Origin of the sequence: Pseudomonas laurylsulfatiphila (assembly GCF_002934665.1) — a bacterium.
GTDB lineage: Bacteria > Pseudomonadota > Gammaproteobacteria > Pseudomonadales > Pseudomonadaceae > Aquipseudomonas > Aquipseudomonas laurylsulfatiphila.
This window is the reverse complement of the sequence record NZ_NIRS01000008.1, coordinates 287,009-334,084: the sequence shown is the minus strand read 5'-3', so window position 1 is coordinate 334,084 and position 47,076 is coordinate 287,009. Positions and strand designations below refer to the sequence as shown.

Annotated in this window: 36 protein-coding genes and 3 pseudogenes (1 of these 39 running past the window's edge); 25 read left to right on the top strand and 14 right to left on the bottom strand. The window is 57.1% G+C overall.

Annotation, left to right across the window (positions count from 1 at the left end; translation table 11 throughout):
• On the top strand, positions 1 to 867 hold an 867-nt coding region (locus tag CD175_RS31250; protein WP_104451266.1), incomplete at its 5' end, for a ZirU family protein.
• A 203-nt stretch (positions 868 to 1,070) separates the two neighbouring features.
• The gene (locus tag CD175_RS28010; RefSeq protein ID WP_104451265.1) at positions 1,071 to 1,817 is read left to right on the top strand and encodes a C-type lectin domain-containing protein; all 747 of its coding nucleotides are present in this window, start codon (positions 1,071 to 1,073) and stop codon (positions 1,815 to 1,817) included.
• A gap of 733 nt (positions 1,818 to 2,550) precedes the next feature.
• On the opposite strand, the gene CD175_RS31245 is transcribed toward CD175_RS28010, so the two are convergent.
• Positions 2,551 to 2,724 (bottom strand): hypothetical protein, encoded by a 174-nt coding sequence (locus CD175_RS31245; RefSeq protein WP_158255669.1) that lies wholly within the window; start codon positions 2,722 to 2,724, stop codon positions 2,551 to 2,553.
• Between the two features lie 926 nt (positions 2,725 to 3,650).
• Between CD175_RS31245 and CD175_RS28005 the strand changes: the two genes are divergently transcribed.
• From CD175_RS28005 to CD175_RS27975, 7 genes are all read left to right on the top strand, one after another.
• Entirely contained in the window at positions 3,651 to 4,400 is a 750-nt protein-coding gene (locus CD175_RS28005; RefSeq protein WP_104451264.1) for an adhesion domain-containing protein, read from the top strand.
• A 455-nt stretch (positions 4,401 to 4,855) separates the two neighbouring features.
• A complete protein-coding gene (locus CD175_RS28000; protein ID WP_146094613.1) occupies positions 4,856 to 5,554 on the top strand; it encodes a ZirU family protein in 699 nt (232 codons plus the stop codon).
• A gap of 458 nt (positions 5,555 to 6,012) precedes the next feature.
• Positions 6,013 to 6,456: an FxLYD domain-containing protein gene (locus CD175_RS27995; protein ID WP_146094612.1), complete on the top strand. Its 444-nt coding sequence runs from the start codon at positions 6,013 to 6,015 to the stop codon at positions 6,454 to 6,456.
• Positions 6,457 to 6,519: 63 nt separating this feature from the next.
• Complete coding sequence (locus CD175_RS27990; RefSeq protein WP_104451261.1) at positions 6,520 to 7,161, top strand: response regulator transcription factor; 642 nt, start codon at positions 6,520 to 6,522, stop codon at positions 7,159 to 7,161.
• A 242-nt stretch (positions 7,162 to 7,403) separates the two neighbouring features.
• A complete protein-coding gene (locus CD175_RS27985) occupies positions 7,404 to 10,889 on the top strand; it encodes an ATP-binding protein (RefSeq protein ID WP_158255668.1) in 3,486 nt (1,161 codons plus the stop codon).
• Between the two features lie 85 nt (positions 10,890 to 10,974).
• On the top strand, positions 10,975 to 11,337 hold the full coding sequence (locus CD175_RS27980) for a thrombospondin type 3 repeat-containing protein (protein WP_104451259.1): 363 nt from the start codon (positions 10,975 to 10,977) through the stop codon (positions 11,335 to 11,337).
• 512 nt (positions 11,338 to 11,849) lie between these two features.
• Positions 11,850 to 12,476: a response regulator transcription factor gene (locus CD175_RS27975; RefSeq protein ID WP_104451258.1), complete on the top strand. Its 627-nt coding sequence runs from the start codon at positions 11,850 to 11,852 to the stop codon at positions 12,474 to 12,476.
• Between the two features lie 592 nt (positions 12,477 to 13,068).
• On the opposite strand, the gene CD175_RS27970 is transcribed toward CD175_RS27975, so the two are convergent.
• The gene (locus CD175_RS27970) at positions 13,069 to 13,797 is read right to left on the bottom strand and encodes a DsbC family protein (RefSeq protein ID WP_104451257.1); all 729 of its coding nucleotides are present in this window, start codon (positions 13,795 to 13,797) and stop codon (positions 13,069 to 13,071) included.
• 501 nt (positions 13,798 to 14,298) lie between these two features.
• Here CD175_RS27970 and CD175_RS27965 point away from each other — a divergent pair.
• From CD175_RS27965 to CD175_RS27950, 4 genes and pseudogenes are all read left to right on the top strand, one after another.
• Entirely contained in the window at positions 14,299 to 15,162 is an 864-nt protein-coding gene (locus CD175_RS27965) for a M23 family metallopeptidase (protein ID WP_104451256.1), read from the top strand.
• A 233-nt stretch (positions 15,163 to 15,395) separates the two neighbouring features.
• Positions 15,396 to 15,601, top strand: a pseudogene (locus CD175_RS27960) (transposase); the annotation flags it as partial.
• A gap of 277 nt (positions 15,602 to 15,878) precedes the next feature.
• Positions 15,879 to 16,076, top strand: a complete 198-nt coding sequence (locus CD175_RS27955) for a hypothetical protein (RefSeq protein WP_240629034.1) — start codon at positions 15,879 to 15,881, stop codon at positions 16,074 to 16,076.
• A 286-nt stretch (positions 16,077 to 16,362) separates the two neighbouring features.
• Entirely contained in the window at positions 16,363 to 17,811 is a 1,449-nt protein-coding gene (locus CD175_RS27950; RefSeq protein WP_104451255.1) for a DUF1254 domain-containing protein, read from the top strand.
• 1,477 nt (positions 17,812 to 19,288) lie between these two features.
• Here the strand turns inward: CD175_RS27950 and CD175_RS31820 are convergent.
• The 8 genes and pseudogenes from CD175_RS31820 to CD175_RS27910 all read right to left on the bottom strand — a co-directional run.
• Positions 19,289 to 19,436 (bottom strand): annotated as a pseudogene (locus CD175_RS31820) (DUF5131 family protein); the annotation flags it as partial.
• A gap of 174 nt (positions 19,437 to 19,610) precedes the next feature.
• On the bottom strand, positions 19,611 to 20,075 hold the full coding sequence (locus CD175_RS27940) for a hypothetical protein (RefSeq protein ID WP_104451254.1): 465 nt from the start codon (positions 20,073 to 20,075) through the stop codon (positions 19,611 to 19,613).
• The gene (locus CD175_RS27935) at positions 20,047 to 22,095 is read right to left on the bottom strand and encodes a hypothetical protein (RefSeq protein WP_240629033.1); all 2,049 of its coding nucleotides are present in this window, start codon (positions 22,093 to 22,095) and stop codon (positions 20,047 to 20,049) included. The genes CD175_RS27940 and CD175_RS27935 overlap by 29 nt, the downstream gene beginning before the upstream one ends.
• Positions 22,092 to 23,810 (bottom strand): site-specific integrase, encoded by a 1,719-nt coding sequence (locus CD175_RS27930; protein WP_104451253.1) that lies wholly within the window; start codon positions 23,808 to 23,810, stop codon positions 22,092 to 22,094. The genes CD175_RS27935 and CD175_RS27930 overlap by 4 nt, the downstream gene beginning before the upstream one ends.
• The gene (locus CD175_RS27925; RefSeq protein WP_104451252.1) at positions 23,800 to 25,137 is read right to left on the bottom strand and encodes a site-specific integrase; all 1,338 of its coding nucleotides are present in this window, start codon (positions 25,135 to 25,137) and stop codon (positions 23,800 to 23,802) included. Before CD175_RS27925 ends, CD175_RS27930 begins: the two co-directional genes overlap by 11 nt.
• Positions 25,138 to 25,163: 26 nt before the next feature.
• A pseudogene (locus tag CD175_RS27920) lies at positions 25,164 to 25,676 on the bottom strand (sulfatase-like hydrolase/transferase); the annotation flags it as partial.
• A 15-nt stretch (positions 25,677 to 25,691) separates the two neighbouring features.
• Positions 25,692 to 26,507 (bottom strand): ABC transporter ATP-binding protein, encoded by an 816-nt coding sequence (locus CD175_RS27915; protein ID WP_104451251.1) that lies wholly within the window; start codon positions 26,505 to 26,507, stop codon positions 25,692 to 25,694.
• Positions 26,504 to 28,102, bottom strand: coding sequence for an ABC transporter permease (locus CD175_RS27910; RefSeq protein ID WP_104451250.1), 1,599 nt, complete (start codon positions 28,100 to 28,102; stop codon positions 26,504 to 26,506). Before CD175_RS27910 ends, CD175_RS27915 begins: the two co-directional genes overlap by 4 nt.
• 403 nt (positions 28,103 to 28,505) lie before the next feature.
• Here CD175_RS27910 and CD175_RS27900 point away from each other — a divergent pair, with 403 nt between their 5' ends.
• A complete protein-coding gene (locus CD175_RS27900; protein WP_095964484.1) occupies positions 28,506 to 29,519 on the top strand; it encodes an ABC transporter substrate-binding protein in 1,014 nt (337 codons plus the stop codon).
• Between the two features lie 122 nt (positions 29,520 to 29,641).
• Here CD175_RS27900 and CD175_RS27895 read toward each other — a convergent pair whose 3' ends face one another.
• A complete protein-coding gene (locus CD175_RS27895) occupies positions 29,642 to 30,562 on the bottom strand; it encodes a LysR family transcriptional regulator (protein ID WP_104451248.1) in 921 nt (306 codons plus the stop codon).
• 183 nt (positions 30,563 to 30,745) lie between these two features.
• Here CD175_RS27895 and CD175_RS27890 point away from each other — a divergent pair, with 183 nt between their 5' ends.
• The 8 genes from CD175_RS27890 to CD175_RS27855 all read left to right on the top strand — a co-directional run bounded on the left by CD175_RS27890 (position 30,746) and on the right by CD175_RS27855 (position 39,284).
• Positions 30,746 to 31,666, top strand: a complete 921-nt coding sequence (locus CD175_RS27890; RefSeq protein WP_104451247.1) for a TauD/TfdA dioxygenase family protein — start codon at positions 30,746 to 30,748, stop codon at positions 31,664 to 31,666.
• A 134-nt stretch (positions 31,667 to 31,800) separates the two neighbouring features.
• Positions 31,801 to 34,161, top strand: coding sequence for a TonB-dependent receptor (locus CD175_RS27885; RefSeq protein ID WP_104451246.1), 2,361 nt, complete (start codon positions 31,801 to 31,803; stop codon positions 34,159 to 34,161).
• Positions 34,162 to 34,420: 259 nt separating this feature from the next.
• Positions 34,421 to 35,230 carry an energy transducer TonB gene (locus tag CD175_RS27880; RefSeq protein WP_104451245.1) on the top strand — a complete coding sequence of 270 codons (810 nt, stop codon included), beginning with the start codon at positions 34,421 to 34,423 and terminating at the stop codon, positions 35,228 to 35,230.
• Between the two features lie 44 nt (positions 35,231 to 35,274).
• Positions 35,275 to 36,000 (top strand): MotA/TolQ/ExbB proton channel family protein, encoded by a 726-nt coding sequence (locus tag CD175_RS27875; protein ID WP_104451244.1) that lies wholly within the window; start codon positions 35,275 to 35,277, stop codon positions 35,998 to 36,000.
• A 1-nt stretch (position 36,001) separates the two neighbouring features.
• Positions 36,002 to 36,403, top strand: coding sequence for an ExbD/TolR family protein (locus tag CD175_RS27870; RefSeq protein ID WP_102701888.1), 402 nt, complete (start codon positions 36,002 to 36,004; stop codon positions 36,401 to 36,403).
• A gap of 279 nt (positions 36,404 to 36,682) precedes the next feature.
• Complete coding sequence (locus tag CD175_RS27865; protein ID WP_007972928.1) at positions 36,683 to 37,264, top strand: alpha/beta hydrolase; 582 nt, start codon at positions 36,683 to 36,685, stop codon at positions 37,262 to 37,264.
• 55 nt (positions 37,265 to 37,319) lie between these two features.
• Positions 37,320 to 38,249 (top strand): sigma 54-interacting transcriptional regulator, encoded by a 930-nt coding sequence (locus CD175_RS27860; protein WP_104451243.1) that lies wholly within the window; start codon positions 37,320 to 37,322, stop codon positions 38,247 to 38,249.
• Between the two features lie 252 nt (positions 38,250 to 38,501).
• Positions 38,502 to 39,284 carry a MetQ/NlpA family ABC transporter substrate-binding protein gene (locus tag CD175_RS27855; RefSeq protein WP_007972924.1) on the top strand — a complete coding sequence of 261 codons (783 nt, stop codon included), beginning with the start codon at positions 38,502 to 38,504 and terminating at the stop codon, positions 39,282 to 39,284.
• A 169-nt stretch (positions 39,285 to 39,453) separates the two neighbouring features.
• Here CD175_RS27855 and CD175_RS27850 read toward each other — a convergent pair whose 3' ends face one another.
• A complete protein-coding gene (locus tag CD175_RS27850; protein ID WP_104451242.1) occupies positions 39,454 to 40,650 on the bottom strand; it encodes an AAA family ATPase in 1,197 nt (398 codons plus the stop codon).
• Between the two features lie 177 nt (positions 40,651 to 40,827).
• On the opposite strand from CD175_RS27850, the gene CD175_RS27845 reads away from it, so the two are divergent.
• From CD175_RS27845 to CD175_RS27835, 3 genes are read left to right on the top strand one after another with little or no spacing between them, the layout of a single operon-like run.
• Positions 40,828 to 41,931: an efflux RND transporter periplasmic adaptor subunit gene (locus CD175_RS27845; protein ID WP_104451241.1), complete on the top strand. Its 1,104-nt coding sequence runs from the start codon at positions 40,828 to 40,830 to the stop codon at positions 41,929 to 41,931.
• Positions 41,928 to 42,992 (top strand): efflux RND transporter periplasmic adaptor subunit, encoded by a 1,065-nt coding sequence (locus CD175_RS27840; RefSeq protein ID WP_104451240.1) that lies wholly within the window; start codon positions 41,928 to 41,930, stop codon positions 42,990 to 42,992. The genes CD175_RS27845 and CD175_RS27840 overlap by 4 nt, the downstream gene beginning before the upstream one ends.
• Positions 42,989 to 46,039 carry an efflux RND transporter permease subunit gene (locus CD175_RS27835; RefSeq protein ID WP_104451239.1) on the top strand — a complete coding sequence of 1,017 codons (3,051 nt, stop codon included), beginning with the start codon at positions 42,989 to 42,991 and terminating at the stop codon, positions 46,037 to 46,039. The genes CD175_RS27840 and CD175_RS27835 overlap by 4 nt, the downstream gene beginning before the upstream one ends.
• A 98-nt stretch (positions 46,040 to 46,137) precedes the next feature.
• Here the strand turns inward: CD175_RS27835 and CD175_RS27830 are convergent, their stop codons facing one another.
• Together CD175_RS27830 and CD175_RS27825 are read right to left on the bottom strand one after the other, a co-directional pair.
• Positions 46,138 to 46,767 carry a class I SAM-dependent methyltransferase gene (locus tag CD175_RS27830; protein WP_104451238.1) on the bottom strand — a complete coding sequence of 210 codons (630 nt, stop codon included), beginning with the start codon at positions 46,765 to 46,767 and terminating at the stop codon, positions 46,138 to 46,140.
• A gap of 116 nt (positions 46,768 to 46,883) precedes the next feature.
• Positions 46,884 to 47,076, bottom strand: partial view of a DUF6124 family protein gene (locus CD175_RS27825; protein WP_104451237.1) — the 3' portion only. The gene runs 146 nt beyond the window's last position; the window shows 193 of its 339 coding nt (coding positions 147-339); its start codon lies beyond the right edge, outside the window; it ends in the stop codon at positions 46,884 to 46,886.

Sequence of the window (47,076 nt, the reverse complement as noted above, 5' to 3'; positions counted from 1 at the left end):
ATCGTTGACGTCACCGACATCAAGGGTGTGCTGCAGGTTGGCCAGACCCTGACCGGTGAATACAGCTTCAACGCGAACGGTGGCAACACCACCGATGCGTCGACCATGCAATGGAACAACGGTGGTCAGACTGACACCGACGCCACCTACTTGCTGAATGCCAGCGACGTGGGCCGGGTACTGGAGTTTGAAGTGACTGCTGTGAACGGCGCCGCGGTTGTAGGTAACACCGACCGTCTCGACACGGCCAACGCGCCGGGTGTTTCGGGTGGCGGTACTACGCCTCCAGGCTCGATCATCGACCCGGTGGCGACGCCGATCGTTGACGTCACCGACATCAAGGGTGTGCTGCAGGTTGGTCAGACCCTGACCGGTGAGTACAGCTTCAACGCCAACGGTGGCAACACCACCGATGCGTCGACCATGCAATGGAACAACGGTGGTCAGACTGACACCGACGCGACCTACCAGCTGAATGCCAGCGACGTGGGCCGGGTGCTGGAGTTTGAAGTGACCGCGGTGAACGGTGCGGCAGTGGTGGGTAACACCGATCGCCTCGACACGGCCAACGCGCCGGGTGTCTCGGGTGGCGGTACTACGCCTCCAGGTTCGGTCATCGACCCTGACGGCCCGGATACTGTGGTAGTTACCGGTGCTGATGTGAATGGCAACCCGATCGTGGGTACGCCGTTGACGGCTCAAGTCTACTGCATGTCGACCTGCGCCCCGGTTCTGAACTACCAGTGGCAGATCGAAACGGTTCCGGGTAGTGCGGTGTACACCTCAATCGGTGCGAACAGCGATAGCTACACGCCAACCAAGGACGACCAGAAGCGCAAGATTCGTGTGGAGGTTAGTAAGCCTTAAGGCGCTCGGGCGGCGGCTGATGCCGCCGCCCAAACTCCCATGCCATAGACGCACGGCTATGCTCATGCGTGGCTGGCAATGGATAAGCACATGAGGCTCCTCGGTCTTGGTCGAATGACCAATGAGAGGCAGGTAGCTAATCCGCCCAGTGTAGGGCGCAAGTGTGCGATCCGATTGAACATTACAGATTGTGGAGAAACGAGATGAACAGATTCAGCTTATCCAAACTGACCGCGGGCCTGCTGCTGGCGGCACTGGCCGCAGGCGCGCAGGCAGCCGACGTTAGCACTGTTACTGACACCGTCAAGGGCCGTGCCCCGGAGGCCAGCAACGTGGTTATTAACAATCAGAGTCGCCCTGGTATCGTACCTGTCGTGGGAGATACCGTGCAGGCGGATTATAGCTACGCTGACGCTGATGGTGACGCTTTGGATGTTGCAACCTTTCAGTGGCGGCGGGCAGGGGCCGCTATCAGTGGTGCTACGAGCAACACATATACGACAACTGCGCAAGATGTTAACCGAGGATTGACGGTGCAAGTGGTGCCAAGCACAGACCCGGCGAGGACTGATCCGGCCATGGGCACTCCAGCGATATCGCTCGCCATGGATGTGGTTGGCGTCCCTTATTACCCTAAGCCGAGTACCACACTGTATACATGGGCGCAGGCTAAAAGCCACTGTGTGAGTCGGGGAGCTACGCTCCTTACTGTAGCTCAGTTGAAGCAACTCTATTTGTATTCCACGAGTGCCACACAGGAAGGCGGTGCCGGTGCTAACGATGAAATGGTTACAGTGCACGGTTGGCCATTCAGACAAGGAGACCCATATAATACGTACTGGGCACTAGAGGAGGATTCGTCAAGTTTGGGCAAGGTTGTGTACATGCAGCATGGTAGTCAGGCAAACAGCTCTAAAGCCAACCTACTTCCTGCAGCATGTACTAAGTAATCTGCAGAGATAGCTTGTTGCTTGAATCTGCAAGGTTAGGTTTGGATCGAGGTGACGTCGATTTCAGGTCGCGCTGAAATGGCAAACCCGTTTCCCGTGCTGGACGTGCGGAGACAGTAGTGAAAGGCGTGTGCAGCCCGGCATCTTCATGGCAGGGTGGCGTCAGATTTGGCGGTGATTCAAACATCAGCGGTGCTGGACACGCCGCTATGCTGAATGTTCTGTCGAGGCGTAGAGCGGTCATCCGTGCATATGCCGCCACAAGTCCTGGTTCTGCTCGCTAAGGCGAAGTCGGAATCCACATCGCTGTCTGGGGGCGGGAGGGATATGAACGTCGGCCTCAGCACCATCGGCAATATCAGCTCGACAGTATATGCCTATGGATAATGCTGCGGAGATGTTCCGACAGGATCAGGCTCATGGCCGCCGCCGGTACCCGGCAACGACAATTGCGTCCAGTAAAAAAGCACAGCTCCGTAAAGGGCTGTGCTTGGACTATTGAATACTGCGACCCCACTCCCGAAATGACTCAAGGGCACGCGGGGCTGGGTTCAAGACCTAGCTGTCCCAGAACCAGCCCGCGGATGCGCTATAGAAACGCACGAACATCCCCCTTACGAAAGCACACCAGCCAACTCTTGCAGTCACTCAACTGTAAACGCTCGTCAATCACCATATCGACAATCAAAAAAGCTAAACAAGGTTGAGAACTAAAGGCTAAACGCTAAAAGCCTCAACGTATGCAAGCCGCCAGGCTGTTGGCGCTGTCGTTAATTCTGCTGGTGGCGGCGCCGTTGTTCAGGGTGACGTAGTAGTGGCTGCCCGTGCTGTGCAGAGTACTGGACCAGTAGTAGTAGGCACTGCCTCCGCACTGGCCGCTTAGCGGCCAGCCGTACTTTGAACACATTTCCGTATTAGTTATAAAGCCATCATTCTAGAGCGCGGGCGAGGACGTCGCATCCACAAACAGTTGCTGTAATTCAGCCTGCGTTGGCAAACGCGCACCACTACCCAGTCCGCGGCAATAGCTGCCCGGTAGCCTGTACTCGTTGAAGGTTGTAGCAAGTTCCTTGAGATATTGAATTTGCCGCATCGTGAAAGCGAATTCACTACTGGGGCCAAGTTGAACGGCCAATCCGGTGTGGACTTGTAATTGCCCTGAACTCTGAGTGAGCTGAAGCTACAGGCTTTGACGAGCAGCAGGCTGTTGCAGTCTTGCAATGGCCGCAGGGGCTTGGCCTATGAGCAGCGCCAACTCCAGCAACCCAACCGCGAGCACACTACCTTCACAAAGCGCTAAAAGTTAAACCTTCAACGCACACAGACCACCGAGTAGGTGTCGGAAAAGGAGGCGGCCAGGGAGACAGCGAAGCCATTACCACTGGCTCAGTAGCGATGAGAGGTGCGCCGACTACTACGGCGGATCGTCAGTTCACTGTGAGCGGCCCTGCCAAGTCTAATGCGGTAACGATACCTACATCTGGGCGGGTAATCGCCGGTTCTGCCTCGCCGCGCTCATTGATCTATCTGCCCGTCGCATTGTCGGCTGGGCGCTCTCAAATCAACTGTGTTCGCAGTTCGCAACGTGGCACTTCCAACCGAAAAATGTCCACATTAGCGCAGGCACCGTTTCCCTCATTCTCGAACAGCGCAGGTCCCATGCCGGCTGAAGCTTGAATGACTATCTCGGGCATTGCCTACGCGTTATGCGGAATTTCCCTGCATCTTCTCGCTAAATGGAGGTGGAATCTTGGCTCTCGAACCAGGTGTGCAACGCATGTAGGGGATAAGGGTTGCGGACTTGGCTGGGGTTAATCATCAGGAGGATGTGGTATGAAGAAATTAGTGCGGCTTAGTTCGGGTATCGGTCTATTACTATTGGTGCCGCTAAGTGTGGGTGTGCAGGCCGCGCTCAGTGAGCCAACTGGCTCCGTCAAAGGACGTGCGCCGCTAGTAAGTAATGTGATCATTAACAATCAGAGTAACCCTGGGCTTGCTCCGGGAGGGGGTGATGTTCTTCGGGTGGATTACAGCTTCAGTGATCCTGATATGGACCCCGAGAGCGGCGTCATCTTCCAGTGGCAAAGAACGGGCAGTGCCATCAGTGGGGCGGTGGGGCGTACCTACACCACCCAATTGGCCGACCGAAACCAAAGTCTACATGTGGTGGTGACGCCCATGACAAACCCTGCGAATACAGACCCTGCTACTGGCACGCCTCTGGCCTCATCTGCCGTGACTGTGAGCGGAGCGGTAAGTATCGGAAGATTCTTGGCTCCCTCCACTCTGAAGCGTGACTGGCCTTCAGCTGATAGCTATTGCCGTACTCGGGGGGCTCGCCTGCCAACCTACCCTGAGTTGAATCAACTGTTCCGGGATGCGACATCTACGGATACACCCAACAACGAATTGTGTTCGGTGCATGGCTGGCCGCTCGAGAATATGTGCGGTGGCAGTCAGCTGTATTACTGGTCCAGTAGTTCCGGGTCTACCGGTACCCACACTGCTGCGAACATGACGCGGACAAACAACAACATCAACCTCGCGGACAACTCAATGCTACATGTGACTTGCTTTAAGTGAGTCTGCAGGTGAGCTCGAGCGGTGGGATTCTGCCTGCCGCATCCTTGAGGGTCACTCGCTGTGAGTGGCCTATGGGCGTTGAGCCTTGGCTTTGGGTAGGGCCTATGCGTTTAGTAACCCGTTGTATTGCACCGCTACCTTCTCTCAGGTGGGGCGCCCAGTGTCTGTGGGCTTCGATATATAGGGGCTGCCGGTAGTGTGAGTTGCGCTTTGGGCATTGATATGGCACGGAGCAGGTGTTTGAAGGATTTTCCTACGACTGAATCTGGTTTTGCTGGCGGTTTGGCGGTCGCGCGAGCGGCAAGATGGCACTCAGAACAGCGCGTTCTCTGCGAGGCAGGTATTGCCGGCACAGGGAATAGACGCCGGCAACAAATGGCGCTTCTGGGAAGCACAGCCGCTTACTAAACCAATGCCCGTGCCGGGTGTTAACTATGATTCAAGAGGAAGTATCGATGAGTACATTCAAACTGAAGGCTTCGCGTCAACTGCTGGGCCTGGCAATGGGATTTGCGGTCACCGCCTCAGCTATGGCGGCGGTTACATCTACCCCAACGGACACGGTTATGGGGCGGGCGCCTACAATGGCCGCCCCGGTTGTCAATTACACCGACAATGACTCCAATGGCCTGTTGACCGCTGGTGATACTTTGTCTGTGGTCGATGGGGCGTTTAACGACGTGGATGGGGATGCACAAATTGCTTCGACATATCGCTGGCTGGTTGATGGGGCTGAGGTCAGTACCGCTGGGACTTATGGCATTGCCGCAGGCGATGCTGGCAAGTCCATTACGCTGTTCGCTGTGCCGCGTACCGATGCAGCCATCACCGATCCGTCGGAAGGCATTGAAGTGGCTGCCTCCGGCGGTACCGCTGACCCTGATGGTAATGGGCAGATTCCAGTTGCGACTGGTGATGCTCTGGTATCCGTGGCGGTCTCCGGCTATGTCAACGGCACCACTCCGCAGGTGGGTAGCCTGCTGACTGCAACTCCGACATGCGTTAGCACTTGCGGCACGGTCAACTACCAGTGGCAGATCGAAGATGCTGTGGGTAGCGGCAACTTCGTCGATATCGCCGGCGCGACCAATGCGACCTACATGCCGCTCAAAGACGATCAGAAGCGCATGATTCAGGTTGTGGCTAGCAACTAAAGAATCTCATTAATCATGCATCGGGCGGACACTATTCAAGCAGTTGTCCGCCTTGTCGTTTATTTGCTTTCTGGGTTGGTATAGCACTCTGGAGGTTGTGGCTGTCTTGTTTTGGCGGGAGGCCGATTTCGGCAAAAACTGCCGAATGTGCCAGTGGCAAAGTAATGAAGAATTTGGCTTCTGCTTATCCCAGTTGTGCGTTTTGGCACAGATATGGCGGTCGCTGACCTGGAGGCAGTCGTGGTGATGGGGAATTCCTATCCGGCCGGAACGGCTCACCTGTGTACTGAAGTTAGCCGGAGCTATGTTGCTCCAGCGTGTTGAGGTTTTTATGTATGGTTTGAGTTGGGTTGAATATGCAGCTGTGGCCCTTTCGGGGGCTGGCCTACTGGCCTGTATGAACTTGGCGGCTGCGTTGTGAGTGGTCAGGCCGGGGCGGCTGAGTGAGGAGTTAGGTTATGCGAGCGAAATGTGGGTTATTGGTGTTTGCTGCTGTTTGGGCAATGAGTGGCTCTATGCAGAGCTGGGCTGCCGGTGAGCTGCACTTGAATTTTCATATGGGGGGCTCGACAAATGGCAGTGGTTTTGTTGGCGGAACGCTGATCAATACCGGTGACGAGCCAGTGGCGCATAGTTACCTGGTGGTGACCTTGCTTGATGCGCAATGCCGTCCATTGAGGAGTGTGATGGAAAGTTTTGATTCCATTGCGGCAGGACAGGAACGGAGCTTTCGCATCGCTGTGGGGAGTGACCTAAAACGTTACCGCCTACTCAGCATCAAGGGCTTTGACGCCGAAGGTTTCGAGCTTGTCGCGGTTGATGATAGCGAGGCGATCCTCAAGGCGCGTGAAGCAGAGGAGCGTGCCTATTGTGCGCAGGGGAAGCGTTCCGCGGCCAGCTAGCTACCCCTGCGCCGCGGTAAAGGTGTTTGTTTACACGCATAACAAAAAAGTCAGGGAGGTCACATGCAAGTATCCCAATACACGAGTGGTGATGTTGCTCAGGAGCGGATAGAGCGGGTGTTGATCGTTGACGACGACCCCAGCGTTCGGGCTTTGCTGAACATCATACTGATGCGCGATAACCACATCATTGTGGGGGCGGCTGGCAGTGGCGCCGAGGCGGTTCGGCTGGTGAGAACTACTGCTCCATCCTTGATGTTACTGGACTTGGATATGCCACGTATGGAGGGGTTGGCCACGCTGCGCAAGCTGCGCCAACACTATCCCTGGTTGCCGGTAATCGTATTAAGCATGCTTGCCCCAGAAGTCTATGCTTTGCGTTGTGCGCGTTTGGGGGCGAGAGGCTTTCTGAGCAAGGGTGAGGGCGTGGCTTTGCTGTCCGTAATAATGGGGCAGGTGCGCAGAGGGTTGTTGCTGTTCCCATGCCAAGTGGCCGAAGGTGTCATGCCTTTCAACAATTTGGCTGATCGTGAGTTGATTGCGCTTCGCTGTCTGGTGCGTGGTGGTGATATGGATACTGTCGCAGCGGCGCTATCGGTCAGTCGAGATGTTGTAAGTGTATTGCGCAGACGCTTGCTGACGAAGCTTGGATTGTCTACCGATGAAGAATTGATTGGTTTCGGCCGACGTTTCAAGTTGAGCTGAAAGGCGCTTTTGGCTGAGTGTGTTCTTTTTCCTCTGCTTATTTGGACGTTGCCATGCTGAATCGTAGACATAGGTTCTCACTTGACGGTTGCCGCCTGGTTCAGCAACGGTGCCGCAAAGTCTTTGGCGCGCTACTGGTGTCAAGCTGCGTTCTATTGGGCGGTGGTGTGCAAGCGGACGGTGCCGTGCGGCTAGTGCCTGGGCCTGATTTACCACAGGTGGCAGTTGCCCTTGAGCGGGATATGCAAGAGCTGCTGCAGGCGCGTGGTGTATTGCGACTAGGCGTTTCGGCCGGCTATGAGCCGTTGTCTCTGGTGCGCGGTGCGTCGGTCAAAGGCATCATGGTTGACTACCTGGCGATTATCGGAGCAAGCCTGGGGCTTACGTTGGAGGTACAGGTTTATCCTGATTGGCCGGCGGCAATTGCGGCGTTGCGCTCTGGTGAGGTGGACGTGCTGGGGCGTGGTTCTTCCTACGAGGCGCAATTGTTTCCGGAACTGTTGCTGACATCGCCTTACGCGTTAAATCAACCTGTGTTGGTGGGGCGCGCTAGTGACTTGGGCGCTGAGCAAGCCTTATCGAAAGGAAAGCTGGCAGTGGTCGAAGGCTATGCTGTGGTCGACAGCGAGTTGCTGACGCGCTTCCCGAACGCCGAGGTGGATCTTTTTGCCACGACACGCGATGCGCTGCATGCCGTGGAGTATCAGCACTACCGGTGGTTGGTTAGCGATGCGGTGACCGCGGCTTACAACATGTCCTTGGGGGAGCTTCCCAGTCTGCGCATGCGACCCTTGGCGAATTGGCAACCGATGGGCTATAGCTTCCTGTTGCGTGCGACCGATCAGCCTTTGCATGCGCTGTTCAACAGGGTGTTAGAGAATATTCCTCAGTTGGCGCGGGCCAATATCCTCAGTCGCTGGGGGGGAGCGGCACGTTTTGATTCAGTTCAACCTCCTCAGTACAACCCCGAAGAGTTGCGCTGGCTGGCTACACGCCCAGAGGTGCGAGTGCTGGTTAGCGGAGAGGCCCCGCCGTATAGCTTCTTTGATGATGAGGGGAATTTTCGGGGGCTGCTTGCAGATTTGCTGGCTGAGATTTCTCAGCAAAGCGGTTTGCGGTTCAGCCTGGTTCAGGCCAGCTCCGAGGCGAGTGCTTTAGAAGTCTTGCAGGAAGGGGGGGCTGAATTGGCGGGGATGAAGCTCCCTACGGATTCGCAGAGTAGATCTCTGGGGTTCACTGAGCCAGTCGTGAGCGCCAGTTTCGCCTTGGTGGGCGCGCAAGCTAGTAGTGTGCAGGGCCTGGACGACCTTAAGGGCAAGCGAGTGGCGGTGCAGAATGAGTCTGAGGTAACGGCGTTTTTGCGCGCTCGCTATCCGAGCCTTCAACTGGTGGTTGCTGACAACAATTTGGATAGTCTGGTTGCGGTGGCCAAGGGGGATGTTGATGCGGCAATCCTATTACTGCCTGTTTCCCGCTATCTGATCAATCAGTACTTCGCTAAAGATTTACGCGTCATTACTTCCTTGCCGCAATTGCAATCCCAGCTGGGCTTTGCTGTGAGCAAAGAGATGCCACTGCTGTCCGGCGTGATGGAAACAACCCTCGATCAGTTTGAGCCTCGTATGATCGCTAATTTAGTGGCACGTTGGCAGAACAGTATGCCGGCGGAGGCGAGCGTATGGGCGGGGTATGAGCAGCGGTTGCACTGGTTCGCATTGACCGGTGGGGGCTTTCTTTGCCTGTTCCTAGCTTGGCAAACCTTTGCCTATTTTCGGCGAGTGCGGAATCGAGCCGAAGAGGGGCGTCTGGCGTTTCGTAGTGCTTTGCTGGATGGTATTCCGCAGGCAGTGGTGGTGCTCGATCTGCAGGGGCGATTTTTGTTGTGTAATCACACGTTCTACACGGTATTTGGCTTGCAGCCGGCTGAGGTGATTGGGCACCCCTGGCGTGTGGTCAAAGGGTTGGACGCCTCTCAGGAGCCTTCCTGGGGAAAGATCCACCAAGCGCTGTTGGATGGGAAAGACAGTATTGATGTGCAGCAGGTGGAACTGAGCATCCATGGTGAGCCATTCATTTTCCGTCAATGGGCGGTTCCGCACAGGGGAAGTGATGGGCGCATCGCCGGGATTCTCATGGGGTGGATCGACATATCAACCATTGAGCGGCTGCTGCGGCAATTGCAGATAATGCGAGATCAGGCGGTAGAGGCGAGCGCGGCCAAGAGCCATTTTCTAGCGGTGATGAGCCATGAGATACGCACGCCACTCAATGCGATCATCGGTCTGCTCGAGTTGACCATGGAGCGGGTGGATAGGGGGGAAGAATGGGATCGTCCGGCGATCGAGGTCGCATATTCATCCTCTAACGCTCTGATGTTGCTGATTGGCGACATTCTCGACCTGGCCAAGATCGAATCTGGCAAGTTGACGCTGGAGCCACAGCGCAATAGTCCGCGAGAGATCCTGGAAACAGCGCAGCGGGTCTTCCATGGTTTGGCACGGCAGAAGGGCTTGTACCTGCAGGTGGAGTTGCAACTCGATTCGACCCGAGATGTATTGGTGGATGGCGGGCGCCTGAAGCAGGTGCTGTCCAATCTGATCGGCAACGCCATCAAGTTCACAGACCAAGGTGGAGTCAAAGTTTCCTTGCATGTGCATGAGGTCGGGGTCTATCTGCTCATGAAGTTTGTCGTGGAGGACAGCGGCATTGGTATTTCCGCTGCGGATCAGCAGCTGCTGTTCGAGCCGTTCAGCCAGGCCAAAGGGCATGCGAGCCAGCGCGGCGGTACAGGGTTGGGGCTGGTCATCTGCCAACAGTTGATCGAGATGATGGGCGGAAGCCTGCAATTAGATAGCGAACTGGGACGTGGCACGCGGATCACCGCCACACTGCGGGCGCCGACGTTAGATGAGCAAAGCTCGGTAGCTTTGTCGTCAACAGAGGTCGAACCTAAGGCGCCGGCATTGCGCGTATTGCTGGTCGATGACCATCCGGCTAATCGCTTGCTGCTCGGCCAGCAATTAAAGTTCCTCGGGCATTCGGTGGTCGAGTCGGAAGATGGTCAACAGGCTTTTGCGCGTCTTCAGAGCGAGCCTTTTGATGTGGTAATCACCGATTGCAATATGCCAGTGATGGACGGCTACGAACTGACTCGCCGTGTGCGTGCGGGAGAGCATGAGGTGAATCGTACGCCGCGGCTGATCGTTGGCTTTACCGCCAATGCTCAGGTGGAGGAACGACAGCGCTGTCTGGCTGTAGGCATGAATGACTGTCTCTTCAAGCCGGTCAGCCTGAGCATGCTCAAGAGTTGCTTGGGTAAGGTCTCTCAGCACCAAACCGGAGTGCTTGAATCGCCTGCTGCACGGGTGGTTGATTCACAGGCAAGGGTCTTCGATCTAGAGATGCTCGAGTCGCTTACTGGTGGCGATCGGAAACTGACCCGCATGTTGTTCAATGAATTGCACACTAGTAACAGTCTGGACTTGCGTCAGTTCGACGAGCTAATGGCGGCAGGCCGCGTGCGCAATATGGGCCAGTTGGTGCATCGCCTCAAGGGCGCGGCAAGAATGGTCGGCGCCCAGGTGCTGAGCGATGCGGCGCTGGTCTATGAGGAAGGTTTGGCCCAATCCGTGGCGGATGAGGAGATAAACGCGCGCGCGGACAATGTGCGTGCGGCAGTGCAGCAATTGCAGGAGGCTGTGGCGTCGTGGATGGCTGCGGCGGAATGATTGCTTGTGCGGTGGTATATAGCGCGCTGCGTATGGCGAGCTGCGCTTTGCGCTCTACTCTAGCAGGGTTGGTTAGAAGAGGCCTTTGGCGATCTTCTTACAAGTTCGGCTGGCAGAAAATCCCTACGTAGGTTGGTGGGTCTACCTGCCAGCCTATTTCTCTAGGCTGTCATTATTCCCCTCATTCAACTGCACTTACGACGTTCTTGACCTATTGAATGAGCCGGTCGATACCGACGGTGAAGAGTTGACTGACGAAAGGACAGCATTGGATACCGATCCAACCGAACCGGATACTGATGGCGATGGTTCGACCGACAAAGAGGACGTAGATGTGGGTGCCGATCCGTTGAACCCAAACAGTAGCCCGGGCAACGGCAAGCCAGTTATAGATGTCACGAACATCAAAGGGCTCTTGTGGGTGGGTCAAACTATCGACGGTGAATAGACCTTTGAGGCCAATGGTGGCTAGGCTACTAACGCTGCCGTCTTTCCTGCTGATCACCGAGTTGTCGGTGGCAACAACAGTGATACTTCAACCATGCAATGGCTGGACGATGCGAGCACCGACACGGGTGTCAGCACGTCGGCGCTCAACAGTTGGTCCAGGCTACTCGGGAGTACGAAGCGGGCCTGGCGCAGGCTTTACCGGATGATGAGGAACGAGGTAAAGCAATGGTGGTGCATGTGGCGGTCTAGCGTTTACAAGAGGCTGTTATTGATTGGATGGCGACGACTGGCTAGCCACGGTGTTTTATTGGGTGCATTGATTACTTCTCCGTATTACTTAATGGGTTTTATAAGGGGATCCTTACAGTGAATTCGGGGTTGGCTGGGCGTAAGGTGGTTTGAGCATAAGGTAACTTCAGCATGTATTCCTCGTACCCATTAGAGGGTTGGTGAAGAATTCTCTAATGGGTGCGACAGGGTGCTCTCTCAGTTTGAACTGGATCGGAAAAAATGAATAAAATACTTATTGTCGACGAGCACCCCATTACTCGCTTTTCGACTCGCATGTTACTCACTCAAGAAGGTTTTGAGGTGATTGCTGAAGCCGATAATGGTGCTGATGCGCTTGAGCGTATAGAACGTTATCATCCGGATATAATTATTCTGGAAATGACTATTGAAAAAATTGATGCCATAACTTTGATTCGTCGAATAAAAAAGATGCCATCGCCTGCGTGTGTTGTTGTTTTCACTGCTCAAGGTTCAAGATTTCAAATTGCTGATTGTATTAAGGCCGGGGTCGATGGGTATGTATATAAAACGGCACAATTTGAGGAGCTGGTGAAGGCGGTGCGGGCAACCCAAACGGGTTATAAATACTTCCCGTCTGAGGCATTCCCTCCCAATCTGGATGACGAGTGTCAGACACTAAAAAACCTCTCCTCTCGAGAGCGACAAGTCTTGGAGCAATTGACCGCTGGTAGAAGAAACAAGGAAATCGCCGAACGAATGGTGTTGAGCGACAAGACCATTAGTACCTATAAACGGCGTCTGCTTAAAAAGTTCCGAGCTGAAAATCTACTGGAGCTGATTATGCTCGCTAAACGTGCCGGCATGAGAGTAGTAAGTGGCTCTTGATGAGAAGGGATGATTCCTCGAAGTAGTGTAGTCGGTTTTCTAATCAGCTCATTAGAAACTAGAGTAAAAGAGTGGGGTTTTGGGCGAGGGGCAAATGATGTACGATATCAAGAACTTGATTCTTGAAGACCACACCATGACTCGGCATATGCTGGTTTTGACGCTCCGCGGGTTGGGGTTCGAACATCTGCGATATGCCGAATATGGCGAGCAAGCGTTCGAATAAATCAGAGTAGAACGCTTTTTGATTTGCTGAGCTGTGACATTCAGATGGAGGATGTACTTCGACGGCCATTGCGGGAGATTTGCGGCTAGCTATCCAGCAACTGGCACGTTTGTCGGGTTGCCTGATGCTTGGTGATCTGAGCAAGCTATTTCACAGAAGCGAATTATTTGAATTGATACGCCGTCCTGATCAGTAGTGTCGATGGGACTGATGTTTTCTGGCATTTTTCACGAGCGGCAAAACGACGAAAGATACCGTAGCGGGCATGCTTGCACCAGCCACTATCGGATACTTCGATCCTAGCGGCGTTGATGCCGCTGGGATACCCGGGCAAATCCGAGAGCTTGAGTTAAAGGCAATGCACCACTATTCTGCTGCCAACGCTAAGCGGGTCAATTCCGCCGCAGGCCGATAGCCCGGAATCATTTTGCCGTTGGGCAGGACTATCGCAGGAGTTCCTTGGATGCCGATTAAATCCCCTAATGCAAATTGCTTGCTAACCGGGTTATCGCATTGGACCACCGGAAGACTCTCACGGCGCTTTACTTGGTTCATGGCGGCTTGGCGATCTGAAGCGCACCAGACGTTGACGAGCGCATCATAGCCCGGTGAACCAGGGCCCTGTCGGGGAAAAGCCATGTACCGCACTTCAACTCCAGCAGCGTTGAGTTCTGGAATTTCCTGATGTAGTTTCTGACAATAACCGCACTCGCTATCTGTAAAGACGGTGATGTGGGTTTTAGGTTGTGCGGGTGAGTACACGACCATGTCCTGCAGGGGGACTGCAGTGATCTCCTTAGCGATGGCACGATTCTGGATTTGTTCGGTCAGGTTGATTGTCTGATTCTCCGAGAACTGAAACATATGACCTTGCAGCATGTATTGTCCGTCGGGACTGAAGTACAGAACCCGTCCAGCCGATAAATGTGCTTCGTAAAGTCCGGCCAGCGGACTCTCTGTCACTATTTGAATCTGCAAGTTCGGCTGAGCAGCTGTGAGTGAATTACGAATCAGTTGCTCAGGCGTCTCGGCGTAGGCTAGGGTTCCTACGAGGCAGAGTGTAAGCGTGCCGAGGATTTGAGAGTGGCGAGTCATGCTGTCAATCCTGTATGACGGGCAGCCGTCAAGGCCTGCGGAATACCCATTGTCCCTGCCAGCTCAATCGTACTCACGATGGATTTACTGAAGGCAGTGTAGGGAATTACTGAATTCATTTTTTCATACCAAATAAGTCGTGGCTTACAATTGTCTGCTGGTCTCGGTTTGCATCGCGATCATATGAACTGCCATAGATCGTCTGCTCTTCGAGGGATTTCCTTACAATAAATTCGGGCTTTTCCCGCTGTAGGTGGATTCTAAAATTGTGACCATGGACTCCGAAAACGAATGTCGATAACGATATCCGAACATTCCGGAGTGCGTTTGCAACTAATTATTATGATGTGTGGTGTCAACAGGGGTGATCTCTGACTTGATAGAAGCTTCAATCGTTGTGATTTGCAGCTGATCTTTGAATGGAAAACGTGTGCGTTAAGGAATCTATCACTAAAGAAGTCATTAATGAAGTTTTGTGTTTTCTAATATCGGTATCTATATATGGGTGTTTTATGGTGGGTGCGGTTAATTAGATGGTCGATTGTTTTATTTGGTGGTTGGATTTTGGTGTTAAATGTCTCGCCTGTGTGTGCTGCTCCGTTATTTCAGCAGTATATTGCTGATTCAGATGATTTTGTTGACACCGATTCAAACTATGAGCTCAGTGATAACTCTTCAGGGTATTATTCTAACGCCCAAGAGCTCGAGTTAGCACGGATTGAAAGTAGATTGGAAAGAAGTGGGTGGGTATCTCGTGGGATTATCCAGCTGGCACCGGAGAAAAAAATGGCTGGCAAGCGCCCTGTAGGTGTCCCGGTGGATGAACTGGACCGAATGTTACGAGTGGTACCAAATGGTACGCCATTGCTAGAATATCGGAGGATAAGTTCAACATTTGGGCAGCGTCTTCACCCGGTACAGAAAAAAATACGGGCCCACAATGGCATTGACTTCAGTGTCCGGATCGGTACGCCGGTGCATAGCACTGCCAATGGCATAGTCATTACTGCTGCCCGATCTAGCAGTTCGGGATACGGCAAATATGTAGTCATTAGACATGCCCAGGGTTTCACAACACTGTACGCGCACTTAAACGAAGTTGAAGTTCTGCCCGGTGAGTTTGTCTCTAAAGGAGATTTAATTGGTAAGAGTGGAAATACTGGGAAGAGCACTGGCCCGCATTTGCACTATGAGGTAAAGTATTTAGATAAAATGCTCGATCCTCAACGGTTTGTGGAGTGGTCTAGTGAGAATTATTTGGCAATTTTTAGTCTGGAAACAGATGTTCCTTGGAATGTATTGCGTAAGAAAAGTACGTCGCTATCAGTCGTGGAGCAGGAGAGGCGTCCGGCAACGAATATTTAATGCCGAAAGACTTAATGAGGTGCAAATATTTTTATCAATTTAAAATTTAACATGCTGTGTGTTGTGAGTAAGGGAAGTGCTTTCTGTATACAGGTCGGTAGCGCTCGACAGCGTGGCGCCCCGCCAGTATTGGCCGTTGTCCTGGCTGCTCAACAGTGCGCCACCGAAACTGTAGTGGTCGACGAAACCGGACATCTATTTAGTCGAGAACGCACGCCAGATCGAGGTGTCAGATGACCAACCAACGCTGTTCCTTTTCTGCTGAGTTCGAACGTGAGGCTGCTGAACTCGTGCTTAAGCAAAACTACAGCTTCATGGACGCCAGCCTTCACTCGGTGTCGGCGAGTCGGCCCTCCGCCGTTGGGGTGATCAGATTCAGAAGGAACGCCCAGGCGTCACCCCGCAGAGCAAAACGCAGATACCGGAACAGCAGAAAATCTAGCAGCTTGAAGCCCGGATTGCCCGCCTCGAACGGGAAAAGTCGAGATTTTAAACTGCCTCCCCGGCGTACTGCGACCCACTGGTCTAGATACTTTACGAACTACACTGATCCCGATGGACAGTGGTCGCTGGTTTTTTTGAGGCTGAGTCCCCGTCAAAAAAACTTGATCTAGGGGAAGCTGCAGATCCGTTAGTAGTGGTGCGTTTCGTGACCCCGTTTAGGAGGGGGAGTGATCCGAGTCCCTGTCTAGCTCATCCCTTGACTGGAGGTGTCCATGAACGGGTTTGGCTCAAACGACGCGGGCTACCAGTTATTCATGACCGTGCATTCGGCATTGATATTGGCTCCCGTTTTCTTGTGGTGGCCGTTCCTGCAGACTTTGCTAAAGGAGGCCGTTCAAACCTTCAAGGCTTTCACTGCCGATCTAGAGCATCTGGCCAGCCGATTGATCCGTCCCTGGGTAAAGACATGAACGTTTACATCGAAGGTTCTGGCAGTGATGCCCAAGTGGTGCCGCAAGGCGGTTAAGGTTACTTGGGGCTTTTGCGCAACTTTAGTCGGTGCGAATCGCTTCGGGCTTCGTAGACTCTTCTATATTAAAAACTGGGCGCATTAAGATAGGCCAGATACAAGCCGCGTTGCGCTAAAAAAATAAACATTTCAACAAGCGAAGCCGTAACCACGTGACTCCTCACGACAGCAATTCGCATATGGCTAATGAGGTGAAAATGAACAGGAAGTCTAACTGGGGCTGGATAATGGCTGCGACACTCGTCGTAGGTTCAACGCTTTTCGTAGGATGTGCGAGCAAGACGGATCCGATCACGCAGGCCGACAAGGCCGATGTGGCCAAGGGTATTACCGCGCCGAATCTGGAGCAAACCAAGGCGATCGCCGAAGAAGGCTTTATTTACGGCTTGCCACTGGTCATGAACTACGCCGTGATGTACGAATATGCCGTGGACAAGGGCGGCCCGCAATACAAGGCACCGTTTAACCAGATCAAGAACGAACCTCGCGTCTTCACCTACCAAGACACTGCCATCATCACTCCGAACAGCGACACCCCTTATTCGTTTGTCTGGCTGGACCTGCGCGCGGAGCCGATGGTGATCTCGGTGCCGGCAGTGGACAAGCGGCGTTACTACTCGGTGCAGATGATCGACGGCAACACTTACAACTATGGTTACATCGGCAGCCGTACCACCGGCAACGAGCCAGGCGACTACATGGTGGTCGGTCCCGACTGGAAAGGCGTGCCCCCTCCCGGTATCAAAAAAGTCTTCACCTCGACCACTCCCTTCGCCGTGAGCGCCATTCGGACTCAGCTCTACAACGCCAAGGACATGCCGAATGTCGAGAAGGTGCAAGCGGGCTACAAGGTCCAGCCGCTGTCCGCCTTCCTCCATCAACCCGCGCCACCGGCTGCGCCGAAGATTGATTTTGTCCCGGCTACGACGGAAGGCATCAAGGCCAACTTCTTCGAGTACCTGTCGGCCGCGATGGAGTATGTGCCGCCATCGGCTGACGACCAGGAGATCCGGGCCAAGCTGGCGAGCATCGGGGTGGGACCCGGTCGCACCTTCGAATTTAAGGATCTCTCGCTCGAGCACAAGGCCGTGGTCCTGCTCGGGATGAAGGCCGGTGACCAGAAGGTCGACAAGTTCCTCGCGAGTGGGACGAAGATAATCAACGGCTGGAACGTCGGCGCGTACTTCGGCGACCAAACGTTCTACAAGGCCGACTGGTTGAAGCGTGCCGGTGCCGCGAAAGGCGGTCTCTACGGCAACGATGCCGTAGAGGCGATGTATCCCAACACGCGCACCGACGGCACTGGCCAGACGCTGGATACCAGCAAGCGCAACTACACGCTGACTTTCCCGGCCGGCAAACTGCCGCCAGTCAATGCCTTCTGGTCGGTGACCATGTACGACGGCAAGAGCCAGCTGCTGATCAAAAATCCGCTCAACCGTTACCTGATCAACTCGCCGATGCTGTCGGCGATGAAGAAAAACACGGATGGTTCACTGACGCTGTACATTCAGAAAGACTCCCCCGGCAAGGCTAAGGAAGCCAACTGGTTGCCCGCGCCCGACGACACGGTCTTTCTGGTGATGCGCCTCTACTGGCCGAAGGCCACGGCGCCTTCGATTCTTCCCGCCGGTAGCGGTAGCTGGCAGCCGCCGGCAGTGGTGGCATCGAAGTAACGCGAACTTGCGGCTGTTTGCGGATTGCAAGCAGCCGTTTGATTTGATTGCTTAGGCTGAGAGGCCGCTGAGGCCTCGTTACGGACAGGTGAGAACCACTTGTCACGTAGTTGTTATTGCCCGTCGCGCCCGCGAGACTCATTGAACTACCCGCACAAATTGTTGCATTTTTGGGGGAGGGGGGCGCACTGTTATATTGGTCGATCGAGTTCATTCGTATTGATGCCTCAACAACAGGCTCAGTGCCGCTCATGCTGGCCTTAAAGGGTCGTCTGATCGTGCTGTGCCACTCGCTAAATAATAAATGCCTGAAATGGCCTCAACTGGAAGACGTGTTTTCATCGCCGATGAAGCCGGCATGGCCCTGTAGTTGATGGGTACGGAGATCATGAGCGGGCACCGCTGCGTTCGTTCGACTCATGGCCTGCTCGGTTTGATGCGTATTGAATCCACAATCAATGTGATCATCGATGCGGGGGGCAGAGCCGTAGCTTAGGAAAATACTGATCTATTTGAAGTCCGAGCACCGGAGGTGGTGGTCAAGCCAAAGGTCATCAGGCATTTTCGAACACGAAATTTCCAACCGCTCTATGGCAGAAGAAGATGGCTAGGGGAGTAAATAAGTTAGAAAAGCGATGAGGACATGGATGAAAAAGGCGAGTAACGTTCTCGTTGTTCGCCCGGCCAGTTGTTTCAGAGAAAGCTGAGTGGCCGCAGTTGGTCAGGGCGGATGCCCTTCAATGCAGAGTTGTATGCGTGAAAATAACTCTAGACTTCTAGCTGGGGCGATGGGTGCTATAGTCCGCACGGAAGGATTTACCAAGCTGTTTCGAGATATTGGAATTTGGTGAGCAACACTGTTTAGGCTGCTACCATTGACGCAGATCCAAAGCTTTCAACAGTTCTTAAAGTGGCACGAGTTCTCAGACTCAAGTTGTATTTCGAGGATGCGCCGGTTAATGGGGGGATGTGATGGGTGTCAGCAATGCGCCACAGGCGGTTGAGCAGGTCGAGCCGAAAGAACGGCGAAAGCTTACGTATGAGAATGGCGAATCTGAGCTTACGTGCGAAGCGGCACACGAGCCCGAATGGTTCGATACGGTCGCTGCTAGGAATCTACTCAATTCAATGACACGAAAAGTGCGTCTTGGGCCTCCCGCTAAGCCGCTTAAAAGGGCATGAAAAGTCAGCCTGTCAGGCATCAGTATCGGCATCGTGAACTCATTATTAAACTCAATTGGAAGTGGTCGGATGTTGGTATTCCTGAGAGCGCCGTAGTTCTCTGGGAGCGGGAAGGGTCAGCAACGCCCGAGGTTGCCCTGCAACTCAAGGGACCTTGGTGTAGCTTTGAACAGGCGATGACCGAAGTCATTCTTGCTGCAGAGCTATGGGTTGATTGCCAATAGATTTGGACTGTTTGACATCCTGAGCACTAGATCAACAGATGCTGCATTTGGTGCGCGCTTTGTCGATATTTTTACTGAGGTGACGCGCCTATGATGTTGATAGGCATTTCGTCCCAAGTCTTACCTCTGTACTCGCGGCCATTCGCTTTCTTGGATCGACGAATATTATCCTCACCCCTACGTCCCCCATTGTTTGAAAAAGAACGCCGTGCCACTTTCAAACCACCTGCCAGATGTGTTCCTGCACGCATATCTTGCTCTAAGTGCTGACGTATTTTTTCCAAAACGAGCATTCTGACCCCCTTCGCTTGAAAAGCTGCCCTGGTAACCAATAGCGCCCCCCCTCCAAGACAAAAACAAGTGTCTGCCCAGCTCACCCTAAGAACCGAGTGTTCACTGTTGATCTTTCTTCCACTGCCCCAGTGGCACAACGCTCCGTCTCGGAAGCGTACGCTCCAATTCGGCAACGCGATCCAGCAACTCAAGAATGGTGGCGTCAGCCTCGGTCAATAGGCTGGCAAGGTGATCGCGTTGCTGAATCACCGACTCCATTCTTTCACGGAGGCTGCGGTTCTTTTTACGAGCCAATACTCTTACCTGATGCGCAGACTCCGGTCGACCACCAAGTTGCTCTTCAACAAATTTTTGAATTTCAGCGACAAGTGTAGGAAAGCGAGCTTTTTTTAATGCCGATGGGTCGCTTCCCGCTTCCTTGGCGACATTGTTTTGACTGACTTGGGTGCCTTTGGGCAGGCGTTGAGGCTCGTTGGTTTTCAGCCGCTCAAATGCTGCGCGATAGAGATCGCCTGCGCTTACACGCTGGGAGGGCTCAGATTGGGGTGGCTTGGTTAATGACATGACGATAATTCTCTGCACTTCGTTTTTGGGCTTCTAAAGATGCCTTTAAGGGACTTCCGGCGGTGGCAATCGACAGACGATTGTCCAAGGCCTGCTCAAGTTCATGCACAAGGCCAAGTCGGTCACGATCATAAAGTACGTCAGGACAGGGCCTGACTTCACCAGCGATATCGCCTCCTCCACAATGGGCAATGCTATCAATGCCACCGTAAGGGCAGGGTTCACGGCTGGAACACACGCCAAGTATTATCGGGCGATATACCGCAGCGCCTTTTTTAGCCAATTGAGTCATTTTCTCCATGTCGCTGGGCAGAATCAGCCGAACAATTTCGGCCTTACGCTTCTCTCCATGTGGGCTGATAAATCGGTCTGTCACCAGCAACTGCAACTCTCGGCCCAATGTTTCATACATGGTGCGGACGTACAGCGTGTGGGCTTTTTCTTCCAACCGAAGGCGTGAAAAGTTTTGCCCATAATAGAAGCTCATCGCCCGAGTAATGTGTTTTAACTGAAATTGTAAAGACGCATCGCTGACCAGTCCTGAGGCTTGCATATTGACGGCACCCGTACGGCGCAGTTGATGCCAGGCCAATGGCCAGATTTCACCGACTGCAAACTCCTCCGGTAACATTGGATTCACTAAGCGGGCCAACTCCAGGTCCCGCGGCGTGATGCGCAGTTGTTCCGGGTCAAAAATCGTGGAACTGTTTCCGAAAGCGCTAAGGTAACTGATGATCGAGGGGCGAATGGCCGTACTCATTGTTTTCCTAGCCGCAATCCAAGGCTCATTGGCACAACTGACCAAATAAAGCTCGGTGGGCTCAATCGGTCTAGGCGTTGTACTTGGTTCGAAGGCAGAACCTTCGGCGCGAAGCGTGGCTATGGCCGTCATCGCCTCTACCGCTATTTTTGCTGAAGGTGATGTAACCCAAAAGGTATCGCTATCCGAGGCGGTCTTGGTTGTTCGACCACGTAATAAAGTGATTTCACCAAAGCGTGGATCGGTCTCAATCCTCAGGCAGTTTGCTCGTAGATTCCAGCACTCTTCAACGCGCATGAGGCTGAAGTTCAGCAGGTAAGCCAGACCGGCCCGAGTAACGTTGGTCAGATAGCGAGATAGCGCTCTGATGCTTAACGTAGCACCCGAAGGCTCAGTCCAGCGCTCTAGGAGTTCCGCGATACCAAAGCGAGTCGCCGTTTCGGCAAACGGGCCATAAAAAAGTCGACCCGAGTAACGTCCATTACTGCCGTCTGCCGGCCATTGAAAGGGTGCAACGGCGGAAAATCGGTGATCGCTTTGGGTTGTGAGTCTATTGTGCTGATAGGCATGCAGACAAAATCGAAAACAGGCTTCGATTTGCTTTTGGTGCAGCAGGAAATCGTCAAGACATTCATGCAAGCGTGTGACCTGGTAGCGCCAAATTCGCGGAGGTATAAATGGCGTTTGACGTGTCTCATGGCTCGGAAGAGAGGCCTCAAGCCGGGCCAGTGCTCTTCTGTCGAGAATCGTGAACCCCAGTGTTTCTCGCCGCTCATACAACTCGTGCAGCAACATCAGAAACTCCCTAGCCCGAGATGATTGCAACACTTCTGGAATTCGGTCTGCAATACGCGGGAAACGGCTTAACTCAGAAGCGAGAACTCCTTCCTTCGAGCAAAGTGCAAACAAGCGACGCATCTGATCGAAACGAGTCTTGAGTGTACGATGTCCGCGGGCACCGTTCGGGCCGTACAGCCACCACCCAATGATTACCCTCAATAGATTGGCGTTATGGTGGTCGATGGGCGCGGCCATTTTTTTAATAGGTCCATCACCAAAGTTCAACGTCAACGGTACTCCTGCCCATGGATCCAGCCGCCAGATGGAGTCACCCCATCGGCTAATGACATCGCCATTGGCATCAATGACAACCGGCCAATCGCTCTTCGGTGGCCAGCATGGCGGGCGGTAGTTAGGAGCGTTGGGCACCACCAGTACGGAATCAATCGCAAGGCCCAAGCTAGGTAGCAAATTGTTCATGAAGCACCCTCGCGATGAATTTCAATTAACCTAATGAATCCGTCCCAGGCGGGGTGATAGTCACCTTCTCTAATGCGCGCTTGTGCCTCGGCAACCCATGCCGCACGCACTGAACTGCTCTCCTCAAAAAATTTCAGCTTTTCCGTCAGCCTTTCAACGGTGATCAAGGCCGGCTGTTGAATATGGACCGGTTTCTCTGGTGGTCGATATCGTGCCAGTTCAATCAATTTGAGATGACGAAAACTACTGAGTGACCAGACATGGTCCTCACTTTCAATATCACGATGATGTGTACAAAACAGGCAGCCAGCGGCAGTGACACAATCAGGCTTGGAGGCTTGCTCTGGGATATTTCTGATCGGCTCTGGTATGGGCAATACACAGGAGCCAGGTCCTGGTGGCGAAATGTCAGGATCGGTTTGTTGATGGAAACGCGTGATTTCCACCATGGCTAACTGCGGGTGTGGGTCAGCGTACACTCGAATTAGAGTTTCGACCGAATGCTGCGCCATCTCCGCTGTTTGTTTTGGATTGAGCGTCTCGCGCAGCAGCCAGTTGATTCGTGTACCCCTCAATTTAGCAGGACGAATCAGTGGCGTGCCTATTGACCCACAGATGCGCTGCATACAGTTAAACTGAGGGGCCTTGTCGTCAATTCGACCGCGTCGAATGAGAGGAAACAACAGGTCTGCAGGTTCGGTCGAGAACCACTCATTCCGCCAGTTTAGATAACGTTCAAACCAGTCACGATAATCCGAAAAAATCTCAAAGATGACCTCCCCATGGCGACGTTTTTTATAGGAGCGTACTTGATAGCCATCGAGGTGACTGGTGTAGTGGTACTGCTCCATGCGTAGTCTGTACGCTTGCTGGAGGTTCATGCCGGTCTGGGCGATGAACATTAACAATTCTGCTTCGATGCGCAGATTTAAAACCGGAAATCGAGTGCGTAAAGACAGTTCTGCTTCCCAAGCAGCACGTCTGGCAAGCGAGTTCCTCAATGTCACCGCCGATTGGGGGTGGGGCCTCGTAAATGGTTCGAGCCGAGGAAGATGGGACCATTGTTCTAATACCCGGCCAGTACGCAACGGTACAAGTACGGGGAGCGGTCCCCTGGTTGCCTCAAGTGTCAATGCATTGCATATATCGGCTAAGAGATTGCCAAATGTGAAGCCCTGCTCAAGATTTTGCTTATCCACTTGGGACGTGTGCAATTTTCCTTTGCCGCGAGGTTTTCGGATGCGCGTGTCTTTGATCAAGCTGGCATGGCGGTTCAGCACGTTGTCGAACATTGTCGCAGTCAGACTGGCAAGATCATAAGTCGACCTTTGGCTGAGACTGCGTTCGACCCGTTGACGGTGCAATTGATGATCAGCCCACTGCAAGAATGTATCGCTGATGGACTCAAGTGATAGGCCTAGATTTGCTAGGTCGGCCCACGTGAAGAACCGACGTAGGCATTGCACTTTGTTTTCAACGGAAAATCGACTGATGCCTCTGGCGAGATCGTCGACCAGATTTGAGTGTAATCGCTTGACCAGTCCGATTCGGTCTGCCAGTAAATCGCCCACTTCATGTTGGGCAATTTTTATCATGGCCGATTTAGTCTTGAGGGCGGCACCGCCACGATAGAGAAGCGGCGTTAGGTCCCATGGTGTCTCGGTCTTCCCATATTCGAGCATTGGAAACGAGAGGTCGGGCTGCTTATCCACCATGCTGAGCCACTACGGAGGAGTGAACTCCAGTAAAAGTGGCCAGGAAGCTGTCCGCGAGTGCTTGTTTGATTGGAGCTGCCTGTACGAATTTTATGTATTTGAACGTCGTTGCTTCAGAGTTTTTGGCGTGCAGCAGAGCCCTTCCAACAACTGCAATTGCAATCGCGACATCGCTACATGCACCTAGGGCGAGGCGAGCCAACTCCGTCCCGAATGTGCAACGTGATTGGTGAAAGTGAAATGTGCGAAGGGCAGGGATCCCAGCTGCAACTCCATTTTTTCGAAATGACGACATTTCTACGTTCACTGCCGAAGATTGATCTGAACCTCTGCGTCCATAGGAATTGCCGAAGCGCGTCAAAAAGAGCAGGTCACGATTCTTTGGTACTGCTGCGGCTTCTCGCCTGACCCTTTCAAAGCTATTGGCGTACTCCAACAACTCATCACGCAGGGCTTCAGGTATCCAGACTTGGCCGGTGACATCAAATTTCGTGTGAACGGGTGGCGAAGCTCCTGGACCTAAAGTCATCCGGAGCAACCCTTGAGCGGATGGATCGGGTATTGCCCGTTTCAAGGTTTCAATTTTCAGATCGCAAATACTGCCCAGACGCATTCCGGTAAAGAAACCGAGGCTGAGCATGAGGTACAACTCTAGGGTGGCCGATGTTTTCGCGTGGTTGAGAATGGCGTCGCGATCAGTTGCCGAGACCGGTAACAGCCCGTCTTCCAGTGACTCTCCCAGTCGCGAGCGATTTGGAATGCTAATGTCCGTGGTAACGCCGTTCAGTGAGCGTTCGAATCCAACCTGGTCGAAGTAGGTGATGAAGTATGGCTTGTCACGCCAGAGCGGCAGCTGCGGAGAGAGCAAACCTTTGCCTTTGACCCATCGATAAAACATCACGCAGTTGCGCATGTACTCGGATGCTGTCGATGGGCTGATTTGTCCCGAGTCACGCATCTTGATTAGCGAACCGCGATACCGTACCAAGCATCGCTCTGCTTTTCGTACGGGAAAGGTCAGCCAGTGCAGTTCATGTTGCTCGAGAAACTTTGCATAGTTCAGAAGTCCGTTCATGTTGCTCGCAATGGTCTTCAGTGAGGTTTCGCCGATGCTAATCCGCTCAAGCGCCCAAAGGTTGGCTTCTCTCCAAGGCATACAGTCAGACCAGAAAATTTGCGGCAGACCTTCGACCGCCAGCCGACTGTCGCTAGGTTGGTATTTGGGGGTGTTCGCTACGATCTCGACGTAATGTGGCACGTAGCGGATGCGTTCAAGTGTTGCCAATATGATCTCCGGCAAATCGATTCGATGTCCATGCCATAACATGTTGTACCTTAGGCGTCCGTATGACTCAACTTACTCTTATCTTCGATGTACAGCGCAGGTGTGGATTTCAGCAGCCGGGGCGTCGTTTCATCGTAGGTCGGCTCGAAGCCGTAGTGGTTGGCCGCACCGGGCAACAGCGAAAACGAACGCTCGAAACCCCGGGCATGGGGCGCCCGTTCTGCGGTCAGGCCCAGGTGCCATTTGCCGCTCATCAACGTCTGGTAACCCGCCTCGCGCAGCAGCTCAGGCAGGGCGACCACGCGGTCGTTCAAATGCCCTTCGTAGCCGGGCTTACCGATCAACTCCGGGGTCAGGGCTTCGGCCATGGTGCCGATGCCGGCGATGTGGTGATCGGTGCCGGTGAGCAGCATCGAACGGGTCGGCGAGCAGGTTGGTGCGGTGTGGAAATCGGTCAGGCGCAGGCCATTGTTGGCCAAGGCATCGAGGTTCGGTGTATTGATTTCGCCGCCGAAGGCGCCGATGTCGGAAAAGCCCAGGTCATCGGCCAGGATCACTAAAAAGTTGGGACGTTGCGGCATCAAGATTTTCCTTTTTCAGTAGGCAATGAAGGACAGCGGCAGATCGCGGACCTGCACCGACACGGGGGGCTGGTAGTGACCGTCGCTGGTGAGTTCGTGAAGCAGTTCTTCGCGCAACTGGTGGAAGTCGAAACTGCTACGCTGACGCGGATGGGGCAGGGCAATGTCGACCACTTGTTTGATCCGCCCCGGACGCGGCTCCATCACCACCACGCGGTCGGCGAGGAAGATCGCTTCCTCGACATCGTGGGTGACCAGCACTGTGGTGATTTTTGCCCGCGCGCGGATCGCCAGCAGTTCGTCCTGCATCTGCTGGCGGGTCAGCGCATCGAGGGCGCCGAATGGCTCGTCCAGCAGCAGAATCCGTGGGCTGGCCACCAGGCCTCGGGCGATGGCCACGCGCTGCGCCATGCCGCCGGAGAGTTGGTGCGGATAGGCGCGGGCGAAGTCGCCCAGGCCCACCAGCGCGATGAAGTCATGGATACGCTTGTGCTTTTGCGCGGCGCTCAATGGCTCGTTGACCAGGCCCAGGCCGATGTTGTCGGCCACGCTCAGCCACGGGAACAAACGGTGTTCCTGAAAGACGATGCCGCGCTCGCCACCGATGCCGGTGACGGCTTTGCCGTCGACGCTTATCTGCCCGCGAAATTGCCTGTCGAGGCCCACCAGCAGCCGCAGCAAAGTGGATTTGCCGCAACCGCTGGAGCCGACGATGGCGACGAATTCGCCCTCGGCGATGTCCAGGTTGAATTCGCGAATGGCCTCCAGTTCGAAGCCGTCGACGTCGAAGGTTTTGCCCACGTGATTGAAGCTGACAATCGGTGCGTTCATGCGTGTCTCCAGCGAGTGGCGCGGATTTCCAGGCGTTGGCCAATGAGGTTGAGCAGGGCGCCGGTCAGGCCCACCAGGAGCATGCCGGCCATGATCAGGTCCATGCGCAGCAGTTGCTGGGCACCGATCATCTGGCTGCCGATGCCGCCGTTGGACGGCATGAAATATTCGGCGCCGATGGTGCCGAGCCAGGCGTAGATCAGGCTCAGGCGAAGCCCTGCGAAAATCCCCGGCGCGGCGCCCGGCAACACCAGTCGAACAAGCCGCTGGGGCAGGTTCAGGCGCAACACCTGCGCAGCCTCGTTCAGTTGTGGCGAGAGATTGGCGACGCTGCGTTGGGTGGCGATGAATAGCGGGAAAAACGCGGCGAGGGCGACGAACACCCACTTGGCCAATTCCCCCAGGCCGAACCACGCGGTGAGCAGCGGCACCCAGGCGAAAATGGCGATCTGGCGGAGGGCGGCGAGGGTCGGGCCGAGCACGCGTTCACTGGTGCGCGACAGTCCAAGCAGCAGGCCCAGAGCAAAGCCGAGCCCGCCACCGAGCAGTAACCCGCCAAGGGTTCGGCCCAGACTCAGGGCCATGCCGCCAATCAGCGTGCCGTCGAGCAGGCCATGCCAGGTGGTGTGCAGGACGGCCAGCGGGCTGACCAGAATGTTCGGGTCAATCCACAGCTGATCCGCGCTCAGTTGCCACAACGCCAACAGCGCCAGTGGCAGCAGCCACGGTTGCAGACGTTGCCAGCCTTGATAACGCGGCCCGCGACGGATTTCGGCGGTGGCCGGGTGCGGCCAGTGCACCAGCGTCCTGTCCAGCAGGCCGATGCCGCGATCCATCGCCACGCCGATCAGGCCGATCATCACGATGCACACGAACACGATGTCGAGCATGAACAACTGGCGTGCCCAGACCATCAGGTAACCGATGCCTTCGCTGGACGCGAGCAGTTCGACAGCGAGCAGCGAGGTCCATCCGGCGGCCAGCGCAAGGCGCACACCGGCCATGAAGGCCGGCAGTGCGGCGGGCAGCACCAGGCGGCGGATCAACAGGTGCCTGGGCAGGCGCAACACGGCGGCGGCTTCGCGTAGCCTGGGTTGGGCATCGCGCACGCCGACCAGTGTGTGCAGGGTCACCGGCACCACGATGGCCTTGATCAGCACCACCAGTTTCAGCACTTCACCGATACCGAAAAACACCATGAACAAGGGAATCCAGGCCAGGGTCGGGACTTGCGCCAACCCGGCGAAGGTGGGAAACACCAGGCGTTCGAGCGTACGACTGAAACCCAGCGCCGCGCCCAATACCGCACCGACACTGATCCCCGCGAGCAGGCCCCAGGACAAACGTTGCAGGCTGATCCACAAATGGCTCCACAGCTCGCCTTGGGACAATTCAACGGCGCTGCTCCAGACCAGGGTCGGCACCGGCAGGATTTGCTCGCTCATCCAGTGATTGCGGCTGGCGAGCCACCACAGCGCAAAAAGGGCAGTGGGTAACAACCACGGCAACAAGCGTTGGCCCAGGCTCGGCCATGTTCGCTTGTGTTCAAGCGAGGGCGCGGCCAGTGGCAGGCTGAGAAGGGAAACACGGGCCATGAGAGACCTCCGTTGTCGGGTTGCAATAAAGACCTGCTTTTTTGTGGGAGCGAGCCTGCTCGCGATGAGGGCGTGTCAGGCGGCTTATGTGCTGGATGACACACAGCCATCGCGAGCAGGCTCGCTCCCACAGGGGTAAAGTTGTATGCGAAATTGATCTATAAAAATTAAAATCAATGCTATTGAGAGATAAGCGAGACCATTTAAGGCCTCGATCAGCCGCCGCATCCAATGCATTCGAAGAATATTTTCGATGCTGCCAAGGCATACCTGGCGGAGAGGTCCGCCGGTGTTGGTATAGATCCATATGATCTAAAAATGTGAATTTATAGTATTTAAGTGTTGGTTCTGATTCGGCCTACTTTCGGCTCATCAACGCCCGTTGCCCCAAGGAGCCGCACCCATGAACCTTCCCTTCAAACGTGTCATCAGCCTGTTCGCCGCACCGGCCCTGGCGGGTCTGCTGGCCTTCACGGCCAACGCCGGTGAGCTCAAGGAAATCCGCATCGCCGTGCCTGACCTGAGCGCTGGTACCCAGCACAGCGGTGGCGGTGTAGTGGATGTGTTGCGCGATCAACAGATCTTCGAAAAGGCCTTTGCCGATCAAGGCATCAAGATTCAGTGGAGCTTCTTCAAGGGCGCAGGCCCGGTGATCAACGAGGCGTTCGCCAACGGTCAGGTGGACCTGGCCTACCTCGGCGACCTGGCAGCCATCATCGGCAAGTCCAATGGACTGGATACGCGATTGCTCAGCGCCTCGGCGCGCGGGGTGAAGCACTACCTCGGCGTGGTACCGGGTTCGGGGATCAAGACCCTGCAAGACCTCAAGGGCAAACGTGTGGCGATCTTCCGTGGCACGGCCAGCCAGCTGTCCTTTGATGCGGCGCTGGCCAGTCAGGGGTTGAGCGAGAAGGATGTGAAAGTCATCAACCTCGACTTCAACGCTGCAGTGGCGGCGCTGGCGGCGAAGCAGATCGATGCCTCGTGGGGTGGTTCCGGGCTCACCGCATTACAAGCCAAGGGGCTGGCCGAGTTGCCTCTGACCACCAAGGACCTGGGTGGCGCCGGCAGTGTGCAGGCCGTGTTGGTGGGGACCGGGAAGTTTGTCGACGAGCACCCCGAGGCAGTCGCCACACTGCTCAAGGCTCAACAACAAGCGGTGGCGTGGCTGACCCAGGATAGCAACAAGGACGCTTACGTTCAGTTGGTGTCGGGGTTGGCGAGTTACCCGCCGGTGATTCTCAGCCAGGATCTGAAGGATCAGAAATTGAGCGAGGTATTCCCGTCGACACTTGATCCGGTGTTCCTTGGCAAATTGCAGGATGCGGTGGACCTGGCTTCGCAGCAGAAGCTGATTCGCAAGTCGTTCAAGGTGAGCGATTGGGTGGCGCCGGAATTGGCTGCTGCCAAGCTCTGAATCTTCAGTGAGCTCACTGGCCTCATCGCGAGCAGGCTCGCTCCCACATTAGATTTGAGTCGTACACAAACTTGTGTCCGACAACGATCCCCTGTGGGAGCGAGCCTGCTCGCGAAGAGGCCCTAAACCGCGACGCTGATCTGTTGTCTGTCCACCGCCACCAGCGTCTCGATCATCGCCCGCGCCGCCGGCGACAACCGGAACCCGGTGCGACTGACAATCCCGCACCGCGCATTCATGCTCTCGATGTTCTGCGGCAAATTGCGCCAGTGCAGCAGCACCAGCGCACCCTGGGCAATGTCTTCGATGAACGCCTCTTTCGTGCCCACGCCGATGGCGTTGGATTGCAACACCACCTTCACCAGCGCCGGAAAATGTTCGGTCTCGAGGGTTGGTGAAAAATCCACCCGTCCACTGAGGTTCGCCAGCAATTTGCGAATGCCTGGCGGGATCTTCGTGGTCGCCAGCGGGTAATCGAACATGTCGTTGGTCGACAGGCTCTCCTTGGCTAGCAGCGGATGCCCGGGGCGGCAGAAAAACACACCGCGCTTGGGCGTCAGCGCCTGGGTCTGGAAGTTCGGGTCGGACTCGAAATGGCGGATGTCGGCGATGAAGAATTCGATCTCCTCACGGCTCAGGGCGCGGCTGAGTTTTTCCCAGTTATCCACTTCGAAGCAGGTGCGCACTTTCGGGTGTGCATTGATGAATTGTGCCACCGCATCCGGCACCAGTTTTACCGCCGGCGCCGGGCCGCAACCGAAACGCAGTTCGCCGGCATCGAGCTTGGTCATCTGCGTCACTTCCGAGCTGAGCAGCGCCGCACCCTGCACCAGGCTGCGGGCATGTTGCAGCACCACCAAGCCCTCGGGGGTGGGGCGCAAATCCTTGTTGCCACGGTCCACCAACACGCAGCCGAACTCTTGCTCCAGCCCCTGGATGCTGCGGCTGAAGGCCGGTTGGGTAATGCCCATGGCCTCGGCCGCGCGCACGAAACTGCGGTGTTCGTCGAGGGCGATGAAGTAACGCAACTGGCGAAGATCCATATGCTTTTCCGGCATCCTAAAAATAGCTCGAAGGCATTTGCGACGAGGGTTGACTGAGGTTTTAAATGCAACCTCTTATTCCGTCAACGAAGCATGTAGATATCTATTAGATCTAAATAGAATATAGATAGAGCAGTGTTTCGCGGCCGGTTCAACCGCAAGCAGTCTGATGAGGGTCTACCCATGAGCAATGCCGCTTTCGCAGTACAACCCGCTGTTCACACGCTTGAAATCCATCCGGTGGCCGGTCGCATCGGTGCCGAAATCCGCGGCGTACAGCTTTCCGGCGAGCTGGATGCCGCCACCGTTGAAGCCATTCAACAGGCGCTGCTGCAATACAAAGTGATCTTCTTCCGCGAGCAGACCCAACTCGACGATCAGCGCCAGGAGGCGTTCGCCCACCTGCTCGGCGAACCGGTGGCGCACCCGACCGTGCCGGTGCGTGAAGGCACGCGTTTTCTGCTGGAGCTGGACGGTGCCGAGGGCCAGCGTGCGAGCTCCTGGCACACCGACGTGACCTTCGTCGAGGCCTACCCCAAAGCCTCGATCCTGCGCTCGGTGGTGGCCCCGGCTTTCGGTGGCGACACCCTGTGGGCGAACACCGCCACCGCCTACAACGGGTTGTCGGAGGAGCTGCGTGAGCTGGCCGACAAACTGGTCGCCGTGCACAGCAACGAATACGACTACGCCGGCACCCGACCGGACGTCTCGGCGGAGAAGCTGGAGCGCTATCGCAAGGTCTTCACCTCGACGGTCTACGAGACCGAACACCCGGTGGTGCGCGTGCACCCGATCAGCGGCGAGAAGAGCCTGTTGCTGGGGCATTTCGTCAAACGCATCAAGGGCTATTCCCAGGCCGATTCGGCGCACCTGTTCGGGTTGCTGCAAAGCCATGTGATCCGCCAGGAAAACATCGTGCGCTGGCGCTGGAAAGCCGGTGACGTGGCGATCTGGGACAACCGCTCCACCCAGCATTATGCGGTGGATGACTACGGGACCCAGGACCGGATCGTGCGTCGTGTGACGCTCAAGGGTGAAGTGCCGGTGGGTGTGAATGGGCAGGTCAGCCAGACGGTGAAAGGGCCGGATATCGAAGGCGTCTGAACCGACGCTATCGCGAGCAAGCTCGCTCCCACAGGGGGTCTTCGGTGTTCACAGGATCAGTGTGGGAGCGAGCTTGCTCGCGATGGCGGCCTGGCAAGCACTAAAGAATTTCTTTTGATCGGGAACCCCGCCTTATGAGTCCGTTGCACTTTGCTCAAACCTCCTCACCCCAACGGCTCAAACGCCTGCCCCTGGCTCTGCTACTGGCAGGCAGTGCCGGCTGGACCCAAGGCTATGCGGCCGAAAGCGCCAGCCCTGAAACCACCCCGGCAAAAACCGCCACGGCCGACAATACCCAACTGGCAACCGTGACGGTCACGACTCGCCGCCGCGAAGAAAGCTCGCAGGACGTACCAACCCCGATGAGCGTGGTCAGCGGCCAGACCCTGGAAGCCCAGCGGGTCTATCGCATCCAGGATTTGCAGCAACTGGTGCCCAGCGTCAACGTCGCCTACATGCATGCGCGTCAGTCCAGCGTGTCGATTCGTGGCCTGGGCAACAACCCGGCCAGCGATGGCCTGGAAGGCAGTGTCGGCCTGTACCTCGATAACGTATACCTCGGCCGGCCAGGCATGGCTGTGTTCGACCTGATGGACATCGAGCAGCTTGAAGTGCTGCGCGGTCCGCAAGGCACCTTGTTCGGCAAGAACACCACCGCCGGCGTGATCAACATCAGCACCCGTGCGCCGACCTTCACTCCAGAACGCAGCATCGAATCTTCGGTGGGCGAGGATGGCTACTTCCAGACCAAGGGCACGATTTCCGGCCCGCTGAATGACCAGCTTGCCGGGCGCTTTTCTGCGTATCGCACCCGCAGCGACGGCGATATCAAGAACGAATTCGACGGCCACGATTTGAACGGCGGCTCGCGCGATGGCTTCCGTGGCCAGTTGCTGTTCAAGCCGAACGAAGCGTTCAACCTGCGCTGGATCGGCGACTACAACGAAGAAGACTCCAGCGCCGGCACCCGCGTGTTGTTCAACACAGGGCCGACCATCAATGGCACCAACCTTTACCAGACCCGGGCCAACGCCGCGGGCGCGACATTGGTCGATGGCACCCACCGCAAGGTCAACCTGAACAACGACCAGCATGTCACCGTGCATCAGGGCGGCACGTCGATGGAGGCCAACTGGACGCTGCCGAGCGACTTCACCCTGACGTCCATCAGCGCTTACCGCTGGTGGAATTTCACCCCGCGCAATGATGACGGCCTGAACGCCACCGTCTTCTACAACGCCGGGGTTTCGGTGGAGGACAAGCAGTATTCCCAGGAGTTTCGCCTGGCGTCGCCTACCGGCGGGTTCTTCGATTACGTGCTCGGCGCCTACTACTTCGGCTCCGACCTGGACAACAAATCCTTCACCTTCTACGGGCCGCAAGCGGATATCTGGAACGGCACGCCAAACGGTGCATTGAACAACATCGACAGTGTCGGCAACGGTCATATCGAAACCAACAGCTTCGCGCTGTTCGCACAGGGCACCTGGCACCTGACCGAACGACTGGATTTCACCGCCGGCCTGCGCGGCACCTATGAAGAGAAAAACGCCTGGGTGACCCGCAATGCACCCGCCGGTGGTGCCGCAGTCACCGGTGCGGCGGCCGCGGCACGACGTGCTCGTGCGGGGGCCTACGATTCCGGCGATCTGAACCAGTACAGCTCCAGTCCTTCGGGCCTGTTGAACCTCAGCTACCACCTCACCGACGACCTGCTCACCTACGCCACGCTGTCCCACGGCGAAAAATCCGGTGGGGTCAACCTGGCCGTCGGTATGGCGCCGGTGGCCGGTGCCGACTCATTGCTGATCGGCACCGAGCGCGCCAACAACGCCGAGCTCGGTTTCAAGAGCACCCTGTGGGACCGTCGCCTGCAACTCAACGCCAACCTGTTCTGGACCCAGGTCAACGGCTATCAGACCAATGCCTATGACGACGTCAATCGCGTGCAATACCTGACCAACGCCGGTTCCGTGCGCTCCCGTGGCGTGGAATTCGAAAGCACCCTGATCCCGCTGCGCGGCCTGACGCTGAACATCAACGGCTCGTACAACGACGTCAGCTACCTCTCCTACAAGGATGCGCCGTGCCCGCCGGAAGTCAGCCTGGCGCCGGGCGCTCCACCGTCTTGCGACCTCAGTGGCCATCAAGTGGTCGGCGCCTCGAAATGGATCGGCAATGCCAACGGCGAATACAAGTGGAACCTGAGCAACGGCTTCGAGGAGTACGTCACCGCCAGCTATGCGTTCCGCTCCAAAGCGGTGGGCACGGTGGAAGACTCCGACTTCGGGCAGATCCCGAGTTATGCGGTGGTCAACCTGTCCACTGGTCTACGCGGCGACTTAAACCAGGGGCAGTGGGACGTTTCGTTGTGGCTGAAAAACGCCTTCGACAAAACCTACTACACGACGCTGTGGACGGCCGCCAATGGTGGTTATGAAGGCTTACTCGGTACGCCACGGACTCTGGGTGTGACCGGCCGATACGACTTCTGACGGCGAAAAAGCATGCCTTGAATGAATACTTTCGATGCATGAAAAGCATCGGATTTTTTCCACTGCGCCAGAGCCCTTGAACGGCGGGCTCTGGCGGTGGGTTAAGGGTTTCGCATATTTCTTTCAGATCTAGATATAAGTTTAAACATTACTTTAAGAACTAAGCGTTCAAGCCAATGATTGCTCTACCGGGACGTCATCGGGGGATGTTCAGCACGACGTTCCGGTTATCCGCAAAGAGACCGCAGGGAGTTAAACAATGGGCAATGTCCAGATCGCCGCCGGTGCACATGAGGTGCTTTGGCGCCAGGCACCCGGTGGCGAATTGGTCGACCTCGGCCGACCGCACCGGGTGCCCTTGGGGCAGTTGCGTTTGCAGCGAACCCCCAAAGGCGTCCTTCGCCGGCGTGAAGCAATCGTGCTGGGCGTGCTGGCGTTGCTGGTGCATGGCGCGGTGATCTATTGGGTCAATCAGCAACCGACCCCGGTGCTGCCGATCGTGCCGCCTGAAGTCCCGCCCATGACCATCGAATTCTCGCGTCCGGCGCCTCCGGTGGTCGAGCCGCCGCCACCGCAACCCGTACAACCCGTGATTGAGCCACCACCGCCTGTGGAGGATGAACTGGCGGTGAAGCCGCCTCCACCGAAGCCGGTTCCCAAGCCCAAGCCGGTCGCCAAACCGCTACCGAAACCGGCGCCAAAAGCCGTTGAGCAGCCACCCGCACCGCCACAACCGGCAGCACCCGTCGCGGCCCCGGCACCACCTGCACCGCCGGCCCCAGCGCCTGTGACACCGGCCTCCGCCACCGCCGGCTACTTGAAAAACCCGGCGCCGGAATACCCGTCGCTGGCCCAGCGTCGCGGCTGGGAAGGCACGGTGTTGTTGCGCGTGCATGTATTGGCCAGCGGCAAGCCCGGCGAGATTCAGATCCAGAAAAGCAGTGGTCGCGATGCGCTGGATGACGCCGCGCTGAACGCGGTGAAACGCTGGAGTTTCGTGCCGGCCAAGCAAGGTGATGTCGCCCAGGACGGCTGGGTCAGCGTGCCCATCGATTTCAAGATTCATTAAACAGAAACCAATTTCGCGCGAAACGTTTACACGAGGAATACATCATGACGTTACTGGCCTCTCCACTTGAATCCATCGAAAGCGCGGTGATCTGGCTGCTGGTGGTTTTTTCCGTCGCGACCTGGGGCCTGGCATTGCTCAAGGGCGTGCAGTTCGGTCGGCTGAAGGCACAGGATCGAAAGTTTCATCAGCAGTTCTGGACCGCTTCGAGTCTCGACTCGGCGGCCGAACTGAGCGAAACCCGGCCCGGCGCGGCCGCCCGGGTGGCGCAGGCCGGTTATGCGGCCATCCAGGTGGGCGAGACGCCACAGGCGGCGGACTTGAGCCAGGCGATCAATCATCAGGATCGTCTGGAGCGAGCCTTGCGCCAGCAGATCGTGCGCGAACGCCGGTCGCTGGAAACCGGGTTGGCCGTGCTCGCCAGTATTGGCAGTACCTCGCCGTTCATTGGTTTGTTCGGCACGGTGTGGGGAATCATGGAAGCGTTGAAAGGCATCAGCGCGGCGGGCTCGGCCAGCCTTGAAACGGTCGCCGGGCCGATTGGCGCGGCACTGGTCGCCACGGGCGTGGGGATCGCCGTCGCGGTGCCGGCGGTGCTGGTTTACAACTATTTTTTGCGTCGTTTGAAACTGACGGCGGCGGATCTGGATGACTTCGCCCACGACTTCTACAGCCTCGCGCAGAAGAGTTCGTTCCGCGTGCTGATTCACCCGACGGCGCACAAGGTGGCAGCCCAGGGCAACGCACAGAAAGTGAAGGAGGCGTCCTGATATGGCCTTCTCCACGCAAGACACCGATGAGGTGCTCAGCGAGATCAACGTGACGCCGCTGGTGGATGTGATGCTGGTGTTGCTGGTGGTGTTCATTGTCACCGCACCGCTGCTGACCAACGCCATTCCGATCAACCTGCCCAAGACCGAAGCGGTGGCGCCGGTGGAGCAGAAGGACCCATTGGTGGTGAGCATCGACGGTGCCGGCAAACTGTTCATCAACAAGGACGAGATACAGCCGGACTTGCTGGAGTTCAGCCTCAAGTCGGCGAAGGCCAAGGACCCCGAGGTTCGCGTGCAGTTGCAGGCGGACGACGGTGTGAATTACGGCGAGGTGGCGCGGGCCATGGCATCGATTGAACGGGCAGGGATTACCAAGTTGTCGGTGATCACTGCGCGTTAACAGATTTTCGTTTTCCGGGGCCGTCTCCTTGGCAGGGTGCGGCCCCTTTTTTATTCCGACTAAATCCCAAACCTGTAGGAGCTGGCTTGCCAGCGATGAGGCCCTGACATTCAGCATCTACGTTGACTGTTAAACCGCTATCGCTGGCAAGCCAGCTCCTACAGGTTATGTGTTTAATATTCGATACAGATCTTAATAAATAGCTTCTTATTCCTTAACGAATATAACTCTCCTCCCTATACTCGACCGGGAACAGACACGCAGCAGGAGAGCTCCCCCATGCGCAACGAATCAATTCGCTACCTGATTGTGCCGGGCTGGCAAGGATCGCCAGAAGATCATTGGCAAAGCCACTGGCAGAACAGCCTGCCGAACAGCGCACGGGTGGAGCAGGCCGACTGGCTGACGCCGCGCCGTGAAGACTGGGTCGCGGCGCTGGCCGAGGCGATTGCCGCCGACAGCACGCCGGTCATCCTGATCGCCCACAGCCTGGGTTGCATCACCGTTGCCCATTGGGCGGCGACCGCGCCTGTGCAGTTCCTGCGTCAGGTGCGCGGTGCCCTGCTAGTCGCACCGGCGGATGTCGAGCGCCCGGCCTGTGCGCCGGCCTTGCGCAACTTCGCGCCGATCCCGACGGACCTGCTGCCATTTCCGAGCCAGGTCGTCAGCTCCGACAACGACAGCGCCGTCAGTGCGCCGCGAGCCCTGGAGCTGGCGCGCAACTGGGGTGCCGAGGCGGGGATTCTGGCGGGGGCGGGGCATATCAACGTGAAGTCCGGTCACCAGCGTTGGGAGCAGGGTTTTGCCTATCTCTATCGCCTGCAAAACCGCATGGAACACCACGCCCTGCGCCGCGCTTGAACACTTTCTTTATTTAACGCCCCCGTCTCCCGGCGGTTTTGGGCGGGAGTCTGCCATGAGCTTTGAAACCTTCGGTCAGCCACTGCTGACCTTTCCCGACGCCGAAAAAAGTCCCCTGAGCATCCGCGCCAAGGCGCTGGTGTTTGTCGACCCGCGTTCGCGGCAATTACGTGAAGACCTTGAGCAACTGGCCACGCGTTCAGTCTCGGTGCTGATCCGTGGCGAAACCGGCACCGGCAAGGAGTTGCTGGCCCGTCATATCCACCGCGCCAGTGATCGCGGCGGGTTGTTCGTGTCGGTCAACTGCGGCGCCATCAGCCCGACCTACGCCGATGCCGAGTTGTTCGGCTATGCGGCGGGTAGCTACAGCGGTTCGGCGAGCAGTCGTGCCGGCTGGTTCGGTTCGGCCAACGGCGGCACGCTGTACCTGGACGAAATCGGTGACCTGCCGCTGCCGATCCAGATCAAGCTGCTCGCCGCCCTGGAGAACCATGAAGTCACCCGCGTCGGCGCTCAGCAACCGAGCCCGGTGGATGTGCGGCTGGTGGCGGCCACCAGCATCGATCTGGCCCAGGCGGTGGCCGCCGGAAAATTCCATGAGCGGCTCTATCACTATCTCAGCGAAGGCCCGCTCGAACTGCCAGCACTGCGCGAGCGTACAGGGGACATCCTGCCGCTGGCCGAATACTTCCTCGGCATCTACAGCCAACGCCTCGACCTGCCAGTGCCGCTGATCAGCGAAGCCGCACAGCTTGTGCTGGAACGCCACAGTTGGCCGGGCAATACCCGGGAGCTGGAAAACATCATTCACTTTGCGCTGCTGGTGAGTACGGGTGACGAGATATTGCCGGAGCATTTGAACCTGCCGGAACCCTCGATTTCGCTGGAGCAGATCGGGAGCCAGATCAGGCAGATTCTCGACAATGGCACTGTTGCTGACAAGGCAGCCCTGAAACAACTGCTCAAAAACACCGCGCTTTTGTAGGAGCAAGCTTGCTCGCGATCCAGGCGCCAAGGTTTCCGGGCGGACGCCATCGCCGGCAAGCCGGCTCCTACAGGGAATAGTGTGCAAGTTAGAGCTGTACGAACAAAATGGAATATGAAGCTGAATAAACGTTATTGTTCGGGAATAAAAAATCCCGGTATTGTCCGCTTCACGCCAGCGATAGCACTTCACTGGCACTCTCATCTTCAAGCCGTCGCCACAAGCGACTGTGATTTTCGATAAGGACACTGCATGAAAAAGGTTCTGTTGTTCACCGCACTGGCGGCTGCCCTGACCGCGGGCCTGGCCCAGGCTGGCGAGAAACTGGTGGTTGCCGCGACCCCGGTTCCACACGCCGAGATTCTTGAACTGATCAAGCCAACCCTCGCCAAAGAAGGCGTGGACCTGGAAATCAAAGTCTTCACCGACTACGTTCAGCCGAACGTGCAGGTCGACCAGAAGCGTCTGGACGCCAACTACTTCCAGACCCTGCCGTACCTCAAGAGCTTCAACGAAGGCAAAGGCACTCACCTGGAAACCGTGATCGGCGTGCACGTCGAACCTTTCGGCGGCTACTCGAAGAAAGTCAAAACCCTGGCTGAGCTCAAAGACGGCGCGACCATCGCCATCCCGAACGAAGGCAGCAACAGCGGCCGTGCCCTGATCCTGCTGCAGAAGGCTGGCCTGATCGAGTTGAAAGACCCGAAAAACGCCTTGGCCACACCGAAAGACATCGCCAAGAACCCGCACAACTTCAAGTTCAAGGAGCTTGAGTCCGCGATGCTGCCGCGTGTGCTGGATCAGGTCGACCTGGACATGATCAACACCAACTACGCGCTGGAAGCGGGTCTGAACCCGGCTAAAGACGCACTGGTGATCGAAGGTGCCGACTCGCCTTACGTGAACTTCCTGGTGGCCCGTCCGGACAACAAGGACAGCGTTGCCATCCAGAAACTGGCCAAGGCCCTGACCAGCCCGGAAGTGAAAGCCTTCATCGAGAAGAAGTACAGCGGCGCGGTACTGCCAGCGTTCTGATTCGCGAAGCAAACCCCTTCAAGGTTTCAAACGCCGACGGCTGAATTAGCGTCGGCGTTTTTTTTACGACTGAAGATCAAAAGATCGCAGCCTTCGGCAGCTCCTACAAAGGTTTGCAGGGGCCCTGTAGGAGCTGCCGAAGGCTGCGATATTTTTTGGTTTTATGCGCTCAATCCGGCCAATACCATGCCGGCTCATCCAGCATGCGCTGGCCCACGATCCCGGTCTGGCCAAGATTTTTCTCCAGCACGATGCAGTTGCAGTCCGGGTCCTCCTGCAACGCCGAAATCAAGCGCCGGGCATGGGACACCACCCACACCTGGCACTGCGCCGAGGCACGGATGATCAAGCGTGCCAGCGCCGGCAGCAGATCCGGATGCAGGCTGGTTTCCGGTTCGTTCAGCACCATCAGTGTCGGCGGCCGTGGCGTCAGCAGCGCCGCGACCAGCAGCAGGTAACGCAAGGTTCCGTCCGACAGTTCGGCGGCTGACAGCGGCCGCAACAAACCTTCCTGAAAGAACTCGATGGCGAAGCGTCCACCGGGCAGAGGGTCGATATTCAACCGAGCGCCGGGGAAGGCGTCGCTGATCGCCGCCCGCAAGGCGTCGGGATCGCCGATTTCGATGATCGTCTGCAAGGCCGCCGCCAGATCGCGTCCGTCGTGATGCAGCACCGGCGTGCGAGTGCCCAGTTGCGGTTGACGCGCCGGGGCGTCGGCATCGCTGCGAAAATGATCGTAAAAGCGCCAGCGGCGGATGAACTCGCGCATCTCCAGCACTTCCGGTGAACCGCGCAGGCTGCCGACCTGATCGAACAGGCTGTCGAACGTCGGCGTGTGCTGCGCCAGCACATCCCACTTGCGCTCGGAGCGGGCACGGATCATCGGGCCGTCACGATCGACCAGCAGACTGGCCGGGCGGTAGAACGCGCCTGCCCACAGGCATTCACGTTTGATCTGCGGGTCGAGACTGAAATAGGACGGTATCGGCGAACTGTGCCCGGGCAGCATGAAATGGCCATTGGAATCGGGAAGGCCGAGGCTGATCGAGTAGCCGAAATCTTCTCCCGCAAACCCCAGGCGCAGGCGCTTGACGCCTTGGCGCACGGTGGGCTCGATGGCGACTTCGCCGGTGCGCATGCGCCGGGAGAGGGTTTCCGGGCCGGCCCAGAAGGTCGAATCCAGCCCGCCTTCACGGGCCAGGGCATTGACCACGCCACCGTGGGCGGTTTCCGCCAGCAGGCGCAGCGCACGGTACAGGTTGGACTTGCCGCTGCCGTTGGGGCCGGTGATCAGATTCAGTCGGCCCAGCGGGATCACCAGTTTGTTGATCGAGCGGTAGTTGGCTACCGCGAGCGTGTTGAGCATGTGGGTTCCTGTGGCGGGGTCAAGCGAGGCCCATTGTCCGTTACGGGCAGGTGTCTAGCGCAAGTGTTCTGGACGTAAGGCAGGGTGAATTTTTTCTTCATAAGACGCTCGTGCAAGGTTGCTATCCTGTTCTAAGCTCTCTGTCGTGCTGTACATGAAAAAGGCCAAGGAGTTTGCATGGTGGTTCCCGGATTCAAAGTAGTCATGGCCTTGAGTGTCGTCACCCTGCTGACGGCTTGCGACCAGAAAAAACCCGTACAGGAATACCTGCCACGGGTGTTCGTGCAAGTCGTCAAGCAGGCGGACTACGCGGCCCCGGTTACCCTCACCGGTGATATTCAGGCGCGGATACAGACCGAGCTGTCTTTCCGTGTGGGTGGCAAGATCATCCAGCGTTCGGTTGACGTCGGCGATCGAGTAACCGCCAAGCAAGTGCTGGCCCGGCTCGACCCCAAGGACTTGCAGAGCAACGTCGACTCGGCCCAGGCCCAAGTGGCCGCCGAACAGGCGCGGGTGAAGCAGAACGCGGCGGCATTCGTACGCCAGCAAAAACTCCTGCCCAAGGGTTATACCAGCCAGAGTGAATATGACTCGGCCCAGGCCGCCTTGAACAGCAGCCAGAGCGCCCTGAGCGCTGCCCAGGCGCAGTTGGCCAATGCCAAGGATCAGTTGAGCTATACGGCGCTGATCGCCGATGCGCCGGGGATCATTACCGAGCGCCAGGCGGAGGTCGGCCAGGTGGTTCAGGCGACGATGCCGATCTTCAGCCTGGCCCGTGACGGCGACCGCGATGCGGTGTTCAACGTTTATGAATCGCTGCTGGCCGAGAAGCCGAGCGATGACACCATTGTCCTGAGCCTGCTCGACAACCCGGCGATCAAAACCACCGGCACCGTGCGCGAAATCACCCCGGCGGTGTCGGCGCAATCCGGTACCGTGCAGGTCAAGGTCGGCCTCAACAGTCTGCCCGACGGCATGCAGTTGGGCTCGGTGGTGAGTGCCACGGCCAGGGGATCGGGCAAATCGGTCATTGAGTTGCCGTGGTCGGCGCTGACCAAAAACATCAGTGAACCTGCTGTCTGGATTGTCGACGACAAGGGCAAGGCCCAGTTGCATTCGGTCACTGTCGGCCGTTACCTGACCGGCAAGGTCATCATCAGCGGCGGGTTGAAAGACGGCGACAAAGTCATCATCGCGGGCGGCCAACTCTTGCACCCTGACATGGAAGTCGAGATTGCCGAAGACACTTACAAGGATCTGACGTGGGGAGCCAAGCCATGAAGCCTTTATGGGCGTTGTCCATCGGGCTGGTGCTGAGCGCCTGTTCCAAAAGCGAACCACCGCCGGCACCGGTACGGCCGGTGTTGTCGATCAAGGTCCAGACCTTGAACGAAGAGGACCTGGGCCGCTTCGCCGGCAGCATCCAGGCGCGCTATCAAAGCGATACCGGCTTCCGCGTGGGCGGGCGGATCGCCAGTCGTAACGTCGATGTCGGCGCCGAGGTGGAGAAGGGGACACTGCTCGCCACCCTCGATCCTTCCGATCAGCAGAACCAATTGCGTTCGGCCCAGGGCGACCTGGCGAAAATCCAGGCGCAACTGATCAATGCCAAGGCCAGTGCCCAGCGTCAACAAGCCCTGTTCGATCGCGGGGTCGGCGCACAAGCGCAACTCGACGCGGCCAACACGGACCTGAAAACCACCCAGGCCTCCCTCGATCAGGCCCGGGCGGCCGTCAACCAGAGCAAAGACCAATTGGGCTACACCGAGCTGCGCGCCGACCATAAGGCCGTGGTCACCGCGTGGAGCGCCGAGGCCGGGCAAGTGGTGACGGCGGGTCAGCAAGTGGTGACCCTGGCGCAACCGGACATCAAGGAAGCAGTGATCGACCTGCCCGATACCCTCGTTGATCAGTTGCCCAGCGATGTGGTGTTTCAGGTTGCTGCGCAACTCGATCCGAGCCTCAACACCACCGCCATCATCCGTGAAATCGAACCCCAGGCTCAAAGCGCGACACGCACCCGTCGCGCCCGCCTGACCCTGGCCGAAACGCCACAGGGTTTCCGCTTGGGCACGGCCATCAGCGTCACCCTGAGCACGGCGATCAAGCCGCGCATCGAGTTGCCAGTCACCGCGCTGCAGAAGGTCGATGGCAAACCGCGCATCTGGGTGATCGATGCACAGAGTAAAACCGTCTCCCCCCGTGACATCACCGTGATCAGCCGCACCGACAGCACCGTAGTGCTGGCCGGCGGCGTGAAGAACGGCGAGCGGGTGGTCAGTGCCGGTGTCAACAGCCTCAAACCGGGGCAGCAAGTGAAATTCGACGAGGACAGTCAATGAAAGGGCCTTTCAACCTCTCGGAATGGGCCCTCAAGCATCAGTCGTTCATCTGGTATCTGATGTTCGTCGCGTTGCTGATGGGTGTGTTCTCGTATTTCAACCTGGGGCGCGAAGAAGACCCGTCGTTCACCATCAAAACCATGGTGATCCAGAGCAAATGGCCGGGGGCGACCCAGGAGGAAACCCTCAAGCAGATCACCGACAGGATCGAGAAAAAGCTCGAAGAGCTCGACTCCCTCGACTACGTGAAAAGCTACACGCGCCCCGGCGAATCGACGGTGTACGTGTACCTGCGCGACACCACCGGTGCCAAGGACATCCCGGAAATCTGGTACCAGGTGCGCAAGAAGATCAACGACATCAGATACCAGTTCCCGCAGGGCATACAGGGGCCGTCGTTCAACGACGAGTTCGGTGACGTCTTCGGGTCGATCTACGCCTTCACCGCCGACGGCTTGACCCTGCGTCAGTTGCGCGATTACGTGGAACAGGCGCGCATGGAGATTCGCGGTGTGCCGGGGCTGGGCAAGATCGAAATGGTCGGCCAGCAGGACGAAGTGCTTTACCTGAACTTCTCCACGCGCAAACTCGCCGCGCTGGGCATCGATGAGCGTCAGGTGGTGCAGAGCCTGCAATCCCAGAACGCCGTGACCCCGGCGGGTGTCATCGAGGCCGGACCGGAGCGGATTTCGGTGCGCACGTCAGGGAAGTTCGCTTCGGAGAAAGACCTGGCCGAGGTCAACCTCAAGCTCAACGACCGCTACTATCGCCTGGCCGACATTGCCGAAATCCGCCGCGGTTACGTCGATCCGGCCTCGCCGGAATTCCGCTTCAACGGCAAACCGGCCATCGGCCTGGCGATTGCCATGCAGAAGGGTGGCAACGTCCAGGCATTCGGCAAGGCCTTGCACGCCCGTATTGACGAGTTGACCGCCGACTTGCCGGTGGGCGTCGGCATTTACAACGTGTCCGACCAGGCCGTGGTGGTCGAGGAGGCCGTCGGCGGCTTTACCAGCGCGTTGTTCGAGGCAGTGGTGATCGTGCTGCTGGTCAGCTTCGTCAGCCTTGGCGTGCGCGCCGGGCTGGTGGTGGCCTGCTCGATCCCGCTGGTGCTGGCGATGGTGTTTGTATTCATGGAGTACAGCGGTATCACCATGCAGCGGATTTCCCTCGGTGCACTGATCATCGCCCTCGGCCTGTTGGTGGACGATGCGATGATCACCGTGGAGATGATGGTCACGCGCCTGGAATTGGGCGAGACCAAGGAGCAGGCGGCAACCTTCGCCTACACCTCCACGGCGTTTCCGATGCTCACCGGTACGTTGGTGACGGTGGCGGGCTTCGTGCCGATCGGCTTGAACGCCAGCTCGGCCGGCGAATACACCTACACCCTGTTTGCGGTGATTGCCTGTGCGATGCTGGTGTCGTGGGTGGTGGCGGTTCTGTTTGCGCCGGTGATCGGCGTGCACATTCTCAGCACCAAAGTGAAACCTCATGAAGGTGAACGCGGGCGCATCGGCAAGGCGTTCAACGGTGGGCTGCTGTGGTGCATGCGCAATCGCTGGTGGGCCATCGGCATTACGGTGCTGTGTTTTGTGCTGGCGCTGTTTTGCATGCGCTTCGTGCAGAACCAGTTCTTCCCGTCGTCGGACCGGCCGGAAATCCTGATGGACCTGAACCTGCCGCAAAACGCCTCGATCGACGAAACCCGCCGGGCCGTCGATCGCCTCGAAGCCACGCTCAAGGACGATCCGGACATCGAGCGCTGGAGCACTTATATCGGGCAGGGCGCGATCCGCTTCTATCTGCCACTGGACCAGCAACTGCAGAACCCCTTCTACGCGCAGTTGGTGATCGTCAGCAAAGGCCACACGCGTGAGGCCATGATGCAGAAGCTTCGCGAGCGCTTGCGCAACGACTTCGTCGGCATCGGCAGTTATGTCCAGGCACTGGAAATGGGTCCGCCGGTAGGGCGTCCGATCCAGTACCGGATCAGCGGCAAGGACATCGACCAGGTGCGCCGACATGCCATCGACCTGGCCACGGAGCTGGACAAGAACCCGCACATTGGCGAGATCATCTACGACTGGAACGAACCGGGCAAAGTGCTGCGCATCGACATCGCCCAGGACAAGGCGCGGCAGTTGGGGTTGTCTTCCGAGGATGTGGCCAACCTGATGAACGGCATCGTCAGCGGCCAGTCGGTGACCCAGGTCGATGACGACATTTACCTGATCAACGTGGTCGGTCGTGCGGTGGATTCCGAACGCGGAACGCCGGAAACCCTGCAGAACCTGCAAATCGTCACGCCGAACGGCACGTCGATTCCGCTGCTGGCGTTCGCCACGGTGCGCTACGAACTGGAGCAGCCGCTGGTGTGGCGTCGCGACCGCCTGCCGACCATCACCATCAAGGCGGCGATCCGCGACGAGATCCAGCCGACGGACCTGGTGAAAATCCTCAAGCCGTCCATCGACGCGTTCGCTGCCAAACTGCCGGCGGGCTACAAGGTCGCCACCGGTGGTACGGTGGAGGAAAGCGGCAAGGCCCAGGGCCCGATTGCCAAGGTTGTGCCGCTGATGCTGTTCCTGATGGCGACCTTCCTGATGATCCAGCTGCACAGCGTGCAGAAACTGTTCCTGGTGGCCAGCGTCGCGCCGCTGGGGCTGATCGGCGTGGTGATCGCGCTGGTGCCTACGGGTACGCCCATGGGCTTCGTGGCGATCCTCGGGATTCTCGCGTTGATCGGTATCATCATCCGTAACTCGGTGATCCTGGTGACCCAGATCGAGGAGTACGAGCAGAAGGGTTATGCGCCGTGGGATGCGGTGGTGCAGGCCACCGAACATCGGCGTCGTCCGATCCTGCTGACCGCAGCGGCGGCGAGCATGGGGATGATCCCGATTGCCCGGGAAGTGTTCTGGGGGCCGATGGCTTACGCGATGATCGGCGGGATCGTCATCGCCACCTTGCTGACGCTGCTGTTTTTGCCGGCGCTGTATGTGGCCTGGTACAAGATTCGCGAGCCGAAGAAAGAGGCTGTTTAAGAAGCGAGCGCTTCGCGCTCATCGCGAGCAAGCTCGCTCCCACAGGTGTACGCGGTCAACTGTGGGAGCGAGCTTGCTCGCGATGGCGTCGGGACTGACTACACAGCTTTACGCCACACACTCGCCAACCAAGGCTGCTGCTCCCGCGGCAGCCCGGCCGGCCGGTAGTAATGCTCCAACTCGACAAAACCCGCCTCGATCAGCAACTGCTGCCAGGCCGCCAGGTCGTGATACGACCCATAACGTGGCCCGTTCCAGCCCTCCTGATTCTCGCCACGGGGATTGGAACTGAACAACACCCCGCCCGGTTTCAACGTTCCCCACAACTGCTTCAGCACCCGTGGTAATTCCTGACGCGGAACATGAAACAGCACCGCATTGGCAAAAATTCCGTCGAAACGCTCGGCCGGCAGATCAAGCTTCAGGAAGTCCTGTTGCCACACCTCGCAACCGCTGTCGTCCCGGGCCATCTGCGCGAATTTTTCCGAACCGTCGAGGCCGACGGCTGTGTGGCCCATGCGGGTGAAGGTTTGCAGATCACGACCGGGTCCGCAGCCGAAGTCGAGAATGTCGAAAGGCGCCTCACCCTGGATGTGCCGCAACAGGGCATCGATGTTCTGGCTGACGTCGTGATCGCGCGTGCCTTCACGAAAGTCTTCGGCCACTGCGTTGTAATGGCCCAGGGTGGTGGCGGTGATCTGTTCGAGGTCGTCGGGTGTTTGCTTCATGGTCGGCTGCGCAGGCAATTTGGATTCACCGAATATACGCCATGGCGCCGGGGGCTGCTGCGCAGCCCATCGCGAGCAAGCTCGCTCCCACAGACAACCGATGATTAAAGTCAGACTCAGCCCTTTTTCATCCCCAAACACTCAATGGAGTGATCCACCATCGCCTTGGCAATCTCCAGCAAATGCCAGATCGAATACACCATCGCCCGGTCGGCCCCCTTGAGCTGGTCGCCACATTGATACGCCGTGACCGAAGCACAGCGCAGCAGGTCGGCGACATAGAGTTGGGTGTCTTCGAAGCTCACGTCC

Bases quoted from the DNA above. Each gene is read 5' to 3' on its own strand.
- CD175_RS28010 (WP_104451265.1), top strand. From the start codon at position 1,071: ATGAACAGATTCAGCTTATCCAAACTGACCGCGGGCCTGCTGCTGGCG.
- CD175_RS31245 (WP_158255669.1), bottom strand. From the start codon at position 2,724: ATGTGTTCAAAGTACGGCTGGCCGCTAAGCGGCCAGTGCGGAGGCAGT.
- CD175_RS28005 (WP_104451264.1), top strand. From the start codon at position 3,651: ATGAAGAAATTAGTGCGGCTTAGTTCGGGTATCGGTCTATTACTATTG.
- CD175_RS28000 (WP_146094613.1), top strand. From the start codon at position 4,856: ATGAGTACATTCAAACTGAAGGCTTCGCGTCAACTGCTGGGCCTGGCA.
- CD175_RS27995 (WP_146094612.1), top strand. From the start codon at position 6,013: ATGCGAGCGAAATGTGGGTTATTGGTGTTTGCTGCTGTTTGGGCAATG.
- CD175_RS27990 (WP_104451261.1), top strand. From the start codon at position 6,520: ATGCAAGTATCCCAATACACGAGTGGTGATGTTGCTCAGGAGCGGATA.
- CD175_RS27985 (WP_158255668.1), top strand. From the start codon at position 7,404: ATGCAAGAGCTGCTGCAGGCGCGTGGTGTATTGCGACTAGGCGTTTCG.
- CD175_RS27975 (WP_104451258.1), top strand. From the start codon at position 11,850: ATGAATAAAATACTTATTGTCGACGAGCACCCCATTACTCGCTTTTCG.
- CD175_RS27970 (WP_104451257.1), bottom strand. From the start codon at position 13,797: ATGACTCGCCACTCTCAAATCCTCGGCACGCTTACACTCTGCCTCGTA.
- CD175_RS27965 (WP_104451256.1), top strand. From the start codon at position 14,299: ATGGGTGTTTTATGGTGGGTGCGGTTAATTAGATGGTCGATTGTTTTA.
- CD175_RS27955 (WP_240629034.1), top strand. From the start codon at position 15,879: ATGAACGGGTTTGGCTCAAACGACGCGGGCTACCAGTTATTCATGACC.
- CD175_RS27950 (WP_104451255.1), top strand. From the start codon at position 16,363: ATGGCTGCGACACTCGTCGTAGGTTCAACGCTTTTCGTAGGATGTGCG.
- CD175_RS27940 (WP_104451254.1), bottom strand. From the start codon at position 20,075: ATGTCATTAACCAAGCCACCCCAATCTGAGCCCTCCCAGCGTGTAAGC.
- CD175_RS27935 (WP_240629033.1), bottom strand. From the start codon at position 22,095: ATGAACAATTTGCTACCTAGCTTGGGCCTTGCGATTGATTCCGTACTG.
- CD175_RS27930 (WP_104451253.1), bottom strand. From the start codon at position 23,810: ATGGTGGATAAGCAGCCCGACCTCTCGTTTCCAATGCTCGAATATGGG.
- CD175_RS27925 (WP_104451252.1), bottom strand. From the start codon at position 25,137: ATGTTATGGCATGGACATCGAATCGATTTGCCGGAGATCATATTGGCA.
- CD175_RS27915 (WP_104451251.1), bottom strand. From the start codon at position 26,507: ATGAACGCACCGATTGTCAGCTTCAATCACGTGGGCAAAACCTTCGAC.
- CD175_RS27910 (WP_104451250.1), bottom strand. From the start codon at position 28,102: ATGGCCCGTGTTTCCCTTCTCAGCCTGCCACTGGCCGCGCCCTCGCTT.
- CD175_RS27900 (WP_095964484.1), top strand. From the start codon at position 28,506: ATGAACCTTCCCTTCAAACGTGTCATCAGCCTGTTCGCCGCACCGGCC.
- CD175_RS27895 (WP_104451248.1), bottom strand. From the start codon at position 30,562: ATGGATCTTCGCCAGTTGCGTTACTTCATCGCCCTCGACGAACACCGC.
- CD175_RS27890 (WP_104451247.1), top strand. From the start codon at position 30,746: ATGAGCAATGCCGCTTTCGCAGTACAACCCGCTGTTCACACGCTTGAA.
- CD175_RS27885 (WP_104451246.1), top strand. From the start codon at position 31,801: ATGAGTCCGTTGCACTTTGCTCAAACCTCCTCACCCCAACGGCTCAAA.
- CD175_RS27880 (WP_104451245.1), top strand. From the start codon at position 34,421: ATGGGCAATGTCCAGATCGCCGCCGGTGCACATGAGGTGCTTTGGCGC.
- CD175_RS27875 (WP_104451244.1), top strand. From the start codon at position 35,275: ATGACGTTACTGGCCTCTCCACTTGAATCCATCGAAAGCGCGGTGATC.
- CD175_RS27870 (WP_102701888.1), top strand. From the start codon at position 36,002: ATGGCCTTCTCCACGCAAGACACCGATGAGGTGCTCAGCGAGATCAAC.
- CD175_RS27865 (WP_007972928.1), top strand. From the start codon at position 36,683: ATGCGCAACGAATCAATTCGCTACCTGATTGTGCCGGGCTGGCAAGGA.
- CD175_RS27860 (WP_104451243.1), top strand. From the start codon at position 37,320: ATGAGCTTTGAAACCTTCGGTCAGCCACTGCTGACCTTTCCCGACGCC.
- CD175_RS27855 (WP_007972924.1), top strand. From the start codon at position 38,502: ATGAAAAAGGTTCTGTTGTTCACCGCACTGGCGGCTGCCCTGACCGCG.
- CD175_RS27850 (WP_104451242.1), bottom strand. From the start codon at position 40,650: ATGCTCAACACGCTCGCGGTAGCCAACTACCGCTCGATCAACAAACTG.
- CD175_RS27845 (WP_104451241.1), top strand. From the start codon at position 40,828: ATGGTGGTTCCCGGATTCAAAGTAGTCATGGCCTTGAGTGTCGTCACC.
- CD175_RS27840 (WP_104451240.1), top strand. From the start codon at position 41,928: ATGAAGCCTTTATGGGCGTTGTCCATCGGGCTGGTGCTGAGCGCCTGT.
- CD175_RS27835 (WP_104451239.1), top strand. From the start codon at position 42,989: ATGAAAGGGCCTTTCAACCTCTCGGAATGGGCCCTCAAGCATCAGTCG.
- CD175_RS27830 (WP_104451238.1), bottom strand. From the start codon at position 46,767: ATGAAGCAAACACCCGACGACCTCGAACAGATCACCGCCACCACCCTG.